This window comes from Amycolatopsis plumensis, assembly GCF_042652605.1.
GTDB classification, from domain to species: domain Bacteria; phylum Actinomycetota; class Actinomycetes; order Mycobacteriales; family Pseudonocardiaceae; genus Amycolatopsis; species Amycolatopsis plumensis.
Genome location: NZ_JBHSJY010000001.1, coordinates 9,104,933 through 9,161,631 on the forward strand (window position 1 = coordinate 9,104,933; position 56,699 = coordinate 9,161,631).

Consider the following 56,699-nt stretch of genomic DNA (forward strand, 5'->3'; position numbering starts at 1 on the left):
GTGCCACCGCCCGCGGTACGCACGACGCGGGTCAGCAGGCGCCGCTCGTAGCTGTTGGTGAACGAGGCGCCGGGATAGCGGGCGGTGATGCGGTTGCCGGTGGGGTCGTAGGTGTAGGCGGCGAGGCCGGTGCCGTCGGCCTTGGCGACGGAGACGACGTGGTCGAGCTTGTCGTAGCCGTAGACCAGTTTGACGCCGTTGCCGTCGGTCACAGTCGCGACCCGTGAGAGCGAGTCGTAGGTGTAGGTGGTCGGTTTCAGCGGCAGCGGCGGGGTGACCTTGGTGAGGTTCCCTGCGGTGTCGTAGCCGTAGCTCGTGACGTGCCCGTTGCCGTCGGTGGCGGTGGCGACCAGGCCGGTGGTGTAGGTGTACTTCGCGACGTCGGTGTTCAACGCGTCGGAGTGCACGTTGGTGACGTTGCCGGCCTTGTCGTAGCTGTTGTTGACCTTGTTGCCGGAGAAGTCCGCCACCTGCGTGGGCAGGTGCGGGTGCGCGGTGTCGGTGTAGCCGACGCTCATGGCGGCGCCGGTGGGCAGCTTGCCGCCCTTGAGGTTGTTGAGCGGGTCGTAGTCGTAGGTCACCGAGTTGCCGGTCGCGTCGGTCAGCGAATTCACGTCGCCGTGGGCCGACCAGGCCTGGTCCCGGGAGTGCCCGAGGGCGTCGGTGGCCTTGGTCTGCCGTCCGCCGCTGTCGAAGGTGTAGGTGCTCTTGTGCCCGTTGGGGTCGGTGACGGTCGTGGTGCTGGAACCATAGGCGTAGCCGGTGACACTGGCGACGCCGCCGTAGTTCGGCTCGGTCACCTGGGTCACGCGGCCACCGGCGTCGTAGGACAGCGTGTACACCCGGCCCAGCGTGGTGGTCAGCGTCGTGATCCGGCCGTTGGCGTCCAGCCCGAAGTTCATGCTGTCGCCGTTGCGGTTGGTGATCTTCGTGAGGTGACCGTTGCCGTCGTAGCCGTAGCCCCCGGCCGTCAGTCCCGTCGGGTCGGTCACCGCGGTGATGCGGCCGCCCGTGTACGCGGCGGTCGTCACCCGGCCCTGGGTGTCGGTGATCGAGGCCAGGGTGCCGTCGGTGGCGTTGTACCGGTAGGTGATCGTGTGCCCGTTGCGGTCCGCCTCCGAGAACAAGCGTCCGTCACCGGTGAACAGCTTCGTCTCCCCCGAGGAGTCCTGGGACAGGGAGTACTTGCCGTCCGGCAGCTTGGTCAAGGTGACGTGCATGCCGTCCGGCTCGGTGTAGCTGCCGTCGTCGTTCTTCGTGAACTCCGCGCAGTACCCGGTCGGGTCGTAGTACACGATCCGCTTGTCCGGGTCGGGGTAGATGATGAGCTTGACGTCCGGGCCGCCGGACACGGTCCAGAATGTCCCGAGCGCCCCGCCCCGGGTGAGATTGGCGCTGTTGTAGACGGCGTCGAACGACATGTTGAGGCCGGTGCCCTTGACCGTCAGCGCCCGGTCGGTGATGAGCGCGTTCCCGCTGTAGCGGTTGACCAGCAACTCGGTGCGGTCGGAGATCGCGTAGCGGTCCATCGCGAACCACGGCTGGCTGCCCGACTGGGTGGTGTCGCACACCAGTGACTGGACCGACGCACCCGATCTCGGCGCCGGTCTCACGGCCACCTGGTCGGCCGGAACCCCGGTCGGCGTGCGGTTCACCCGCTCGGGCGGTGTCCACGAGACCGGCAGCGGCACACCGCCCTGACCGGACCGCGGAGCGGCCGACGCGGTCGCCGGAACCGCGGCGATCAAGGTACTCGCGGAAAGGAACGTGATCGTGCGCAGCACGAAGTGCCGCAACGATTTCCGTTGCATATAAGGTGAATCTCCCCTCGGAGCCGATGGCTCCACCCCTGGCGGCCTGGCGCCGCCAGACCTCGCCACGCTAGCCGGGGATGATCGACCGGGGCATGCTGGGAAAATCACGACCACTCGAATGACCTAACAAGAACTTCACGTTGTACGCCGTTCAGCGGCGTCCCGCTTACGACGGATGGCGCCTGGTCGCGATCCGGCTCGGCCGCCGAAGCGCAGCACTCCGTCGTTCAGGCGGGTGAACCGCATGTCGGCCAGGTCCAGCAGGTAGTTCTGGCACCGCGTACGTCTTGCCCTGCAGCCCAACCGAGCTGGGGACCCCGCCGGACCGGGTCGGGGCACCGGTCCGACGGGGAGGCCGCTCACACCGCGAGCACCTTCGTCGCGCCGAAGGTGCCCTTCAGCGGCACCACCACGGCCCGGCCACGGACCGTCACCGTGACGCTGTCCTGCAGCTGCGTCGGATCCGACACCGCGAGCTGGGTCCGGGCCCCGCAGCGCCCGATCGCCACCGACGCCGGGCCCGACACGCTGAGGTCGCCGACCGAGCCCGCCGCGAAGAAGTTCGCCAGCACCGTGCCACCGGCCGCCCGGATCGCCTGCACCACCGGGGTGTTCGCCAGCACCTGCCACGCCCAGGACGCGGTGAGCGTGTCGATCACCGAAGCACCCGGCAGCACCGCGTACGCGTACTTCGCGTCCGTCGGCTCGACGCCGTGTTCGAGGACCAGCTTCTGGTACCGGCGCGTGTTCGGCGTCGTGGTGCCCTTCGTGTTGGCGCCCGTGTCGATGTCGCGCCACGCGCCCGTGCGGTCTTCGCGCAGCGCGGTCACCGAGGCGTCGTCGAGCAGCACGTACCCGCCGACGTTCTCCAGGTGCGCCCAGCGCGGCCGTCGCAACGCGGAGGCTTTCCCGAGGTCGGTGGGCACGCGCCGGCCGTCGGCCAGCAGCGTCCCTCCGCCGCCTTCGCCGAGGTTGCGGTTCTCGATCGTCGTGCGCACCGCAGAGGACGACGTGCTGGTGATCCCGGCGCCGAGGCAGACCACCCCGTCGGGGGTGAAGAACCACGACTTCTTGGCGACCAGCGAGCCGTCCCAGTTCTTGAAGTCGAACGCGTGCGCGCCGTGCCGGGCGTCCCAGCGGACGCCGCCGGTGTGCGCGTTCGGGCCCACCGGCACCCCGCCGAACTTGGGGTCGACCGGGCCGTCGTGCTCGGTCGTGCCGGGCAGCAGCAGCGGGTCGACCGTCGGCCAGTAGGCGTCGGTGTAGTGGCCCTTGGCGTTCGGCAGGAACGTGTACAGCACGCCGTCGCCGACGTGGTAGCCCTTGAGGTTCTGGCCGTTGATGGCTTCGTAGCGCGAAATCCGGGTCGAGCTGACGCCCAGGGACGCCGACCAGCCGGTGGTGACGTGCACCAGCCGGTCCTGCTGGCCGAAGACGCGGTGCGCCGCCTCGACCCGGGCCGGGCGCGCCCCCGACGCCAGCATGTCCTGCGCGAACTCGATGCCCGGCGTCGCCACCAGGTCCGGGCCGGGCGCGAACCGCTCCGGGTCCGGGATCTTCAGGAAGGGCGCGTACCCGCCTTCCTTGATCCACTTCGCGGCGAGGGCGTTGAGGTCGGTCTTGGTCTTGCCCGCCGCCGTCCGGGCCAGCACCAGCGTCGCGACGGTGAGCTGGTGGCCGATGTCGTGGCCGGTCTCCCCCTGCCGCGACAGCATCCGCCCGCGCACCGGCTCCATCAGCGCGCCCGCGTAGACGAAGGGCGCGAAGCTGTCCGCGACCAGCGCGTAGATCTTGTCCTTCAGCGGCTGCGGGAGCGCGTACTCGGTGCCCTGCGTGACGTGGATGGCGCCGGCGAGCGCGGTCAGCAGCACGATGCCGTAGTGCCCGGGGTACGGGATGGTGTCGTGCTGGATGAACGAGCCGTCGACGTGGAAGCCGTCGCCCGCCGCGCGGTCCAACTTCGCGACGACGCTCGCCGCGCCGCCGCCCGCGACGTCGGTGAGGGCGTCGATGCCGGTCTTGATCCACGCCGTGTCGCCGAGCATCGCGCCCGAGACGATCGAGATGAGCGCCTTGTCCGCGCGGTTGGCCCCGGTTTCGACGACCGAGGCGTTGTTCGCGCGCAGGTTCGGGTTGCCGACGAACCGCTTGACCGGCTTGAGGTAGCGCGCGAGCTGCTCGGCGGTGAGCTGGTCGGCGACCACCGACAGCGTGTGCAGCAGGTAGTACGGGATGCCGATTTCGTAGGTATACCAGTTGCCGATTTCGCCGACGTTTTCGTTGTACTGGCTGGCGTAGATCAGCTCGAGGGCGGCCTTGATGCGGTCGAGCACGACCGGGTCACCGGACAGCGCACCGCCGGGGGTGCCCCAGTCGACGGCGATCGCGCGCAGCCGCGCGTACATCGACGTCGTGTAGTCGCTGCCCGGGCCGAGTGGCAGGTCCGTCCACAGTGGAGTACCGCCGCCGGCCACGGACAGGCTCGCGTTGTAGGCTTTGGCGACGCGGCTCAGGTTGGCCAGCGCCGCGGCGCGTTCCGGCGACGGCCGGTTGATCCCGGTCTGCAGCTGCCGGTACGCGGCGACGATCGGCGCGGTCGCGGCGGGCACCGGACTCGCGGCATTCGGCGCGGGCGCGGCTGCGGTCGCGGTTTCGGCGAACGCGGGCCGGGTCAGGAGCACGGTGGAGGCGGCCGCCAGGGCACCACCGCGCAGGGCATTTCTCCGGTTCACGGGCATGGCAAAGCCTCCCAGGAAGACATCCTCGGCTTACGGGGGGAATTTCGGTTGTGCGGCGGCGGATTCAGTTGTCCGGGGGTCACCTACAGGAGTGGCTTTATAGGTGACCCCCGGGGTCCTCGGCCCCGGAATTGTCGGTGCCGAGCGATAAAGTGGAACCGGGGGGCGCCCCCGCGGGTCCGGGGCGCCGGGTCAGCGAAAACTGTCGGTGCCGAGCGGTAATCTGGAACCGGGGGGCGCCCCCGCGGGGTCAGCGCCTCAGCGGGAGCCGTCGGTGCGGCGGGGCAGCTGCCAGGGGTTGGCCTCCTGCAGGGGTTCGGGCAACAACGCGTCCGGGAAGCCCTGCCAGGCGATCGGCCGCAGGAACCGCTCGATCGCCGCGGTGCCGACCGACGTCGTCGTGGGGGCCGTCGTGGCCGGGTACGGGCCGCCGTGCTGCTGGGCCCAGCTCACCGTGACCCCGGTGGGCCAGTCGTTCCACAGCAGCCGTCCGGCGATGCGGGCCAGCGACGGCAGCACCGGCCGCAGCCAGTCCACATCGGACTCCTCACCGTGGATCGTGGCGGTGAGTCCCGGTTCGATCACCTCCAGCAGGCGCAGCAGCTCCGCCTGGTCGGCGTAGGTGACGATCAGCGACGCCGGCCCGAAGCACTCCTCGTGCACCGTGGCGCCACCCTCGAGGAACTGCTTGGCCGTGGTGGCCAGCAGCGTCGGGGTGAACGCGGGCGACGACGAATCCGACGACGACACGACCTCGACGCCCGGAACCTCACGCAGCTTCGAAAGCTGGGCGGAGAACCCGGACGCAATGCGGTCGTTGAGCATCGGCTGGGCGGCCGCGCCGTCGAGGGCGGCGCGCAGTGTGTCGGTCAGGCCGTGGTCCTCCGGCAGGAACAGCAGGCCCGGCTTGGTGCAGAACTGCCCGGCCCCGAGCGTGAACGACCCGGCGTAGCCCTTGGCCACGGCTTCCCCGCGCGCGGCGATCGCGGCCTCGGTGACCACCACCGGGTTGACGCTGCCCAGCTCGCCGTAGAACGGGATCGGCCGCGGCCGCGACACGGCGATGTCGAACAGCGCCCGCCCGCCGGGGATCGAGCCGGTGAAGGACGCCGCCGCGATCCGCGGGTCCTTCAGCGCGGTGACACCTTCCTCCTGGCCGAAGATCACGTTGAACAGGGCGGCCGGGGCACCCGCCTTGATCAGCGCCTCCCGCACGATCGAGCCCGTCTGCGCGGACAGCTCCGGGTGCCCGGGGTGGGCCTTGAGGACCACCGGGCAGCCCGCGGCCAGCGCGGACGCCGTGTCCCCGCCCGCGACGCTGAACGCGAACGGGAAGTTGCTGGCCGCGAACACGAGCACCGGTCCGATCGCGGTCTTGACGCGGCGGATGTCGGGACGCGGGCCCATCGGCCAGTCCGGGTCGGCGTGGTCGACGGTGGCACCGAGGTACTCGCCGTCGGACAGCACCTCGGCGAACAGGCGCAGCTGGAACGTCGTGCGCTTCAGCTCGCCGGCCAGCCGCGGCGACTCGGGCAGGTGCGTCTCGGCGTGCGCCAGCGGGACCAGTTCACCCGCGGCGGCGTCGAGGGCGTCGGCGACGGCGGTCAGCCAGCCGGCACGTTCGGCCGGGGTCGCCTCGGCGGCGGGACGGGCGGCTTCGGCGGCTCCCGCCAGGATCTTCTCGAGCGTGGCGGCGTCGGTGGCCTGGCTCATCGGTGGAACAGCTCCTCAGTTCTCATGGGCGGCGGCGGTGGCCGTTTCCAGGTCGGGCCAGCGACCCGGACCGGCCAGGCCGAGGTGGTACAGGTGCAGCTCGGCGGCACCCGCCTTGGCCAGCTCGCCGACGTAGGCGGCGATGTCCGGCACCGGCGCGGCGGCGACCGCCGTGATGTAGCTGGCGATCGCGACCCGTTCGGGCAACGCCTCCCGGGCCGCGGCGACGGCCTCGGCCCCCGTGGCGGGGGCCCACCCGAACAATACGACCGTATCGACGTCTTCGGGTGCCGACGGCGTCAGCCCGGGCAGCGCGCCGGTGACCCACGGGTCGAGCGCGCCGTGCAGCACGACCCGGGTGCCCGGCGGCAGCGTGGCCAAAACCGCGGCCCGCAGGGCATCGGTGGCGTCCTGCCGGACCCGCAGCAGCATCTGGGTCAGCTCCGGCGGCAGCCGGTCGCCGGTGATCCCCAGATCACCGGTGGCGATCAGCCGCCGGACCTCCTCGACGAGCTGCGCCCGGACGGTGTCCGGGTCGATGTCCCACGCCGAGGCACAGGCCTCGCAGCAGCAGATCGACAGCAGCCGTGCCACCGCGGGCGCCCACACGCCGTCGGTCTTCTCGTGCTGGTGCTGGTGGATCGCCCCGAGCGGCCCGCAGGCCTCGAGGATCACCGACGACAGCTCCAGCCCGGCGACCGAATTCGCCACCACGGCAGTGGCGTACTCGCGCACGGCGGGCTGCGACGGGCACAGCGCCCACGGATAGGCCTCGCCGAAGCAGTTGCGCACCACGACGTCCGGGTGCTCGTAGCCGAGCTGGGAGTTGTGGGTCAGCACGATCCAGGCGGCGGCCGGGATCCCGGCCTCGGTGAGCAGCCGGACGGCGTCGCCCCCGGAGTCACCGGAGGGCACCCAGTCCGGAGTGGACGGACGCAGGACGCCCCACCCGTCGGCCACCGGCCGGTAGAACGCCGCGTGCCGCGCCACGACCGCCGTCCGGGACGGCGACCACGGCGTCGCCGCGCGGGCGCTGTGGTACGACAGCGCCACGGCCACCTCGTCGACGCCGAGCGCCTGGACCCGCGATACGAAATCGGGTTCCAGGACGTCCCAGGGGTAGGCGTATCCCGTCACCTTCACCGGCTCACCACCTCGCCGTGTTCGGCTCGAAACCGGCGACGAAGTTCCGCATGTACGTCACGTCGTCGCGCTTGTTCAGTCCACATCGGACGTAGTTTTCGTGCAGCCGGGCCAGCGCGTCCTCGTCGAGGGTGATCCCGAGCCCCGGGGTCGTGGGCACCGCGACGGCACCGTCGCGGAACTCCAGCGCGCCCGGCTCGATGACGTCCTCGACCTTCCACGGCCAGTGCGTGTCGCACGCGTAGGTCAGGTGCGGGGTCGCCGCGGCGACCTGCACCATCGCGGCCAGGCTGATCCCGAGGTGGCTGTTGGAGTGCATCGACAGGCCGACGCCGAAGCTCTCGCACGTCACCGACAACGACTGCGTCGCCCGCAGCCCGCCCCAGAAGTGGTGGTCGGACAACAGCACGCCGATCGCCCGCGCCCGGAAGCCCGGTTCGATGTCGCCGAAGTTGACCACGCACATGTTGGTCGCGAGCGGCATGGACGCTTCGGCGGCCACCTGGGCCATGCCGTCGATGCCCGGCGTCGGGTCCTCGAGGTACTCCAGGACGCCGTCCAATTCGGACGCGACCCGGATGCTCGTCTCGACCGTCCAGGCGCCGTTCGGGTCGATCCGCAGCGGGTGCCCGGGGAACGCCTCGGCCAGCGCGCGAACCCCGTCGACCTCCTGGGCGGGCTCGAAGACCCCGCCCTTGAGCTTGATCGAACGGAAGCCGTACTCGTCGAACATCCGCTTCGCCGACCCGACCAGCGCCTCGGGCGTGGTGATCTCGCCCCAGGAGTCTTCGCGGCCCTCGACGTGCTTGCCGTACTTGTAGAACAGGTAGGCGGAGAACTCGACGGCGTCGCGGGCCTTGCCGCCGAGCAGGTCGGTCACCGGACGGCCGAGGAAGTGGCCCTGCGCGTCGAGGCAGGCGACCTCGAACAGCGAGTACACGCTCGCGATCGTCTTGCGGATGGAGAACCCGCCGATCAGGCCGTGCGCGTCGGTCAGCACGGTGTCCGACAGCGCTTCGGCGACCAGCCGCTGCAGGCCGGGCAGGTCGAACACGTCGTGGCCGCGCAGCCGCGGCAGCACCTTGCGCACCTCGCCGAGGAAGGCCTCGTCGCCGTAGGACTCGCCGAGCCCGACGATCCCGTCCTCGCACTTGACCTGGACGACGCTGCGCAGCGCGAACGGCTCGTGCACGCCCATGACGTTGAGCAGCGGCGGATCGGCGAAGGCGACCGGGGTCAGCACCACGTCGAGGATCTGCATCAGCCGAGCCCCTTCAGCGTCACGAAGCCGTCCTCCACGACCTTCTCCAGCCGGTGGATCTGCTCCGGGGTCGGCTCGACCAGCGGCGGCCGGACCGGGCCGACCTTGTCGCCGCGCAGCCGGGCGGCGGCCTTGACCAGCGAGACGGCGAAGCCGGGCGTCTCGTCCCGCAACGCCACCAGCGGCAGGTAGAACCCAGTGAGCAGGGCGTCCATCACGCGCGTGTCGCCTTCGCCGAGCGCGCGGTGGAAGCGGTGGGCGATCTCCGGCGCGAAGCAGTGCACCGCCGAGGAATACCGGGCGACACCGACCGCGGCGTACGCCTTCGCGGAGACTTCCGCGGTCGGCAACCCGTTGAAGAACAGGAACTTCCGCGCCCGCTCGGTGTCCAGCGACCGGATGGTGGTGACGATCCGGGTCATGCACTCGACGTCGCCGTAGCCGTCCTTCAGGCCGACGACCGACGGGATGTCCAGCAGGGCCGCCGCGGCCGGCGCGGTGAACACGCCGGTGCCGCGGTGGTAGACGATGACCGGCACGGACGAGTCCCCGACGGCGTACCGCACGAAATCGACCAGGCCCGCCGACGGGCCGGTCACCAGGTACGGCGGCAGCAGCAGGACGCCGTCCGCGCCCCCGGACTGGGCCGCCGCGATGCCGGCCCGCGCCGACGCCGCGCCGCCCCCGGCACCCACCCAGACCGGGACGCGGCCGTCGGCCACCTCCCGGGCCCGGGTGAGCACCGAGGTGACCTCGGCGGGCGAGAGCGAGCTGAACTCGCCGGTGCCGCACGCGACGAACAGCGCACCGGCGCCCGCCGCGATGTGGCTCTCCACGTTCTCCGCGAGCGCGTCGAGGTTGACCTCGAGGTCCTCGGTGAACGGGGTGAGGGGGAACGCCAGCAGGCCGTCCAGCTCGATCTCGTTCTGTGCCATCAGTTTTCTGCTCTCTCGTCCTTTTTCGGGTTCGGCCGGGTGAGGCCTGCGTCAGGCGGGCACGGTCGTGCCTTCCTGCTTCCGGTCGACGTCGTCGTCGGCGGTGTTCACGGTGTCGACGATCTCGTCGGCGGCCGCGCTGCGCTCGGGAGCGAGCAGCCCGAGGCCGACGTAGAGCGCGAGCGAAACCAGGATCGGCGTCGCGACGAGCACGGTCTGGTTCGCCTTGAAGACGTAGTACACCAGCGCGTAGTCGATCAGGCCGCCCGCCCAGGAGACCAGCGCGGCGCGCGGGCCGCACTTGCGGAACCACGGCAGCATGCCCAGCAGCAGCGGGATCGAGATCGGGCCCATCAGCGCGGCGACCCAGTTGACGACGATCTGCAGCACGCCGCCGAGATTCTGCGCCTGGGTGGCCACCAGCATGGTGAGCGCGACGAAGATCACCGTGGTGATCCGTGCGGCCTTGAGGCCCTGGACGTCGGTCCACTGCCGGGTGCGGCGGAACATCGCCGGGATCATGTCCCGGGTGATCACCGCGGAGATCGCGTTGGCGTCGGAGGAGACCATCGCCATCGTGTGCGAGAAGATCCCGGCCAGCACCAGGCCGATCAGGCCCGGCGGCAGGAACGTCGTGGTCATGATCGCGTACGACTGCGTCGGGTCCTTGACGCCGGGGATGAGCAGCGGCGCCGCGAACATCGGGAACATCAGCACCAGCGGCCACAACAGGTACAACGCGGACGAAAGCCGCGCACCCCGCTTGGCCTCGTGGGTGTTCGGCGCGGCCATGTACCGCTGCGCCAGGTTCCACATGCCTCCGTTGTACTCCAGCGTCTTCACCAGCACGTAGACGAGCAGGAAGATGGTGGTGTACTTCGACGTCACCGGGTCGACGTGACCCTCGGGCAGCTTGTCCCACATCGTCCAGAGCGCGGAGATCCCGCCCAGCTTGCCCAGCACTACGACGATCATCACGACGGCGGCGATCGCCTGGATGACGAACTGGCCGAAGTCGGTGAGCGCGTCGGCCCACAGGCCGCCGATGGTGCAGTAGACCAGGGTGACCGCGCCCGTGATCAGGATGCCGAGGTTGTAGTCCAGCCCGGCGAAGACGTGCAGCAGCGTGGCGACGGCGAACCACTTGGCCGCGATGTCGAAGATCTTCAGCAGGCTGCCGCTCCAGGCGAGCGCCTGCTGCGTCGGCACGTTGTAGCGCTTGGCCAGGTACTCCAGCGGCGAGGCGACGCCGAGCTTCGAGCGCAGCCGGTTCCAGCGGGCGGCGAACAGCCAGCTGCCGATGCCCACGCCGATACCGATGCTGGCGAAGCCCCAGAAGTACACGGTGACGCCGCTGGTGTAGGCCACGCCCGCGTACGCGACGAAGAGCACGGCGCTGTAGCCGGACATGTGGTGCGAGATGCCGGCCAGCCACCACGGCATCCGCCCGCCGGCGGTGAAGAAGTCCTTCACGTCGCTGATTCTCTTGTGCGACCACCAGCCGATCACGATCATCAGCGCGAAGTACGCGCAGATCATCGTCCAGTCGAGTGCGTGCACCGCAGGCTCCCTTCCGCGTCCACGTCGATGCGGTCCAACTGTTCACATCTATGAACGGAGTCTGTTATAGTGATTATGTTCATCCATAAGAACGTTGTTCGGGACGCTAATATGGCCGGGGTCACAAGTCAACGGCCGGACGGAGGAGCACAAATGCCGCAGAAGGTGGACAACGCGGCCGAGAGCGCCCCGGCCGAGTCTTCGGGCGTGAAGTCCGCGCGCCGGGCCGTCGACCTCATCGAGACGTTCGCGGCGAACGACGTCTGGCTGTCGCTGTCGGACCTGCACGCGCGCACCGGATTTCCCCGCTCGTCGCTGCACGGCCTGCTGCGGACGCTGCTGGAGGCCGGCTGGCTGGAGGCCGACACCAACACCGCCCGCTACCGCCTCGGCGTCCGCGCGCTGATCTGCGGCACGGCGTACCTGGACCGGGACGCCGTCGTCCCGTTCGCGACCGAAGCGCTGGAGCGCATCCGGGAGAAGACCGGCTTCACCGCGCACTTCGCGCGCCGCAACGGCACCGAGGTCGTCTACCTGGAGACGCGCGAGTCGCAGCGGTCGACGCACCTGGTCTCCCGCGTCGGGCGCACGCTGCCAGCGCACGCGACCGCGCTGGGCAAGGCGCTGCTGGCCGAACTGACGCACGACGAGATCGAGGCGCTCATGCCGTCGACGCTGACCGCGCTGACGCCGAACACCATCACCACCCTCGAAGGCCTGCACGCCGAGTTCGCCGCGACACGCGAACGCGGTTACGCCGCCGAGGTCGAGGAAGGCACGCTGGGCGTGCGGTGCGTGGCCGCGGTGATCCCCTACCGCATCCCGGGCACCGACGCGATCAGCTGCTCGATGCCGATCAACCAGGTGACCGACGACGACGCCCGCCGCGTCGGCGAGTTGCTCGCCGAGACCACCGCCGAGCTCGGGCAGCAGCTGCGCCGGGCCGGCATCCGTTAACCCTTCTGCGTGAGAGGAACCCCATGACGGACCAGCGCGTGCTCATCACCGGGTCGGCGGGTGTCGTCGGCACCCTGATGCGCCCCCGCCTGCGGCGCCCGGGCCGGGTGCTGCGCCTGCTCGACCTGGCCCCGCAGACGCCTTCGGATGCCTCGGAAGAGGTCGTGACGGCGTCGGTGACCGACCGGGCGGCGATGGCGGAAGCGTGCGAAGGCGTCGACGCGCTGATCCACCTCGGCGGGCACAGCCGCGAGAACTCGTGGGAGGAAACCCTCGACGTCAACATCAACGGGACGCAGACGGTCCTGGAGGCGGCGCAGGCCGCGGGGATCCGGCGGGTGATCCTGGCGTCGAGCAACCACGCGGTCGGCTTCCGCCGGGTGGATTCGGAGTTGCCGGCGGACTCCTCGCCGAGGCCGGACACGTACTACGGCGTCTCGAAGGCGGCGATCGAGGCACTCGGCAGCCTGTACCACTCGCGGTTCGGCATGGACGTGATCGTGATCCGGATCGGCTCGTGCTTCGAGACACCGCTCCCGCTGGGCCCCCGCGGCCTGACGACCTGGCTGTCCCCCGACGACGGCGCGCGCCTGTTCGAGGCGTGCCTTTCGGCGCCTTCGCCCGGGTACCGGCTGATCTGGGGCGTCTCGGACAACACGCGCCGGATCTACTCGCTGGAGGAGGCGGAGGCGCTGGGCTACAAGTCCTTGGACGACGCCGAGGTGTACGCGGACCAGCTGGCCGACAAGCCGGCGCCGACGGGCCCGGCGGCCGAGTACGTCGGAGGCCCGTTCTGCACAGCCCCCTTGGGCGTCATCAACCCGCTCTGAGTCCCCCGCCGCCTCAACCTGAGCCGGGGTCAGTGCACCAGCGTGGCCAGCGCCGACGGCGCCACCGCCATCCGGCCCGTCGTGTGCTGGTAGCGGCGCACGATGTCGCGGCACCGGGTCCGGCACCCCACCCGCCGTTCGGCCTGCAGCAGCCGGTTGCGCCGCGGCGGCGGGAACGCGGCGGCGAGCCGCGCGAGCACTTCTCCCCGGTCGGCACCGACAGCACGCAACACCCAGTCGGCGCCGGGATCGAGCGCGACGAGCGCCAAGGCGAGGTGCTCGACGCGGTGCCGACGTTCCCGGCGGGCGAGCGCCAGCCGCAGGGACGCGCCGTACGCGGCTTGGAGGTCCAGGCCGATCGGGGGCACCGCCCGAGCGCACCGCCGCCGGGCCTTCCCGGCTCCGAGCGGCAACCGGAACTCCTTGGCCGGCGGCCGGTCCGCAAGCGCACCCGGCAGCGACCCGAGGTCGACACCGAGCACCGCCAGGGCTTCCCGGTCGGCCGCCGCGCCCGCGCCGTCCGGGGCGGCCCGGCGCACGGCCCGCTCGACGTCGCCGAGCCCCGGCAACGGCCCTTCGGTGAGCGCGAGCAACAGGTGTTCACTGCCGACCCGCGCGTGCCCGAACTCCCGCGCCAGCTCGCCCGCGCGGCGCATCACCCGCCCCACTGCGGGATCGTCCCCCTGGAACATCAGCCCTCCCGGCTCCGGTGCTTGCGGTGCACGGTCTGCTTGGTGACGCCGAGCCGCTCGGCGATGTCCTGCCACGACCAGCCGGCCCGCCGCGCGGCCGCCACCTGATCGGCCTCGAGCTGCTCGGTCAGCCGCCGCAGCCGCGCGACGGCCCGCAGCGCGACGTCCGGATCGGCACTGCGCACGGCGTGGTCGAGATCGGTCGTCAGGCTCACCGTGTCAGCATATGCTGACGCCGGCGACGTCGTCAACATATGCTGACGGGTACTAGTACTTTTGCGGCTTCCGCCGCCCCACCGCCACCGCCAGGGTGGCGCCATGATCTTGAAATCCCGTCGCGCCCGGAAGCGGGCGATCGTCGTGGCGAGCGTGCTGGTCGTCGTGCTCGCCGGTGCGGTCACGTTGTTCGAGGTGTCGAAGTCGCGGACCTTCCAGTTCTTCGGCACCCTCGTGGACCGCGTCGACACCACCGAGAAGGTCGTCGCCCTCACCTTCGACGACGGGCCCGATCCCGCGGGCACCCGCACGATCCTGGACACGCTGAAAAGCCGTCAGGTGCCCGCGACCTTCTTCCTCATCGGCCGGGACATCGCCGCGCACCCCGACCTCGCCCGCGAAATCGCCGCCGAAGGCCACGAGATCGGCAACCACAGCTTCAGCCACGACCGCATGATCGGCGTGACGCCGTCCTGGGTCGCCGACGAGGTCGAAGCGACCGACGCCCTCATCCGCACCTCCGGCTACACCGGCGAAATCCTCTTCCGGCCGCCGAACGGCAAGAAGCTCTTCGCGCTGCCGCACTACCTCGCGTCCCACCACCGCACGACGATCACCTGGGACGTGGCGCCGGATTCCGACGGCACCCCGGACGCGGCCACCGTGGAAAGCGCTGTCCTCGGCCAGGTCCGGCCGGGCTCGATCGTGCTGCTGCACGCCATGTACGCCTCCCGCGGGCAGACCCGGCAGGCGATCGGGCCGATCCTCGACGGGCTCAAGCAGCGCGGCTACCGGTTCGTGACCGTGTCACAGCTCATCGCCAGCCGCTGAAGGGCGGCCAGCGCGCCGTCGATCGGGTGCGGCTGGGGGCGTCCCGACTCGTCGAGCCGGTTCCAGCGCTGCGCGTTCACCGCGATCGCGAACTGCCGCGTGCCGTCCGCGCGGGCCGCCGCCAGGGTTCCGCCACCCCAGACCGTGCCGCCGTGGCCCCAGAACTCCGTCGACTCCACCGGGTGCAGGCCCAGGCCGTAGTCGATCAGCTTGCCCTCCTGGGAAACGATCCGGACCGTCCGCCGCATTTCCGCCAGCGAAGCCGGTGAGACGATCTCGCCCGCCAGCAACAGCTCGTAGAAGCGGTTGAGGTCCGAGACCGTCGAGATCAGCGAAGCGGCCGGGCCCACCCACGACATGTCGAAGACGCTGTAGTCCCGCGGCGGGTCGATCATGCCGAACCACGATTCGTACAGCTTCGAATGCGGCTCTTCGACGTGCGTCCCGGCCGGGAAGGTGGTGTCACGGAGCCCGGCGCGGTCGATGACGTCGCGGGTGATGCACTCTTCCGCGCGGCCGCCGGTCACGTGCCCCAGGAGCTGCCCGAGCAGCAGGTAGTTGGTGTTGGAGTACACCCCGGGCGGGCCCACCGCCGGCGCGCCGACGCCCATCGCGATCAGCTCGACCGGGTCGAACCGCGTGAACCGGTGCTCGTCGAGGCTGTCCGGCCGGGTGGCGGCCAGGTCCGGGAACGCCTTGAGGCTCGGGTAGGCGTACGGGAGGTATTCGGCGAGCCCGCTGGTGTGGTCGATCAGCATCCGGACGGTGATCACCCGCCCGCGCTCGCCCGGAACCAGCTTCGGCAGGTAGTGACCGATCGGGGTGTCCAGGCCGATCCGGCCCCGCTCGACCTGCCGCAGCACCGCGGCGGCGGTGAACGTCTTCGTGACGCTGCCGACGCGGTGTCGCATTCCGGCGGAAACGGGCCGGCCGGTGCCGGTGTCGGCGACCCCCGCCGCACCACGCCAGACCTGGTCACCGGCCCGCACCTCGGCGAACACGCCCGGCACGCCGGCCCGGTGGACCGCGTCGAGGGCCGCGTCCAGCTGTCCGAAATCCATGGGGACACCTCTCGGGGGAACGGAAGTGTCCTCATTATGCACGCAGTGCGTGCAGCAGCAAGTGCATAAGCTATGCTGGCCGTCGGCGAAGGGACGAGATGGCGAACCGAAGGCGTTGGACGACCGAGGAAATCCTGGACACGGCGGCGGAGCTGCTGCGCCGCGGCGACGCGGAGTCGTTCAGCGTCCGCAAGCTCGCCGCGGAGCTGGGGACCGACTCCTCGAGCCTCTACCGGCATTTCCGCACCAAGACCGAGCTGCTGCGCGCGCTCGCCGACCGGATCCTGCTGGGCGCCATGGCCGGGTACCGTCCCGACGGCGACTGGAAGCAGCGCCTGACCGCGCTGGCCCTGCGCCTGCGCGAGGCGTTCGGCGAGCAGCCGCAGATCGCCATGGTCTGGGGCCGCTACGCCTCCAGCGGCGCGGGTTCCCGGCTGGTGATGGAAGAGGTGCTGCAGGCCCTGCGCGCCTCAGGCCTGCCCGATGCGCAGATCCCGGTGCGCTACCACCGGATCGCGATTCTCTTCGCCGCGCTGATCGCGTCCGAGGCCGGCGTCAGCACGGTCACCCCGGAGGAACACGAGCAAGGCATGGAGCTGTTCCGCGTCGCGGTGCTGGGCGCCGATCCCGACCGCTTCCCCGCCTTGGCCCACTTCGCCCGCGAAGTCCGTCCACTCGGGGCCGACCGCCGCGCGGCGTTCGAGGAAATCATCGCCGCCCAGCTCGCCGACATCGAGGCCGCGATCCCCTGACCGCGGTCAGTGCGCGACCCGGACGGCCGGCAGTTCGAGCCGGGCCACCCACTCGCCGTCCCGCGGGCCGTGGGCCAGCGCTCCCCCGGCCGCCGCGGCCTGCTCCGCGAGCCCGGCCAGCCCGTAGCCGCCACCTTCGGGCGGCGCTCCCTTGAGCGCGTTCCGCGCGGTGATCGTCACCCGGTCACCGGCTTCGACGTCGAGCCGCAGCCGGACGCCCGGACCGTTGTGGCGCAAGGCGTTCACCGCCGCCTCCGCGACGAACCGCTCGGCCAGCTCCCGCACCGGGCGCGGCAGCGCGGGCAGCACCGGGTCGCTGTCGAGGACCAGGCCGGCGGTCCGGAGCCGGGCCAGCACCTCGGCGAGGTCCGGGGCGCGTTCGGCGTCGTCGCGCAGGTCGTCCAGCGTGCGGCGGACGAGGGTGAGTGCGCCCCGGCCGGCCGCCAGGAGCGTGTCGAGGCGTTCCCGGTCGGCGTCGGTCAGATCGCCGACCGCGCGCAGCGTCTCGGCCTGCACGAGCATGACGGCCGTGGTCTGGGCGAGCGTGTCGTGCAGCCGCCGGGCCGCGCGCTCGGCCCGGTCGGCGAGCGCGCGACGGCGTTCGGCGCCGAGCAGCCAGGCGACGGCGCTGATCGTGACGACGAGGAGCGTGCCGTCGACCGGGCCCTTCGCCGGGTAGACCGCCGCGCCGGTGGCGAGCGCCGCCGCGGCCGCGAGCCACCGCTGCGGCGTGCTGTAGAGGGCGAGCAGCACCGGCACGTACATCGTGTTGCGCGGCTGGTCGAGCAGCAGGTGCCCGGCCGTCGCGAGGGTCACCACGACGAGCACGACGGCGGGGGCGCGGCGGGACCACAGCAGCGGGACGAGCTGGACCGCGCTGAGCCCGGCCGCGACCAGCCCCTGCTGCGGCGTCCACGCCCCGCTGGCGAAGAACACCGCGGCGACGGCGGCCGTCGTGACGAGAGACTGACGCATGGGCCGACAGTAGAGTGCGGGCATGATCCGGGTTCAGGTCGTCGACGACCACGCGCTGGTGCGCGAGGGCATCGCCCTGATCCTGGGCGCGCAACCGGACCTCGAGGTGGTCGCGCAATACGCGAGCGGCCCGGAGCTGCTGGCGTCACCGGTGCCGGCGGACGTGGTGCTGCTCGACGTGTACCTGCCGGGCATGGACGGCCTCGAAGTCCTGCGCCGCCTGGGTTCCTCGGCGCCCCGGGTCCTGATGCTGACGACGGTCGGCCGGCCGCGGGAGATCCGCGAAGCGCTCAGCCTGGGCGCGGCGGGATTCGTGCTGAAGGAAGCGTCGGGCGCCGAGCTAGCGGCAGCGGTCCGCGCGGCGCACCAGGGCGTGACGGCCTTGAGCCCGGCGGCGGCGTCCGCCTTGACCGGCGGCGGGACGCTGACGCCGCGGGAGCGGGACGTGCTGGAGCTGCTGGGCGAGGGGTTGTCCAATAGGGACATAGCCGCCCGGCTGCGGCTGGCGGAGCGGACGGTGAAGGTGCACGTGGGGAATGTGCTGGCCAAGCTGGGCGTGACGAGCCGCACCCAGGCGGCGCTGGTGGCGAGGGATCGCTGAACGCGATTTCGTTCTGAGCCGACGCATGACCAGCTGACCTCGGCGATAGGAGGGAGCAGCCATCAGCGAAGCGAGACACGGCCGGCCGCGCCGGGAAATCGCGGGGTCGCAGTGGTTCGTGGCCGAGGACGAGCGCTCCGAACCCGTCGCCGTGGTGCGGCGCATGGCGGGCGCCGCCGAGGCCTACACGTCGAATCTCCGGTGGGAACCCGTTCCCCCGGGGCGTGAGCTCGAAGCGATCGGTCCGCACCGGACGGTCCGAGACATCTCCCCGGGCGCCGGACTCGTCCTCGCCCACCGCCTGGCCCGGCGGGTGCGTCACGTCAAGCAGCGCCACGAATGGGGCGGCGAAGTCTGGTACTTCGGAATCTACGAAACGCTGGAAGAGACCTTCGACATCGACGCCACGCGCCTCCTGATCGCGACCGACGCGGGCAGCAAGTGGTTCGGACGGCGGTACGCCGGGCAGGGCAGGTGGGAGCCCACCCGCAGGCTGGACGACATCTGGCGCGGTCTCCGCCACGAGGACCACCTCGCCCTCAGCCCGGCCGAAGCGGAACGGATCATGAACCGCCTCGGCTGACCTGGGTTCGGGTACGCCGACACGGCTCGACCGCGACCGACCACAACGTCTTCTCCGGCGGCCGGCGGCAGGTCACCCCGTGACGTACCGGGTCAGCATCGCGACCATCTCGTCTTCGAGCCGCCGGGCGTCGATCGGGTCGGGCTCGGCCAGCAGGTCGTGCACGGCCAGCTCGACCGTCGCGATGACCAGGCGGGCCGCCGTGGCGGTGTCGGCCACGCGGACCTCGGGGTGGCCCTCCAGGAGGGCGCGGGTGTGGCCGACCATGGCCCGCTTCACCCGGCCGACCCGCTCGAGCAGCTCGTCCGATCGCGGGGCCTGCTCGATCAGCATGCGCAGCAGGTGCGGGTCGTCGAGGTGGGCTTCGACGGCGAGCCGGACGAAGACGCGGAGGACGTCCTCGATCGAATCGGGCAGCGGACCGGTGAGGACCTTCGCCGCGGCGGCCGTGCCGTCGTCGAGATGGCGGGTCAGCAGCTCGGCGAGGATCGCGTCCTTGTTCGGGAAGTACTGGTACAGCGAGCCGATCGAGATGCCGGCCCGCTCGGCGATGCGGTTGGTGGTGCCGGCGGCGTAGCCGTGGTCGGCGAAAACGTGAGCAGCCGCGGTCAGGATCCGCTGCCGGGTCAGCTCGGCGCGCACCTGACGCGGCTGTTTACGTGGCTGGATGCGGCGCTGGTCCGACGGCACGGCTCCCCTGGCGAAAGCGAGTAGTCAAGATCTGAATATTTGCTCATAATTATGCCATGACCAGCACAAATACTCTGCCCCGCGTCTCCGCGGCCGAGGTGCGGGCCCGGCTGGGCGAGCCGGAGGAGATGCTCAAGGCCAAGATCGGCGACCGCATCGACGCCCACGCCCGCCGCTTCATCGCGCACTCGCCGTTCCTGACGCTGGCCACCGCCGACGCCGCAGGCCGCGCCGACTGCTCGCCCCGCGGCGACTACCCCGGCTTCGTCAAGGTCCTCGACGAGCGCACCCTCGCCCTGCCCGACCGGCCCGGCAACAAGATCGCCGACTCCTTCCGCAACATCGCCGAAAACGACGGCGTCGGCCTGCTGTTCTTCGTCCCCGGCATGCGGGAAACGCTGCGGGTCAACGGAAGCGCCTACGTCACCGACGCCCCCGACGTGCTCGCCCGGATGCGCACCGAAGCGAAGGCCCCGATGCTGGCGATCGTCGTCGACGTCGCCGAGGTGTACTTCCACTGCGGCCGTGCGCTGATCCGGTCGCGTCTGTGGGACCCGGCGAGCCAGGCGCTCGCGGCGGAACTGCCGTCGGCCGGCGAAATCGCCGGGGAGAAGATGAACGTCGACCCGGCGCTGCTCGACCAGCTCCTCGAAGACGGCTACCGGAAGCTGTACTGACATGCAGAAAACCATCCTGGAGCGCATCGAGCGCGTCACCGATGACGTCGTCTCCCTGGTCCTGCGCGGCGACGAAGGCCCGCTGGCGCCGTGGGAGCCGGGCGCCCACATCGACCTGGAGCTGCCGAACTGGCTGACGCGGCAGTACTCGCTGTGCGGCGACCCCGGTGACCTGTCGGCCTACCGCATCGCGGTCCGCCACGACCCGCTCAGCCGCGGCGGCTCGGAGTACGTCCACCTGTTCCTGCAACCGGGCCGGACCCTCACGGTTTCCCTGCCCCGCAACCACTTCCCGCTGCAGCCGGCGGCGGAGTACCTGTTCGTCGCGGGCGGCATCGGGATCACGCCGATCGTGCCGATGCTGCGTGCCGCAGTCGCTTCCGGCGCCGCGGTGACACTGGCGTACGCGGGACGGCCGTTCGCCGCGGAACTTGCCTCCGAGTACGGGGAACGCGTGCGGCTCGGGCGCCCGGACCTCGCGGCCCTGGCGCGGGAGTTCCCGGCCGCGGAGGTCTACTGCTGCGGCCCGGCGTCGATGGTGGACGCGGCCGAGGCGGTGTTCCCGGGAGTGCACACCGAACGCTTCGAACCCACCCGGCGGACGTTCGGGCCGGACACACCGTTCGAGGTGACTTGCGCACGATCCGGCGGCACGATCCAGGTCCCGGCGGACGAATCCCTGCTGGACGCGCTGAACCACGCCGGGAAGCCGGTGCCGTCCGCGTGCCGGGAAGGAGTGTGCGGCAGCTGCGAGGTCCGGGTTCTCGAGGGTGAACCGGAACACCGCGACGACATCGGCGCCGCTGCGGGCCGGATGTACCCGTGCGTCTCACGCGCGCTGTCACCTCGGCTGGTGCTGGACCTCTGACCGGACCCGCCTGACGGCCAGCGCGGGCAGCGCACAACGGTCGGCTTGCATACCTGGAGAGTCGGCAAGCCGACCGTTACGTGGTGACGTGGGTGAGGGTTACGGGCTTTTTGGGCGGGCCGCTGCCGTCGCCGATGCCCGGTTTGGCCGGGTCGATTCCGGCGCGGGCGATCGCGTCGAGGATTTGCAGGCCCGGGTCGTCGATGCTGCCGAAGACCGTGTACTCCGGTGGGATGTCGGTCTCGCCGAAGACGAGGAAGAAGTGGGACCCGCCGGAGTCCGGGGCGGTCGTCTTCGCCATCGCGAGGACGCCGCGGCCGTACGTCAGCTCGGGGAACACCTCGTCGCGGATCGTGTAGCCGGGGCCGCCGGTGCCGTCACCGGCCGGGTCGCCGCACTGGAGCATCTGCAGCCCGGTGGTGACCGACAGCCGGTGGCACGACGTGCCGTCGTAGAACCCCTGCCGGGCCAGGCTCAGGAAGTTCACCACCGTGCACGGCGCCAGCGCGCGGTCCAGGGTGAGCCCGATGTCGCCGGCGGTCGTCGCGAGCCGGACGTCGACGGTGCCGCTCGACGGCGCCGGGCCGTCGGGCGGCAGCGCGACCTTCTTCGGGGCCGGTGCGCTCGGGTCCGGAGTGAACGCGCACGTCATCGGGTCGGCCAGCGGCTTCGCCCGCTTCGGCATCGGGGCCCGGCCGCCCGGCAGCGTCACCGGGGTGCTCGGCACCGGAGACGTCGGCGTCACGACCGTCGCCGAGCCTGCGGGCAAGTGTCCCGGCGCGACCTGCGCGCGCCCGTCCGCCTCCCGCAGGAACCCCGGCCACCCCCAGGCCAAGAAGGCCAGCACCATCAGGATGACGACCGCGACCGACCCGGTGATCAGCACCATGGCCGCCGGTGACGTCTGCTTCGGCGGCACCGGCGGCTGCCACGGCGGGTACCGGTCCGGCTCGCTCATCCGCGCCCCCCTTCGTCGGAGAGCACCATACTGCCGTCAGGACCGCCGCTCCGAGGCGGAAACGCCGATCACGGCAGGCCCCACGGCGCGCTCGGCCCGCTCGCCGCCACCGGCCGGACGCCGAAGTCCGGCCGGTCCCCCTTCCGGTACACGAACGCGTCTTCACCGCACCCGAGCTCGACCTGGACGTCCCCGTTCGCCAGCCGCCGCCAGCGCCGCGCCCGGCCCCGCGCGTCCGTCACCGCGAGGTCGCCGTCGATGCCCGGCCGCAGCACGCAGGGCGCGCCGGCCTCGCTGTGCACCTTCAGCCAGCGTGTCTTCCCGCCCGTGCGGGACGCGCTGAGCAGGAACGCGCCCTCGGTGCGGAAGTCCCGCAGCGCGACGTCACCCCAGGCCGCCGGCACCGCCGGGAACAGCCGCAGGACCCCGCCCCAGCTCTGCACCAGCATGTCCTGCAGGGACTTCGCCGCCGACAACGGCGTCTCGATGACCGGCCCCGACTCCTTGTACATCGTGTTGGGCTGGATGTACCGCCGCTGCAGCTCGCCGAGGTAGAACGCGGCCTGGTCGCCCCGCAGCATCTGCGCCGAGATCGACGCCGCCCCGGTGAAGGTGTAGCCCTGCAGCGCGCCTTCGAAGCCGACCCAGTGGTTCAGCGACGTCTCGATGATCGCCCGGTGCTCCGGCTGCTCCCACGTGACGTCGTGGAGCGGGTAGATCTGCAGCAGGTGCGAGTAGTGCCGGTGCGACTTGGCGAACGGCACCCCGGCCCCGATCATGTAGCCGTTGGCGTCGGCGGGGTAGTCGACCAGCGTCTCCAGGACGGTCCGCCAGCGAGGCGCCAGCGGATCGCCGGGCGCGTGCTGCAGCAGCGTCTTGCACCCCCAGCGGATCAGCGAGAGGTCGTAATTGCAGTCCGGGGCGTTGACGCCGTACTCGGGCGAGAACGTGGGCGGCAGGTGCAGCTTCCCGTCCGGTCCCGGCGCGAGGAAGTGCAGGTAGTAGTTGATCGCCCGCCGCAGCAAAGGAACCAGCGTGTCCCGGAGCAGTACGCCATCGAGCGTGTGCCGGTAGGACAGCCAGACGTTGTGCAGGGCCCAGGTCAGGTTGCCGACCTCCGGTGTCGGCGTGTCCTGCCCCGGGATCCCGACCGGGAACCCGCTGGTCGCGTTCGAGACGCCGTTGAGCAGCGTCATGTCCGTCGTCCGCGGGATGCCCGCCGAATCACCTTGGTACGGCTAGGCGACTTGGCTGATCAGGTGGGCCCGGTACCTGTCGAGGGCGTAGCTGACGGCGTCCAGCTCCAGGTGGTTCGAGCCGTGGATGAGCCAGTACTCGAGCTGGACGTTGAGGTTCCACCAGGTCGCCGGCCACGGCGTGTTCTCCAGCCACGGCCCCGAAGTCGCCATCACCGGTGCCTCGCGCCGGGCCGCCGAGGCGACCTTGTACAGCTGGATCCAGTAGAAGCTCTGCAACCGGGTGTCCGGAATGGACAGGAAGCTCCGCCGGTGGAAGTCGTGCCACCAGCGCCGGTGGTCCTGGGTCAACGCGGCGAACGGAAGCGCCCGGCGGACCGTGCCCAGTGCCCGCGCCACCGAGGTCTTTTCGGGGTGCGACCAGGCCACCGACGTGTACAGCGTGCGTGCGCCGCCCCGCGTGACCTCCCGCCAGGCCGTCACGTGCTCGCCACCGGCCAGCAGCGGCTGGACGGCCAGCTGCGCGTCACCGCTTCCCGACAGCTGCACCGGCGGGTTCGCGGTGTACCCCGCCGGCGGCGGCTTGTTCCACACCGGATCGGCACGGGGACTGACCGCCACCGCCGGGTGGAACACCCACTTGAACCCGCGTTCCCCTTCGGACGGCCGGATTTCGACGGCCAGCAGTGGTTGTCCCGTGTGGACGATCGCGCGCAGGCTCAGGCCGCCGGCGGACGTCGTGATCGTGCCGGTCAGCTCGGCGTTCCACAGGTCCAGCCGCCAGTCGATCGCGGTGATCGCGCCGACCGGTTCGAGCGTGAAGTACCCGATCGGCAGCCGGGCCAGGCCGAACAGCGACCCGAACTCCGGGCGGTGGTCCTGGACCTGGCTGTGCTGGACGTTGAACCGGATCGCGTTCTGCCCGGGCTCGGCGTAGCTGCCGGAGCCGAGGAACCCGTTGCCCAGGAACGGGCCCTCGTACCAGGTCTTCGGCAGCCGCCGCCAGTACAGGTCCGCGGTGCCCAGGAACCCGGCCCAGGAGAAGTCGTCGCTGCCCGCCTCGGCGATCCCCGGGGTCAAGCCGGCGGCGGCGATCCCGGCGAGCGCTCCGCCGAGCACGGTTCTGCGGGTGATGTCCATGCGACCTCCTCGTCGAAGAGCGGGGTTCAGCTCGGCAGGCCCCACGCCGGCGCCGGGCCGAGCGCGGGGACGTCCCGCGGCGCGAAGTCCGGCCGCCCACCCCGCGGGGTGACGACGGCGGTGCCGCCGCGGCGCAGCCCGACCGCGATCCGTCCGGGCCCGGCCGCCCGCCACGGCAGCCGGCGGCCGTGCTCGTCACGGACGTCGACGTCTCCCACGACGCCGTGCTGGAGCACCAGCGGCTCGCCGGCTTCGCTGTGCACACGGACGAATTCGGTCCGGCCGTCGCGGCGGGAGGCGTCCACGAGGAACGCGCCTTCCGCACGCAGCCCGGCGATCGAGGCGTCGCGCCAGGTCGCCGACACCGACGGGAAGACCTTGAGCACCCCGCCGGACCCCTGCATCAGCATGTCCACAACGGACTGTGCGGCGGTGATCGGGCTTTCGATCGCGAAGTTGGAGCCCTCGCGGTACATCGTGTTCGCGGTCAGCTCCGTGTCGGCCACGACGTTCCGGTCGAGGAAGAACTTCAGGTACCGCAACGCTTCCTCGGGCGCGTCCATCACCGACTTCATCGACGACGCGGCCGCGTAGCTGTAGCCGTGCCAGGCGGACTGGTCGGCGGCCCAGTGGTCGAAGGTGCGCGTCATGACGTCCCGATCGCCCGGGACGTCCCAGACCTTCTCCCGCAGCGGGTACAGCCACAGCAGGTGCGAGAAGTGCCGGTGCGACGCGGACAGGGGGACGCCGTCGCCGATCAGCACGCCGTTGGCGGGATCTTCGTGGTAGGGCACGAGTTTCGCGCCGATCTCCCGCCAGATCGGCACGCGCGGCTCGTCGAGGCAGAGGATCCGGGCGGTGTCGACGAGCGTGCGGGCCGCCCACCGGATCAGCGACAGGTCGTAGGTGCAGTCGGGCGCGTCGGCGTACTCCGGTGACCGGGTCAGCGGCAGGTGCAGCCACCCGTCCGGGCCGGTGAACAGGAAGTGGCGGTAGAAGTTCAGCGCCTTGGCCAGCGTCGGGTACAGGACGTCGCGGAGCACGCTCCGGTCCATGTGGTGGCGGTAGGCCAGCCAGACGTTGTGCAGGCCCCACAGGAGGTTCCCGGTCTGGTCGGTCTTGGACGTCGTCCCGGGGACGCCCACCGAGCGCGTGCCGCCGGGGCGCAGCCGCCAGTCGCCCGGGTGCGAGAGGGCGTAGGTGTCACCGTCGCGGTACGCGGGCGGGACGGACACCTCGAGGTTGGCGTGGTCACGCCGGAAGGTCTCGGTGACGGCGTCGAGTTCGGGGTGGTTGGTGCTGTTGACGATCGGGTAGGTGACCTGGACGTTGAGGTTCCACCACACCGCGGTCCAGCTGTTGCCGACCTCGGGGAACCACGGCCCCCATTCGGAGACGACCGGGCCGTCCGCGCGGGTGGCGGCCGCGATCTTGTACAGCTGGATCCAGTAGAACCGCTGCACCTGCTTGTCGGGCACCGAGACGAAGCTGCGCCGGTGGTAGTCGTTCCACCAGCGGCGGTGCCGGGCGAGCAGCGCGTCCGGGCGGGCGGCAAGCGCTTTCCGGACGGCCTTTCGGGCGTCGGCGGTGTGGGTGACGCCGGGGAAGCTGTAGGCGACGGTGGCGGCGAGCAGTCGTTTCGTGCCGATCGCGCGTTCCTGCCAGGCCGTGGAGTACCCGCCACCGGCGAGCATCGGCTGGGCGCAGTAGCCGTCGCCGGGTTCCGGCGCCGGGTTGGCGACGTACTCGGGGGGCTTGCGGACGGTCCGGGTGGTCGCGGATTCGAGAGGTTGGAACGCCCACGCGGCGTTCGTCTCCCCGGCGTTCGGGGTCAGCGAGACGAGGAGGACGCCGAGGTCGTTGTGCACCACGGCGGAGAACGCGACCGAGCCCTGCGTGGTGGTGATGGTGCCGCCGAGTTCGGCGTTGTAGAGGTCGAGGGTCCAGTCGACGGCGGTGATCGCGCCGGCCAGGATGAGGGTGAGGAACCCGATCGGCAGGCGGGACAGCCCGATGCCGGCTTCCCACTGGATGCGCTGGTCCTGCACCTGGGTGTGGCTGAGCATGAACTTGAGCGTGTTCGGGGTCTTCCCGGCGTAGACCTGGACGCCGAGGTAGCCGTTGGCGAGGAACGGGCCTTCCTGCCAGTTCTTCGGCAGCCGCCGCCAGACCATCCGGGCATCGGTGGCGACGTCCCGGTGCGGGTCGATTCTGGCTGACGCGGGCGGGGCGGCCCGGGCCCATAGACCCCCGAAGGCGGCGGCCCCGGCCAGCACCGAGGCAGAGCGGAGCACCGTCCGCCGGGACACTGCGTCCATGACGCATCCTCCGAACTCATACGACGTTTCGGCGAGATCATGCGGCGGCGTCCGGTCATACTTGCAGACGACAGCGCAAAATACCAGGGAGGTTCACCCGGAAAGCGGCAGAGACATCCGATGAATCAGGGAAGTGGAGGCAGCGCCGGGGTGTACAGCCAGCGGGTGAAGAACGCGCTCAGCGACCGGCCGGCGTGTGTCTCCGCGGCCGCCACGAAGAGCTCCGTCGTCACCAGCCCGTGCCGGTGCTCCTCGGCCCACGACTTAAGCAACGCGAAGAACGCCGGGTCCCCGATCTCCGCCCGCAGCGCGTGCAGCGTCAACCCGCCCCGCTTGTAGACCCGCTCGTCGAACATCCGGGCCACGCCCGGGTCGGCGATCCGGACGTCCGCCGGCTTGGCCTTGATCCGCGCGTACCAGTCGCGGGCCAGCGCCGCGGCCGGGGCACCGCCCGACTCCTCCGACCACAGCCACTCCGCGTACGTCGCGAAGCCCTCGTTCAGCCAGATGTGGCGCCAGTCGGCCACCGTCAGGCTGTTGCCGAACCACTGGTGGGCCAGCTCGTGCAGCACGAGCCGCTCGTGGGTGCGGCGGCCGTCGACGTGGTTGGCGCCGAAGATCGCCATGCCCTGGGCCTCGATCGGGTCGTCGAGGGCGTCGTCGGTGACCACCGTGACGTACTCGCCGAACGGGTACGGGCCGAACAGCCGCTGCAGGAACTCCATCATCCGGCCCTGCCGCCCGAAGTCCCGCTCGAACGCGCGCCGCAGCCGCGGGGGCACGGCCGCGTGCTGCGGCACGGTGGGGGCGACCGACTCGACGCCGCCCCGCCCGAAGCCGAGCGTCAGCAGGCGCGCGCCCACGCCGGCGGGCGATCCCCAGCCGCGGCCGGTCAGCTCGACGTCGTCGTAGCGGCCGATCTGGACGCTCATCAGGTACGTCGCCGTCGGCTCCGGCCGCTCGAAGACCCAGCGGGTCGTGCTCGCCGACGTCGACCGCTCGACCAGGGTGCCGGTGACCGCGACCAGGTACGGCGACGCCGTCGTCACGCTCACCCGGTACGCGGCCTTGTCCGACGGGTGGTCGTTGCACGGGAACCACGACGGCGCCCCGACCGGCTGGCTCGCCACCAGCGCGCCGTCGGTGAGCTCGTCCCAGCCGACGTCACCCCAGCGGCTCCCCACCGGCCGCGGGTTGCCGACGTAGTAGACCTCCACGGTGAACACGCCGCCCGCCGGAATCGACTTCGCCGGCTTCACGTGCAGCTTCGCACCGCGCTTGAGGTACTTCGCGGGCTTCCCGTCGACCAGCACCCGGTTGATCCGGAACTCGCCGAAGTCGAGGCTGACGCGGGAAAGCGCCTGCGTGGCCTCCGCGGTGATCACCGCCGACGCCGAAAGCCGGTTCGGCGCGACCTTGTAGTCGAGGCTCAGGTCGTAGTGCCGGGTCCGGTAGCCGCCGTTGCCGTGCGCGGGCAGGTAGGGGTCGCCGGAGGTGTCCGCGCCGGGAGCGGGAGCCTTCGAAATCACCCGTGGCGAACCTTTCGTCGTGCGTGCTGGAACCAGGCTCGCACGGCACGGGTGAGTCCGGCGCGCCTGGTCCCGCTTTCGTTACTTACCGGGCCACGCGGAGATCGGGTTGCCCAGCCAGCGCGTGTCGGCAGGCACCTCGTCGCCGCGGGTCACCAGCGAGCCCGGGCCGACCGTCGTGCGCGCGCCGATGCCCGCGCCCGGCAGCACGATCCCGTGCGGGCCGAGCGTCGCGCCCTCGCCGAGGGTCACCCGGGACATGCTCATGATCCGGTCGTGGAACAGGTGCGTCTGCACGACGCAGCCGCGGTTGATCGTCGCGCCGTCGCCGAGGGAGACGAGGTCGGCCTCGGGCAGCCAGTACGTCTCCAGCCAGACCCCGCGGCCGATCTTGACGCCCATCGTGCGCAGCCACGCGGTCAGCAACGGGGTACCGCCGACCGAGCCGATCAGCCACGGCACCGCGAAGGCCTCGACGAAGGTGTCGGCCAGCTCGTTGCGCCAGACGAAGGAGCTCCACAGCGGGTGGTCGACCTCGCGGAACTTGCCGACCAGCAGCCACTTCATCACCGTCGCCGTCAGCGCCGCGACGATCCCGGCGGCCAGCAGGGCGGGCCCGGCCAGCAGCGCGGCGACGCCGAAACCGAACGCCGAAGCCGTCCACAGCAGGGCGAAGGCGACCACGACGGTCAGCGCGACGCCGCACATGACCGGGATGATCCGGCACAGCTCGACCAGCGCCCGCGCCGCCTTGAGGTGCAGCGCCGGGGTGTAGGTGCGGCTCGTGTCGGCCTCGCCGACCGCGCGGCGGACCGGCAGCGGCGGCATCCCGAGGTACGACGAGCCTTTCTTCGCCTTCAGCGGCGTCGACGACAGGACGCCGACCAGGCCGCGCTTGGGCACCGAGCGGCCGGGCGCGGTCATCCCGGAGTTGCCGAGGAAGGCCTGCTTGCCGATCCGCGCCGGGGCGACGTGCAGCCAGCCGTGGTTGAGCTCGTAGGTGGCGACCATCGTGTCGTCGGCCAGGAACGCGCCGCTGTCGACCTTGGTCATCTTCGGCAGCGCGAGCACGGTCGACGCCTCGACGTTGCGGCCGACCTTCGCGCCGAGCAGCCGCAGCCACACCGGCGTGAACAGGCTGGCGTACAGCGGGAACAGGCCTTCGCGGGCCATGCTCATCAGGCGCTCGGTAGCCCACACCTGCCAGGCGACGCGGCCGTGCACCGGGTGGTAGCCCTCGACCATGCCGATGCTCAAGCACCGGACGCCGACGAGCACGAGCAGCATGTACGCGCCGAAGTAGGCCACGGTCGCGACCGGCACGAAGATCATCGCGCGGGTGAAGGCGTCCGACAGCGTCGTCGCGCCGGAGATCGCGCCGCCGAGCACCGCGACGCCCGCCAGCGCCGCGATCCCGGGCAGGAAACCGAGGACCAGCGAGGTCGCGCCGTAGACGGCGGCCCAGAAGTGCGAGCGCGGCGGACGGCTCGACGGCCACTTCAGCGCGTCCCGCTCGTCCTTCGCGACGCGGGCGGCGGGCGAACCGGCCCAGCGCTGCCCGGCCGGGACGGCGCCGCGGACGGTCGACCCGGCCGCGATCTCCGCGCCCTTGCCGATGCGGGCACCCGGGAACAGCGTGCTGCGGGCGCCGACGCGGGCTTCCGCGCCGACGCGGACCTTGCCGATGTGCACGACGTCGCCGTCGACCCAGTGGCCGGACAGGTCGACCTCGGGCTCGATCGCGGCGCCGCGGCCCAGCTTGAGGAAGCCGGTGACCGGCGGCGGCGAGTGCAGGTCGACGTCCTTGCCGATCCGCGCGCCGAGCGCCTTCGCGTACGTCGTCATCCAGTTCGCGCCCGCGACGCTGTCCGCGCCGGAGAACTCGGCGAGCTTCTCGGCCGTCCACAGTCGCAAGTGGACACTGCCGCCGCGCGGGTAGGTGCCGGGGCGGACCCCGGACAGCAGCACGCGAGCGCCGCCGGCGGCGATGGCGATCCGGCCCGCCGGGCTGAAGAGCACCACCCAGGCCAGGCCGATCCACGCCCAGTTCAGCGTCGGCGCCCAGGCGAACCCGAGCAGGGCCAGGACGTTCGACAGCGCGGCGGATAGGGTCGCCCAGCGCAGGCCGACCAGGCCCATCAGCGGGACCATCAGCAGTGTCTGGACGACTCCGGCGCGGCGCTTGGTCGGCGCGATGTCCCGGCGTTCGGTGGCCTGGCCGCTCAGCGCGTCCAGCATCGCGGCGAGCGCGCCCAGCTTGGGGTGGGCGTAGATGTCGGCGACCGACACCTGCGGGTGCCGGGTACGGATGCGGGCCACCACCTGGGCGGCGGTCAGGCTGCCGCCGCCGTGGGTGAAGAAGTCCGCCTTCGGGCTGTCGACCGAAACACCGAGGATCTCGGCCCAGCCTTCGGCGAGCCACGTCTCGGTCGGGGTCAGCCCCGAAGCCTCCACTGTGGACAGCGGCCACGGGAGGGCGTTGCGGTCGACCTTGCCGGACGTGCGGGTCGGCAGGTCGTCGACCACGGCGAGCAGCGGGACCAGCGCGGCGGGCAGGTGCTCACGCAGGCGCGTGGCAGCCTGGTCGTGGTCGAAGCTGTCGTCCGCGGGCACGACGTACCCGACGAGGACCTGGTTGCCGGCCTTGGTGCGGCGGATCGCGGCGGCCGCGCCCTGCACGCCGGGGAGGGCCTGCAGCGCGGCGTCGACCTCGCCCAGCTCGATGCGGCGGCCACCGAGCTTGACCTGCTCGTCGAGGCGGCCGAGGAACAGCAGGCCTTCTTCTTCGGCGCGGACCATGTCGCCCGAGCGGTACGCGCGCTGCCAGCCCAGCGACGGCAGCGGCGCGAACTTCTCGGCGTCCTTGGCCGCGTCGAGGTAGCGGGCCAAGCCGACGCCGCCGATGACCAGCTCGCCGGTCTCGCCCATGGCGACCGGCTCGCCCTCGTCGTTGACCACGGCGAGCTGCCAGCCGGCGAGCGGGAGGCCGATGCGGACCGGGCCGTCGCCGGTCAGCTGCGCGGCGCAGGCGACGACGGTGGCCTCGGTCGGGCCGTAGGTGTTCCAGACTTCGCGGCCTTCGACGGCGACGCGCTCGGCCAGCTCCGGCGGGCAGGCCTCGCCGCCGAAGATGAGCAGGCGGACGTCTTCGAGGGCGTCGGCGGGCCACAGCGCGGCCAGCGTCGGCACGGTCGAGACGACGGTGATGCGCTGCGCGACCAGCCACGGGCCGAGGTCGACGCCGGTGCGGACCAGCGCGCGGGGCGCCGGGACCAGGCAGGCGCCGTGGCGCCAGGCCAGCCACATCTCTTCGCAGGAGGCGTCGAAGGCGACGCTAAGGCCGGCCAGGACGCGGTCGCCGGGGCCGATCGGCTCGTCGGTGAGGAAGAGCTCGGCCTCGGCGTCGACGAAGGCGGCAGCGCTCGCGTGGGTGACCGCGACGCCCTTGGGCTTGCCGGTGGAGCCGGAGGTGAAGATGATCCACGCGTCGTCGGCCGGGCCGGGACGGCCTTCGCGGCCACCCGGGGTGCTGTGGACGTTGATCTTGCCGTCGGTGGCGACCGCCGCGACCTGGGCTTCTTCGAAGACCAGCTCGGCGCGCTCGTCCGGGTCGTCGGCGTCGACCGGCACATACGCGGCGCCGACGGAGAGGGTGGCGAGGATGGCGATGTACAGCTCGGCGGTGCCGGAGGAGATCCGGATGCCGACGCGGTCGCCGAGGCCGACGCCGTAGCTCTTGAGCCGGCGCCCGTAGGCGTCGATTTCCTCGAGGAGCCGGCGGTAGGTCAGGGTGGTGGTGCCGTCGTCGATCGCGGCGGCGTTCGGGTGCCGCTCGGCGGTGGCGGAGAGCACGTCGAGGAGGGTGCGCTCACCGGCGCCGGGGCCGGACCGGAACAGCGCCCGGTCGGCGAGCGTGACCTCGGGGGTGGCACCGGTGGGTTCGATCGTGACGGTCATCGGGCGTTCACCTCGACCGTGCTGAAGACGTGCAGGGACGAACCATGGGCGCGCAAGCCCACCACTCACCTCTCGGGAGCCTCAACCGGGCTTGCTCTCCGATTGAGGCGCCCGCAACGACCTTCCACCATACCTACGGATCACCAAAAGGTATCCCCAGGGTCACGCCCAAGTGTCGGACCTCACGATCACCAGGGGCATCACCCGTGACTGACGAGGCATCACGCGTGATTGGGCAGGCATCATGCGTGACTGGAGGGGCATCGAGAGTGATGCCCCTCCAATCACGCGTGATGCCCCTGGAAACACACGTGATGCCCGTCGCGTCACCGGGTTCGAGCGGCTTTTCCGCCGACCTTGGGCTTCGCCTTCTTTTCGCGGACGCGGACATTCACCCGGACGGGGCTGCCGGTGAAGCCGAACTGCTCGCGGAACTTGCGCTCGATGAACCGGCGGTAGCCCGCCTCGAGGAAGCCGGTGGTGAACAGGACCAGCGTCGGCGGGCGGATGCCGGCCTGGGTCGCGAACAGGACCTTCGGCTGCTTGCCCGAGCGGACCGGCGGCGGGGTGGCCGCGATCAGGTCGGACAGCCACGCGTTGAGCTGGCCGGTCGGCACCCGCTGGTCCCACGACTTCAGCGCGGTCCGCAGGGCCGGCGCGAGCTTGCGCACCGAACGGCCGGTCAGCGCCGAGATGTTGACCTTCTCCGCCCAGGGCACGCGGACCAGGCCGCGCTCCAGCTCGCGGACCATCGCGTGGCGGCGGTCCTCGTCGACCAGGTCCCACTTGTTGAACGCCAGCACGCAGGCCCGGCCGGCCTCGACGACCATGGTCAGCACCCGCAGGTCCTGCTCCGACAGCGGCTCGGCCGCGTCCAGCAGCACGATCGCGACCTCGGCCGCGTCGATCGCGGTCTTGGTGCGCAGCGACGCGTAGTACTCGGCACCGGCGGCGAAGTTGACGCGCTTGCGCAGGCCCGCCGTGTCCACGAACCGCCAGGTCTCGCCGTCCAGCTCGACCAGCGAGTCGACCGGGTCGACCGTGGTGCCCGCGACCGAGTCGACGACCGAGCGCTCCTCGCCGGACAGCTTGTTCAGCAGGCTCGACTTGCCGACGTTCGGCTTGCCGACCAGCGCGACGCGCCGCGGCCCCGACGTCACCGGGCCGCCTTCGCGCGGCGACTCGGGGAGGGCCTCGAGGATGGCGTCGAGCAGGTCGCCGGAGCTGCGGCCGTGCAGCGCGCTGACCGGGTGGGGCTCGCCGAGGCCGAGCGACCACAGCGACGCGGTGTCGGCGAGCAGCCGGTCGTCGTCGACCTTGTTCGCGGCCAGCAGCACCGGCTTCTTCGAGCGGCGCAGCACCTTGGAGACGGCCTCGTCGGTCGCCGTCGCGCCGACCGAGGCGTCGATCACCAGCAGCACCGCGTCCGCGGTCTGCATGGCCAGCTCGGCCTGCGCGGCGACGGAGGCCTGCAGCCCGGTGGCGTCCGGCTCCCAGCCGCCGGTGTCGACCAGGGTGAACTTGCGCCCGCCCCAGTAGGCGTCGTAGGCGACGCGGTCGCGGGTGACGCCCGGCACGTCCTGCACGACGGCTTCGCGCCGGCCGAGGATGCGGTTGACCAGCGTCGACTTGCCCACGTTGGGCCGGCCGACGACGGCGAGCACCGGCTGCCCGAGCGCGGCCTCCTCGGCCGCTTCCGCCGCCTCGATCTGCGCGTCGAGCGCGGCGAATTCGGTCTCATCGGACCAGGTGCCGTCGACTTCGCCGACGCCGTCAAACTCTTCCATCACTACCCGATTCCCTTATACCGCGCCGAATCCGTGTTCGGCACGCCAGTCGTCCAAAGTCTTCACGAGCGCCGCGAGCTCACCGCGCAGCTCTTCGGTTCCCTGGTCGAGCCCGGTTTTCCCGGGGCCGACCTTCGGCGAGAACGGCTCCCCCACGAGGATGTCCACGCGCGGGCGCCAGCGCCTCCTGCCGTCCGCCGGCTTGAGCGTGCCCCGCGTCGCGACCGGGAGCACGGTCGCGCCGGAGGCCCGGACCAGCCAGGCCGCGCCGCGTTCGGCCGCGCCGACGTCCCCGGTACCGCGGGTGCCCTCGGGGAAGATCCCGACGACTCCGCCGTCTTTCAGGACGCCGACCGCGGTCATCAGCGGTTTGCGGTCGATCTCGCCGCGCTTGAGCGGGATCTGCCCGATCGCCAGCATGAACTTGCCGACGATCCCGCCGAACATCTCGGCCTTGACCAGGAACGCCGAACGCCGCGGAAGCATTCCGAAGATCAGCTGCGGCTCGATCATGGAGCTGTGGTTGGCGATCACGAGCAGCGGCCCGGTGGGGGGGACGCGCTCGCGGCCGTGCACCCGGATGCGGAAGGCCGAGCGCAGATAGTACCGGGCGAAGACCCGCCCGGCGTCGTGGAGTGTGCCGACGGATCCCTCGGGGAGTCCGTCACCGCTCATCGAGCGACCTCGGCGTTGCAGCCTTCGAGGATGCCGCGGTGGCTGGCCAGCTCGCTGAGGGCGACGATCACCTGGTCGATCGACAGCTCGGAGGTGTCGACGTGCACGGCGTCGTCGGCCGCGCGCAGCGGCGAGGCGGCGCGGGTCGAGTCGAGGCGATCGCGACGCTCGACCGAGGCCAGCGCGTCGGCGACCGACGACTGCCGCCCGGCCGCGGTGTCCTGGGTGCTGCGGCGCGACGCGCGGACGTCGGCCGAGGCGGTCAGGAAGACCTTGAGCGGCGAGTCCGGCGTGACGACGGTGCCGATGTCCCGGCCCTCGACGACGATCCCGCCGCGGTGCGCCACGACCTCGTCGATGATCCGCCGCTGCCGCGCGACCAGCAGCTCACGCACGTGCGGCACGGCCGAGACGGGCGAGACGGCCTTGGTGACCTCGGGCCCGCGGATGTCGGCGGCGACGTCCTCGCCGGCCAGGCGGATCTCGGGCCGGTCGGGGCTGGTGCCGATGCTGAACTCGGCACGGTCGGCGACGGCGGCGACGGCGCTCGCGTCGGCCGGGTCGACGCCGGCGCGCAGCACGGCGAGGGTGACCATCCGGTACATGGCACCGGTGTCGAGGTAGCCGGCCCCGAGGCGCTGGGCGAGCTTGCGGGCGACGGTGGTCTTCCCGGTCCCCGACGGGCCGTCCAGCGCGACCACACCACGTAGGGCTCCCCTCACCGGCACTCTCCTCGCGTTCTCGTCTCTCGGTCGGCTCGGGGTCCATTCTGCCGGTCGGGGTGTGGAGGAGATCAGTCGGCCCGCGCGCCGAAGCGCGCCACCACGAGCGCGAGGCGCTCGTCACGGTGCGCCGGGGACAGCCGGTGGCCGCGGTCCAGGGTCACCAGGCCGTGCAGGGCGCTCCAGAACACCTCGGTCAGCGGGCCGGGGTCCTGCTTGCCCGCCACCGGCTCGATGACCGCGAGCAGCTCCGCGAAGTTCGCCTTCATCACCTCCGGGGTGTCGTCTCGGGCGAACGGCAGCTCCGAGGCCAGCGTGAACATCGCGTCGTACAACGCGGGCTTGGCCTCGGCGAACTCGACGTAAGCGCGGACGACACCCGCGAGGCCGCCGTCGCGGGCCTCCGCCAGCACCGCGGCCAGCTCGGCGAAGCCCTCCAGCGCGGCCGCAGCCATGATCGCGTCCTTGCCGCCCGGGAAGTGGCTGTAGAGCACCGGCTGGCTGTATTCGATCAGCGCCGCGAGCTTCCGGGTGGTGACCGCGTCCCAGCCCTCCGCCTCGGCGAGCTCCCGGGCCGCGGCGACGATCCGCTGCCCGCGTTCGGTCCGGTCGCGCACACGCCGTTGTCGCTGGGTCATACGTCACATGCTAGCACTGCTAGACAAACTAGCGCCGCTAGATTAGCGTTGCTAGCAATCCTAGCGATGCTAGAAAACTGGAGGGAACACCATGCTCGTCACCGGCTACGTCCTCACCGCGATCGTCGCGCTCGGCATCATCTACATCGGCCTCAACTACCTCTTCGCCCCGAAGAAGATCGCCGCGGGCTTCGGCTTCAACGAGGTTCCCGAGAACGCGGAGACCTTCCTCAATGTCAAAGGCGGTCGCGACATCGGGGCCGGCCTGATCCCGCTGGCCCTGATGATCTACGGCGACGCGCACGCACTGGGCTGGGTCATGCTCACCGCCGCCATCTGGCCGGTCTTCGACATGCTGCTCATCCTGCGCCACCGGGGGAAGAAGGCCATCGCCTTCGGCGTCCACGGCGTGACGGCCGCCGTGATGGTCGTCGCCGCCCTGCTCCTGCTGCTCGGCTGAACCCCGCGAATCGGACACCTGGGTTACGGTGGTTGGGTGAACGTCGAAGTAACTCCCCTGCCCGGCATCGGGGTCCGCAAGGACTTCGCCACCCGTACCGGCCGCCGCATCGGCGTCGTCACCCAGCGGGACGGCCACATCGAGCTGATCGTGTCCAAATCGGACGATCCGGATGCCTGCGCCGCCTCGATCCCGCTCACCGCGGACGAGGCGGGCGCACTGGCCAACCTGCTCGGCGCGCCGCAGCTGGTCGCGCAGCTGACGGAGGAGCACCGCGACCTGCCGGGGATCCACACCCGCCAGCTGCCGATCCAGCCGTCCGGCCCGTTCGACGGCCGGACGCTCGGCGACACCGCGATGCGCACCCGCACCAGCGTCTCGGTGGTCGCGGTGGCGCGGGCCGGCCAGGTGCACCCCTCGCCGACGCCGGACTTCACGTTCACCGGGGGCGACCTGCTGGTCGCGGTCGGCACGAGCGAGGGTCTCGAAGCCGCCGCCAAGATCCTCAAGTACGGCTGAGCGGCCGATGGACCACACCGCGCTGTCCCTGATCGAACTGGGGGCGGTCTTCTTCGTGCTGGGCGCGCTCGGGCGCCGGGCCGGCAAGATCGGCCTCTCCCCCATCCCGCTCTACCTGCTCGGCGGCCTGTGCTTCGGCTCCGGCGGCCTGATCCCGCTGACCGACATCGGCGGGTTCACGCACCTGGCCGGCGAAATCGGCGTCGTGCTGCTGCTGTTGCTGCTCGGCCTCGAGTATTCGGCGGCCGAGCTGTTCACCGGGCTGCGCCGGTCCTGGACGGCCGGCCTGCTCGACATCGTCCTCAACGCGGCGCCCGGCGCGGCCGTCGCGCTGCTGCTGGGCTGGGGCCCGGTCGGCGCGATGGTGATGGCGGGCGTCACGTACATCTCGTCGTCCGGGATCGTCGCGAAGGTGCTCGGCGACCTCGGCCGGCTGGGCAACCGCGAGACGCCGGTGGTGCTGTCGATCCTCGTGTTCGAGGACCTCGCGATGGCGCTCTACCTGCCGATCCTCACCGCGGTGCTGGGCGGGGTCTCCCTGCTCGGCGGCCTGGAAGCCGTCGGCATCTCGCTGCTGGTGATCACCGTGGTGCTGGTGGTCGCGCTCAAGTTCGGCCGGTACGTCTCGGCGGCCGTCGACAGCCCGGACCGCGAGGTGTTCCTGCTCAAGGTCCTCGGCGCGGCCCTGCTGGTGGCCGGGCTGGCCTCGGCGATGCAGGTGTCGGCGGCGGTCGGCGCGTTCCTGCTCGGCATCGCGATCTCGGGTTCGACGGCGGAGAACGCGACCCGCATGCTCGAGCCGTTGCGCGACCTGTTCGCCGCGGTGTTCTTCGTCGTCTTCGGGCTCAACACGAACCCGGCCTCGATCCCGCCGGTGCTCGGCTGGGCGATCGTGCTGGCGGTGGTGACGACGCTGACGAAGGTCGCCACCGGCTGGTGGGCGGCGCGCCGCCAGGGCATCGGCAAGATGGGCCGCGCCCGAGCCGGCGCGGCCCTGGTCGCGCGCGGCGAGTTCTCGATTGTGATCGCGGGACTGGCGGTGACGGCGGGCGCGGTGGACGGCGAACTGGCGGCACTGGCGACGGCGTACGTCCTGCTGATGGCGATCCTCGGCCCGACGGCGGCCCGCGTCGTCGAGCCGATCGTCCGCGCCCTGCAACGGAGAACGGCCACCAAGACCGCCCCGGTGGAAGCGAACTAGCGCAGGTCCGCCCGGCCCGCCGACGGCACGTGCTCGCCGCCGGTGACGGCCGGGTGGGTCGTCGCCGCGGGCGGGATGCCCAGCAGCGGGACCGCGGCCGAGGTCCGGGCCAGGTCCAGCGTCACCCGGCCCGGCTGGGCGGGTCCGCGGATGAAGCTGCCGTCCGTGCCGCCGATGATCAGCGCCAGTGCGTGGCCGCGGGGCACGATGTGGTCCGTCGACGCCAGCCGGAACGTCATCGTGTAGGCCGTGCCCGGCAGGAGCGGGCGTTCCTGGGACAGGGACGCGTAGTTCGCCAGGTCCGCCCAGCCGCGGCTGAGGATCGTGTAGTTCACCTTCTTCACGTCGGCCGAGGCGATCCGGTAGCAGGCGTCGTCACCGGCGGACGACGAGCCCCAGCAGTTCTCCGACGTCCCCGTCTTGATCCCCTCGCCGCTGCCGGCGAAGTTGCGGATCGTGGCCGGGCCGAGGTCCACGAGCAGGGCCGAAAGCCGGGCGGACGACGTGCTCGGCGTGGCCGTCACGGTCACCGAAGTGGTGCCGGAGACCTGCAGGTCCGAGGTCAGTGTCCCGGTCGAGTACGTCAGCGCGGCGCTGCCCGGGTTCGTCACCCAGGTGTCCTCGCCGACGCTCGGGTTGTCGGTGAACGACGCCGTGCCCGAGGCCGCCGACGTGCCGAGCGTGCCGGACGGGTGCGGCCGCAGGACCGTCGCCACCGCACCGGCCGCCGGGTACGCGCTCTGGTCCGCCCACTGGTCCGGCTGCCGCTCGACGCTGGCCTGCGGCCCGTTCTGGACGCCGTTGTCGATCTCGAGCAGGTAGTGGTCGAACCACCGGTGCAGCAGGTCGACCCAGTCCGCGCGCCGGTAGTCGAACGGGTCGACGTGCCCGGTCTGCGCCAGCCAGATCTTCTTCTCGACGTTCAGCCCGGCCCACCACTGTCCGAAGTGGATGGTCTTGACGTTGAGGTCGTTGACGCCGTGGGACAGCAGCACGCTGGCCCGCACGTTGGCCGCGTTCCGCACGTAGTCCCGGTCCGCCCAGAGCGGCCCGTAGTCGCCGTTCGCGGTGGCGCCGGAGGCCAGGACCTGGTTCTGCGCCGCGCAGTTCTGCCCGCTGTTGCGGGCCTCGACCGTGCGCGCGAGCCCGTCCGGGTTGAAGCCGAAGGTCGCGCCGTCCGAGCGGTAATAGTCGTACCAGGAGCTGATCGCCGAGATCGGGACGATGGTCTTGAGGCCCGCGACCCCGGTCGCCGCGACGCCGTTGGCGATCGTGCCGTCGTAGGACTTGCCGATCATCCCGACGTTCCCGGTGGTCCACTCCGCGGTCACCGCGCTGCCGCCGGTCTTCGCGCTGTAGCCGGTCGCGCGGCCGTTCAGCCAGTCGACGACCCTGCGCGCCGAGCCGACGTCCGAGGCGCCACCGACGTCCGCGCAGCCGGCCGACCGGTTCGTCCCGGCCAGGTCGACCAGCACCACGGCGTAGCCGCGCGGCACGAAGTAATTGTCGTAGAACAGCGGGAACTTCACCGGTTTCCCGGCGCTGTCGTAGGACTTCAGCTCGCTTTCGTTGCCGCGCCCGCAGCACGAGTAGTACGGGCTGGCGTCCATGATCACCGGAACGCGTGACGTCGCATCACCCGGCCGGATGATGTCGGCGGCAACGCGGTCGGAGCGCCCGTCGCCGTCGCCGTCGCGGCCGATGTCGACCCAGACGGTTTCGCGGATCGCCTTCGCGTAGTCGTAGATCGGTTCGCTCCCCTGCGCGGCCGCGGCGGCGGGGACCACCGCACCGGACAGGAGCACCGCGAGGATCCCGCTCACCACTCCGAGTCGCATACCCGTCACGCTAGCGACTCGGCACACCGGCTCACCACGGCGGAAAGTCGGGCGTGCGGAGGGTGGCCGCGGCTCAGAGCTCGACGTTGCGGTAAAGCGCGCCGACCTCGGTCTTCGTCAGCCGCCGGATCGAGCCGACGCGCTGGTTGCCCAGCTGGACGTCGCCGACCGCGGTGCGGACCAGCTTCAGCACCGGGTGCCCGGTGTCCTTGAGCAGGCGGCGCACGATGTGCTTCTTGCCCTCGTGGATGACCAGTTCCACCAGCGACTTGCCGGAGTGCATGTCCTTCACGCGGAACTGGTCGACCTTGACGATGCCGTCCGGCAGCTCCCAGCCCTTGCGCAGCTCCTTGCCGAGCCCGCGCGGCACGAGGCCGTCGACCTCGGCGAGGTAGGTCTTGAGCACTCGGTAGGACGGGTGCATCAGCCGGTGCCCGAGGTCGCCGTCGTTGGTCAGCAGCAGCAGGCCCTCGGTGTTCTCGTCGAGCCGTCCGACGTGTACGACCCCAGGCGTCTCCTCGTAGCGGCCGCGCAGGTAGTCGCCGACGCAGGGGCGGCCGCGGTCGTCCGACATGGTCGAGTGCACGCCCTTGGGCTTGTTCAGGGCGAGGTAGATCAGGTCGTCGCGCAGGTTCACCCGGGTGCCGTCGACGTGGATGATCGCCTCGTCGGGGTGGACGCGGCGACCCAGCTCGGTGACGACCTCGCCGTCCACCTCCACCCGGCCGGCCGCGATCAGGTCTTCCGCCGCCCGCCGGGAGGCGACCCCGGCCTGCGACAGCACCTTCTGCAGGCGGATGCCGTCGGGGTGTTCACTGGATGTCATCGATGGTGTCCACTTCGGGTAGCAGCGGAGCGATCGGGGGCAGGTCGTTCAGTGACGACAGCCCCAGTCGCTCCAGGAACAGCTCGGTCGTCACGTACAGCGTGCCGGTCGTCTCGGGATCGGTCCCCATCTCCTCGATGAGGCCGCGCGCGAGCAGCGTCCGGATCACGCCGTCCACGTTCACGCCGCGCACCGCGGCCACCCGCGCGCGGGTCACCGGCTGCCGGTACGCGATCACGGCGAGGCTCTCCAGCGCGGCCCTGGTCAGCTTCGACCGCTGGCCGTCCAGCAGGAGCTTCTCCACGAACGGGGCGTAGACGTCCCTAGTGTAGAACCGCCACCCTTCGCCGACGCGCCGCAGGTCGATCCCGGACGCCCGGTCGGTGAACTTCTGCGCCATGGTGCGCAGGGCGACGACGATCCGCGACTTGGGCTGGCCGAGGGTCTCGGCGAGCAGTTCTTCGCCGGCGGGCGAGTCGACGATGAGCAGAAGCGCCTCGAGAGCGGCTTCGAGGGCCTCGTCGGAGGTGACGTCCGGCATGGAGTCGGAGTCACCGGCGGCGACCAGATCGGACTCGGGATCCTCCGGCCCCGGCTCGGGCTCGGGCTCGGCAGGCGCCTCCGGCTCCGAAGACGGGGCACTTTCACGTGAAAGTGCCCCCTCGGGCTCGGGCTCGGGCTCCGGGGGTGCTTGCCCGACCAACGGCTCCACCGGGTCGCCGTCCTCGGTCACCGGCTCGCCGGACAGCGCCTCCTCCAGCGCCAGCTCCGCCGCGGCCTCCGCCGGCTCGCCCACCGGCGGTTCCGGCGGCTCGGGCGGGGACACCTGCTCGTTGCTCACCCGTACTCCTCTTCGTCTCCGAACGCGCGGTCCAGCTCGGCCGCCGCGGAGGCTTCTTCCTTCGAGCCGCCCGTCCAGCGGACGTGCAGCTCGGCCAGCGCCTCGCTCTGCTCGAACTGGACCGTCGCCTCACGGTAGAGCTCCAGCAGCGCCAGGAAGCGCGCCACGATCTCCACCGTGTGCTCGCAGTCGTCGACCAGCTCGCCGAACGTCGCCTGGCCGCGTTCGGCCAGCATCACCCGCAGGATCGCCGCGTGCTCGCGCACCGAAATGCGGCCCATGTGGATGTGGGCGATCGACACCGTCGGCGGCGGCTTCGGGCGGAACACCGCCACCGCGATGTCGGCGAACTTCTGCGGCGTCACGCCCAGCATCACCTCGGGCAGCAGCCCGACGAACCGCTCCTCCAGCGCCACCGACCGCGGGTAGCGCCGCAGGGCGTTCTGCTCCAGCTCACCGAACAGCGCCGCCACCTGCTTGTACGCGCGGTACTGCAGGATCCGCGCGAACAGCAGGTCGCGGGCTTCGAGCAGCGCGAGGTCGTCTTCGCTCTCCACCTCGGCCGAGGGCAGCAGCCGGGCCGCCTTCAGGTCCAGCAGCGTGGCCGCGATGACCAGGAACTCCGTCGTCTCGTCGAGGTTCCAGTCGGTGCCCAGCGCACGCGTGTAGGCGATGAAGTCGTCGGTGACCTGGTGCAGCGCCACTTCGGTGACGTCGAGCTGGTGCTGCGAGATCAGCTGCAGCAGCAGGTCGAACGGCCCTTCGAAGTTGGCCAGCCGCACCTTGAACTTCGACGTGCTCAGTTCTTCGGTGTTGACGCCTTCGGGGATCATCCCGCCGTGCACCGTCTGGTGCTCTTCGGGTACCTGTTCCTCCGGAGCCGGTGCCGGCTCGTCCATCAGCCCTCGGTTTCGCCGCCGTCTGAGCCGACCACCCGCAGCCGCTGCACCAGCACCGATTCCTCGCCGTTCTGGTCGAAGTCGGCCAGCAGCACCGCGACGGCCTCGCGGACCAGCCGGCCGCGGTCGACGACCAGGTCGTGCTTCGCGCGCAGCGTCAACCGGGCCTGCTCCATGGCGACGAGCTCGTCGCCGGAGACGTACACGGTGATCTTGGCGTCGTGCTTGGTCCGGCCCGAGCCGTGCGGGGCCGCGCTGCGGGCGAGCTGGTCCGCGCGGCCGTTGCCCGAGGGCTTGGGCTTCGCGGCGGGCTCGACGGGCTCGGCGGGTGCCTGGGGAGGGAGATCGAGGGCGGGACTGGAGGTGATCCTGAACAGTTCCGACGCTCCCGGCAGGGAGGCGCGCCTGCTCACCGAGCGATCACCTCGCGGGCCAGCTGGCGGTACGCCGCCGCGCCGGCCGACTTGGGCGCCCAGGTCGTGATCGGCTCACCCGCGACCGTCGTCTCGGGGAACCGCACGGTGCGGTTGATGACCGTGTCGAACACGGTCTCGCCGAATGCCTCCACCACGCGAGCCATGACCTCCTTCGAATGCAGGGTTCTCGGGTCGTACATGGTGGCGAGAATCCCGACTATGTCCAGTTTGGGGTTGAGGCGTTCCTGCACCTTCTCGATGGTGTCGATCAGGAGGGCGACGCCTCGCAGACTGAAGAACTCGCACTCCAGCGGGATGATCACGCCGTCCGCGGCGGTCAGCGCGTTCACCGTGAGCAAGCCGAGCGAGGGCTGGCAGTCGACAAGAACATAGTCGTAGTCGTTCATGACCGGACGAAGGACCCGTAACAACGTGTGCTCGCGCCCTACCTCGGCGACGAGCTGGACCTCCGCGGCGGACAGGTCGATGTTGCTCGGCAGCAGGTCAACGCCGTCCACGCGGGTTTTCATCAGCACGTCGGTGGCGCTGACCGAGCGCTCCATGATGGCGTTGTAGACCGTCTGGTCCAGTTCGTGCGGCTGGATGCCGAGGCCGACCGCGAGCGCGCCCTGCGGGTCGAAGTCGACGAGCAGCACCTTGCGCCCGTACTCGGCGAGCGCGGCACCCAGGTTGATGGTCGACGTCGTCTTGCCGACGCCGCCCTTCTGGTTGCACATCGCCATGATCTTGGCCGGGCCGTGCTTGTCCAGCGGCGCCGGGTCGGGGTGCTCGCGGATCGGGCGGCCGGTCGGCCCGATGCCCTCGAGCTTCACCTTCTTGCCGTTGCGCTCCTGCGGCTCGTCGCCGTCGTGGAGTTCCGGCGTCGCGATCTTGACGTCGTTGAGGTTCGCCGCCGCCGACCCGGCGGACTCGGCCGGGAGGGCCGGCTGGTTCGGTGTCGACATGGCGAGAAGGCTCCTTGTTCGTCGCGTCCGCCGCAGCCTATGTCCGGAGTCCGAGCCCCGGCAAAGCAACGCGCCGGACTCGACGGGGCAATGTCACTCGACCGTCGGTGCAGGCTGGCAAGGCCCTTAGCCGTTTCTAGGGCCGTCTAGCCCAACGCGCGCGGGTGCGCCGTCGCGTAGACCTCGCGCAGGGTGTTGACCGTGACCAGCGTGTACACCTGGGTCGTCGTCACCGAGGCGTGGCCGAGAAGTTCCTGGACGACCCGGACGTCGGCGCCGCCTTCGAGCAGGTGCGTGGCGAAGGAGTGGCGGAGCGTGTGCGGCGACACCGCGGCCGTGATCCCCGCCCGTTCGGCGGTGTCCTTGAGGACCTGCCACGCGCTCTGCCGCGACAGCCGGCTGCCGCGGGCGTTGAGGAACAGCGCCGCCGTGCCGCGGCCGTGGGCGGCGAGCGCCGGGCGGGCGCGGACGGTGTAGGCGTGCAGCGCGGCGAGCGCCGGACGGCCGATCGGCACCAGCCGCTGCTTGCCGCCCTTGCCGTCGAGCAGCACCGTGCGCTCGGCGTCGTCCACGTCGTCGACGTCTAGGCCGACCGCCTCGGAGATCCGGGCACCGGTGGAGTAGAGCAGCTCCAGCAGCGCCCGGTCGCGCAGCGGGCGCTCGCCGTCCGGCGGCGGGGTCTCCAGCAGCCGCAGCACGTCGTCGACCGGCAGCGCCTTGGGCAGCCGCTTGGCCGGGGTCGGCGGCCGGACTTCGCGGGCCGGGTTGTGCTCGGTGAGGCCCTCGGCGTGCGCGAACTTGTGCAGGCCCCGCACGGCGACCAGGGCACGGGCGGCCGACGACGCGGCCAGTGGCTGGTGCACGTCGTCGCCTTCGCGCAGGGCGGCACCGAACGCCGTGACGTGCGCGGAGGTGACGTCGGCGATCTTCGCGACGCCGAGGCCGTCGAGGTGCGCGGCGTACCGGCGCAGGTCGCGGGCGTAGCTGTCCAGGGTGTTGCGCGCGGTCCCGCGTTCGACGACCAGGTGGTCGAGGTACGCGGCGATCACGCCATCGGTGCTGCCCGGGGCTGCCACGCCGTCACCTTAGGCCGCCGAGCGCTCGTGACCCGGGAGAAACCCCGTTCGGTTACCTTGGATCCATGGGGTCCGAGGAGCTGCGCATCGGCACGGCCGAGCGCGAAGAGGCGGCGAGGTTGCTCGCCGACCACTTCGGCATGGGCCGCATCACCCCGGACGAGTACGAGACGAGGGTGGCCGACGCCTACGCGGCGGCGACGCTGGGCGACCTGCGACCGCTGTTCCGCGACCTGCCGCCGCCGCACCCGGGGTTCTTCGGGCCGCCGTCGGCGCCGTTCTACGCGCAGCCCACCGCGCAGCTGCCGGTGCACGGGCCGGACCCGTACGCGCCACCACCGGCCCCGGTGCCGTACTCGGTCCCGTACTCCCGCCGGTCCAAGACGGTGGCCGGGGTGCTGCAGATCGTGCTGCCCTTCGGCGTCGGCCGGTTCTACACCGGCCAGGTGGGCCTGGGCCTGCTGCAGCTGTTCGTCTGCGTGATCACCGTCGGCGCCGGCACGGTGTGGCCGTTCATCGACGGCATCGTGCTCCTGGTCAACGGCGGCTCCGACGCCGAAGGCCGCCCCCTGCGCCCCTGACCCTCGCCGGATGCAGTGAATGACTCATTCCTGGCGTCGGACGCCAGGAATGAGTCATTCACTGCGGTGGTCAGGACTGCTTGCGCTTGGCGAACGCCGTCGGGCGGTCCTCCCAGGGCGCGTCCGCCGGCCGCGGCGAAGCCACGCCGGTGAGCACCGCGTGCGTGGCCAGCACCCCCGAGACCGTGGCGCCGTTGAGCAGCTCGCCCGCCAGGGCCATCCGGACCGCCTCGGCGAGCGGGAACTTGCGGATGACCAGGTCCGCCTCCTCCTCGCCGAGCACCTCGCGGTCCACTTCGGACAGCCCGCGCGCGAGGAACACCCGCACGACCTCGTCGGTGAAGCCGGGCGACGCCGCGACGTCGACCAGGGTCACCCAGTCGTCAGCGGCCAGCCCCACCTCCTCGACCAGTTCCCGGCGAGCTGTGCCCACCGGGTCCTCGCCGAGGTGGTCGATCAGGCCCGCGGGCAGCTCCCACAGCCGGTGCCCGATCGGGTGCCGGTACTGGTGGATGAGCGTGACCTGCTGCTCGTCGTCCAGCGCGACGATCGCCACCGCGCCGAGGTGCTCGATCACCTCGCGGACCGCGGTGTCGCCACCCGGCATCACGACGTCGTCGATCCGCAGGCCGACGACGCGTCCGATGTGGACGTCGCGGCTCGAAGCGACGCTGAACTCGTGCTCGCCCGGGGCGGTCATCGGGCCGCCACCGGCGCTTCGGGCAGCTCGACCGGCAGCCGCTCGGCGACCTTGCGGTCCACCACGGCCTTGACGAACGCGCTGAACAGCGGGTGCGGCCGGGTCGGGCGGCTCTTGAGCTCGGGGTGCGCCTGCGTGCCGACGAAGAACGGGTGCTTGTCGGCCGGCAGCTCGACGAACTCGACCAGGTGATCGTCCGGGGAGGTGCCGGAGAACACGAGACCCGCGTCCGAGAGCTGCTTGCGGTAGGCGTTGTTGACCTCGTAGCGGTGCCGGTGCCGCTCGGAGACCTCGGTGGTGCCGTAGGCCTTCGCGACCTGCGAACCCGGCTTCAGCTTCGCCGGGTACGCACCGAGCCGCATGGTGCCGCCCATGTCCCGCTCCCCCGCGACGACGTCGCGCTGGTCGGCCATGGTCGAGATCACCGGGTGCTTGGTGTTCTCGTCGAACTCCGACGAGCCCGCGTCCTTGATGCCGGCCAGGTGCCGGGCGGCCTCGATGACCATGCACTGCAGGCCCAGGCACAGGCCGAGCAGCGGGACACCGCGGGTGCGGGCGTACTCGATCGCGCCGACCTTGCCCTCGATGCCGCGGATGCCGAACCCGCCGGGGATCAGCACACCGTCCACATCGGACAGCACGGACGCGGCGCCGGACGCGGTCTGCGCGTCGTCGGAGGCGACCCAGACGATCTCGACCTTGGCGCGGTGGGCGAACCCGCCCGCACGCAGGGCCTCGGTGACCGACAGGTAGGCGTCCGGCAGGTCGATGTACTTGCCGACGACCGCGATCCGCACGATCTCGTTCGGGTTGTGCACCCGGTCGAGCAGGTCGCCCCACACGGTCCAGTCGACGTCGCGGAACGGCAGGCCGAGGCGGCGGACGACGTAGGCGTCGAGCGCCTCGCGGTGCAGCACCTTCGGGATGTCGTAGATGGACCGCGCGTCCGGGCAGGCGATGACGGCCTCGGTGTCGACGTCGCACATCAGGCCGATCTTGCGCTTGAGGTCCTCCGGGATCTCCCGGTCGGCCCGGCAGACCAGCGCGTCGGGCTGGATACCGATGTTGCGCAGCGCGGCGACGGAGTGCTGGGTCGGCTTCGTCTTCAGCTCACCCGACGGCGCCAGGTACGGCACCAGCGAGACGTGCAGGAAGAAGCAGTGGTCGCGGCCGACGTCGTGGCGGACCTGGCGGCAGGCCTCCAGGAACGGCAGGGACTCGATGTCGCCGACCGTGCCGCCGACCTCGGTGATCACGACGTCCGGTGACTGGCCGGTTTCGTCCGGCCCGGCGGCCGCGGTGATCCGGGCCTTGATCTCGTCGGTGATGTGCGGGATGACCTGCACGGTGTCGCCGAGGTACTCGCCGCGGCGCTCCTTGGCGATCACCTCGGAGTAGACCTGGCCGGTGGTGACGTTGGCCTTGCCGTCGAGGTCGCGGTCGAGGAACCGCTCGTAGTGGCCGATGTCGAGGTCGGTCTCGGCGCCGTCGTCGGTGACGAACACCTCACCGTGCTGGAACGGGTTCATCGTCCCGGGGTCGACGTTGAGGTAGGGGTCGAGCTTCTGCATCGTGACGCGAAGCCCGCGCGCGGTAAGGAGCTGACCCAGGCTGGAAGCCGTGAGTCCCTTACCCAGAGAGGAGGCGACGCCTCCGGTGACAAAGACGTACTTGGTTGCCCGTGACTGAAGTCCCACGGGCCGCCAGCATATCCCACGACTGCGGATCCGCGCGCTGTGACTCGCCCGACCCGCGGGTTACGGCCTGAGCCACCCGGGCGGGTGACTCAAGCCGCGGCCTTCGCCGGGCGCAGCCGCGGCCGGCCGGTGAGGGCCCGGCTCCCCGGCAGCCGCCGCAGGGTCTCCACGATCAGGATCGTCAGCACGATCGTCGCCAGGTAGATGAGCACGCTCAGCCACGGCGCCCCGAAGCGCTCCGCCACGTGCGGGATCGCCGGGCCCAGCAGCGCCAGGGCGAGCGGGTGCACGAGGAAGATGCTGAACGACCGGTTCGCCGCCCACGAGACCACCCGGGCCCCGCGACTGCCCTCCCGGCGGCGCGCCGCCCACCGCGTCGCCAGCGCGTAGATCGCCGCGATCACGGTGAGGAACCACGGGATCAGGTACGGCTGGAACGGGTCGCTGGCCACCTGCGGAAAAGTTCCATTGTGGACAGTGCGGAAGTAGAACCACTCGGTGCCCGCCAGCACGGCCAGGAACACCCCGCCGAGCAGCAGCCGGTGCCGCCCGGCCCAGGCGTGCACGGCCTCGAAGTGCATGGCCACCACGGCGCCGAACAGCGTGTAGAACTGGTACGGCAGGAGCGTGCCGTACAGGTGGGTGATCGTCTCGTAGCCGACGCCGAACGGCTGGTAGGTCATGAACAGCGTCACGCCGACCTGCACCAGCCCGCTGCCGAGCAGCAGCCACTTGTGCTTGCCCTCGGTGGCCCGCAGCAGCTTCATCAGCACCGGGAACAGCAGGTAGACCTGCATCGTCACGAGCAGGAAGTACAGGTGGTACCAGGCCCCGCCGGTGAGGAGGTCCTTCAGCAGCAGGCGCATCGACGCCTCGAGCGAGCCCGGCTGCTGCTCCCCGGTCACCAGGCCGTACGCCCAGAAGAACATCGACCACGCGAGGTAGGGCGTCGCGACCAGCGGGAGCCGCCGCCGCCAGAAGTCGCCCGCGGTGAACTCGCGGCTGCGGTTCTGGAACACCAGCACGAACCCGGTGAGCGCGAAGAAGGCCTCGCGGGTGAAGTGCAGCGGCGTCTCGACGGCGTTGGCGCCGACGTCCTGCGCGAAGTTCGTCGCGCCCACCACGTGGATGAGGATGACGCAGGCGAACGTGATCAACCGGAACAGGTCGATCTGGTGGAGGTAGGGCGCTTTGCCGCCCGCTCTCGGAGGGCGGGCGGGAGCCTCGAGCGTGGCCTGGGCAGTCGTCATCGTGCCGCCGATCCGGCACCGTCGTCGGCGTGGTTCACGTTGTCAGACTTACCACCCATTCTGTGAATTTCCCATGAAGTCCCTGGGAAGCGCCTGTTGGCGGGACCTCTGGGGCGTGTCGGATATGCCACTTTTGCTGGGGCTGCGTGATTACCGTGATCATGTTAGTGCTCAGCGTGAAGGGCCACCACGCGGGCGTGACGCCGCTCGCGTGATGGCCCTTACGTGAAAAGCACTCAGAAGGCGGTAGCCCCGTTCGGGGTGCCGAACCCGGTCGGGCCGTCGTAGCCGGTCACGGCGGTGCAGAGGTAGCTGCCGCCGCAGGAACCGTTGCTGCCACCGCTCACATCGTTGAGCGACGAAGTGTGCGAGTACACAGTGTTCGCGCCCGCGACGCCGCCGACCCCGCCCAGTGCGTAGACGCCGCCGACGACCGGGGCCGCCACGCTCGTGCCGCCGAACACCATCCAGCCGGAGCGGCCCTGGTAGGCCGTGCTGTCGTAGACGGCCACGCCGGTGGCCGGGTCGGCGACGGCGCTGACGTCGGCGACCGTGCGCCTGCCGCAGCCGCTGTCGGTCTGCCACGACGGCTTGGTGATGTAGGCCGAGCAGCCGCTGCCCGCGCCGCTCCACGCCGTCTCGCTCCAGCCGCGGCTGTTCGACGCCTTCTTCAAGCTGGTGCCGCCGACCGCGGTGACGTACCGGGACGCGGCCGGGAACTCGACGCCGTAGCCGGAGTCGCCCGAGCTGACCGTGATCGCGACACCGGGGTGGTTGAAGTACTGGCCTTCGGAGCTCGCCTCGCCGGAGAACTCGGCGCCGCCGTAGCTGTTGCTGACGACTTCGGCGCCCAGGCGGACGGCGGTGTTCACCGCGGTGCCGAGGTTGGCGAAGCTCGACGAGGTGCCCTCGACCAGCAGGATGTTGCACTTCGGGCAGATCGCCGAGGCCATGTCGAGGTCGAGGGAGATCTCCTGGGCCCAGCCGCCGTCCTTGCGCGGGTAGCTGGTGCCACCGTTCTGGTCGGCCTTGGCGAAGCACGGGGTGGTGCTGGCGTCGATCGACGTCGGCGTGCAGGACGCGAGCGCCGGGATGCCGTACTGGCCGCGGTAGACGTTGACGTCGGCGAAGGCGGTCGGGGCGTCGTAGGCGTCCACGATGGCGATCGTGCGGCCCGCACCGGCGCTGCCCGCGAGGGAGGCGAGGTTGTACGCGGACTGCAGGTCGGCCGGGCCGAGCCCGGACGGCGTGGCCGCCGCGGCGAAGGCGGTGTCGGTGTTGATCCAGGCGTTGCACGCGGCGAACCCGGCGGGCGCGACCGAGCAGACGCGCTGGGCGTGGCCATGGCCGGCGGGCGCCGCCTCGGCGACGCCGGTGACGGTCAAGGCGAGGGTGAAGGCGGCAGCCAGTACTGGTGCACTACGCACGGTGAACCTCCCGGACGGCAGGGACCCCGGTCGGCGAGACCGGTGAACGAAGACCGTAAGCAGCCGTTCGGACGCGTGACACAGACCAAAGTCGGGTCGCCGTTGCTGCGAATGGCTGAAAAACCGGGCGCCCGGGCGCATTCGTCGCCAAACCGGACGGGCACTTCAGCCCGCGGGCCGCTGACCGGGTTCTTCCCCGAAGAGGGAACGCAGCGTCACTTCGCGGTTGACGCGCACGTGCTCGACCGCGGACGCCTTCGCGCGTTCGGCGTCCCCCGAGGCGATGGCTTCGTAGAGTCGCCGGCGCTCGTCGAGCAGCTCGGCCCAGTGCTCGTTCTGGCTCGTGAGCCAGCGCAGCCTGCCCTCCAGCGGCTGCAGCATGGTCGAAAGCAGCGCGTTGCCCGCGATGGCCACGATCTCGTCGTGGAAGCGGGAGTTCAGCACGGTGATCCGGGCCGCGTCGCCACGGGCCGTGGCCCGGGCGGCGTCGGCCAGGACGCGCTCGAGCCGCTTCAGCTCGGCCGCGCCCGCCCGGGTCGCCGCCAGGCCGGCGGCCAGCCCTTCGAGCGCCTCGCGGACGTCGAACAGCTCCTCGACGTCGACCCGCGCCAGCTGCCGGACGACGACCCGCCGCGGCGACTGGACGACGAGGAACCCCTCGGCCTCCAGGCTGCGGATGGCCTCGCGGACCGGCACCCGCGAGACGCCGAGGTCTTCGGCCAGTTCGCGTTCGACCAGCCTGTCGCCCGGGCGAAGCCGGCCGGTCAGGATCCGTTCGCGCAGCTCCTCGCGCACCCGCTGCCGGGTGGCCGCGAGGGGTTGCCGCTCGTTCACCGCGCCCCCTCCTTCAACACCGCCGTAACCGGCCGTTACACGAGTTTATCGGCCGGAGGGTTGACTCGCGTGGACGCCGGGGTGATATTTGGGATTCCAAAGTTTGGTATCCCAAATCGCCGTCCCTGCACGTCGATCGGAGGGCCCGCATGACCGCAGCCCCGCTCACCGAACCGTCTCAAGACACGACCCCGCCGCCGGACCCCCGCCTGTGGAACGAAGACCTCGCGCCCGCGAAGGAACGCCGGTGGAAGGTCTACGACATCTTCGCGCTGTGGATGTCCGACGTGCACAACCTCGGCAACTACACCTTCGCGGCCGGGCTGTTCGTGCTCGGCCTGTCGGCCTGGCAGGTGTTCACCGCCCTGCTCTTCGGGTTCATCATCATCTACGCCGGGATGAACCTGATGGGCCGGATCGGCCAGCGCACCGGCGTCCCGTTCCCGGTCGTGGCGCGAATCAGCTTCGGCACGTTCGGCGCCAACCTGCCCGCGCTGATCCGCGCGATCATCGCGATCTTCTGGTACGGCATCCAGACCTACCTCGCGAGCGTCGCCATCACCCTGCTCGTGCTCGCCATCGACCCCGGCCTGAAACCGCTGACCGAACACGGTTTCCTCGGCCTGCACGCCCTCGGCTGGATCTGCTTCGTCGCGCTGTGGGCGGTCCAGGCACTGATCCTGACCCGCGGCATGGAGTCGGTGCGCAAGTTCCAGGACTGGTGCGGCCCGGCGATCTGGGTCGTGATGATCGCCCTCGCCGTCTGGATCCTCGCCGCCGGGCACTGGAACATCTCGTTCACCAGCAGCCCGAAACAGCTGTCCACCGGGGAGCAGATCCGGCAGTGGTTCGGCGCGGCCGGGCTCATCCTGGCCACCTACGGCACGCTCATGCTCAACTTCTGCGACTTCTCGCGGTTCGCCCCGGACCAGAAGACGGTGAAGCGCGGCAACTTCTGGGGCCTGCCGATCAACTCGACGGCGTTCGCGCTGCTGTCGGTGATCGTCACCGCGGGCAGCATGCAGGTGTTCGGCGAGGCGATCACCGACCCGGCCGAGCTGCTGGCCAAGGTGCACAACACGCCGGTGCTCATCGTCGGCGCGCTGACCTTCGCCATCGCCACCATGGGTGTCAACATCGTCGCCAACTTCGTCTCCCCCGCCTACGACCTGGCCAACATCTGGCCGAAGCGGATCACCTTCACCATCGGCGGGATGATCAGCGCGGTCGCCGCGCTGTGCGTGCTGCCGTGGAAGCTGTACTCCTCGCCGGCGGTGGTCAACTACTTCCTCGGCGGGCTCGGCGCGTTCCTCGGCCCGCTGTTCGGGATCATGATCGTCGACTACTACCTGATCCGGCGCGGCAAGGTCGACGTCGCCCAGCTGTTCGTCGACGGCGGCAGCTACCCCCGCGTGAACCCGCGGGCGCTGGTGACGTTCTTCCCGACCGCGGCGCTGTCCGCCGTCATCGCGCTGGTGCCGTTCTTCGCGCCGGCCGCGCCGTACTCGTGGTTCATCGGCACGGCCTCGTCCGCGGCGCTCTACTACGCGGTGTCGAGGAAGCACCGATGAGGATCGTCGTCACCAACTGCAACACCACCGAGGCGATGACGAAGGAGATCGAAGCCGGGGCCCGCGCGGCCGCGAGCCCCGGCACGGAGATCCTCGCCCGGACACCGCGCTGGGGACCGGAGTCGGCCGAGGGCTGGCTGGACAGCTTCCTGTCCGCGGCGGCCGTACTGGACCTGTTGCGGGGCCTGGACGAACCGTTCGACGCCGTCGTGCTCGCCGGGTTCGGCGAGCACGGCCGTGAGGGCGCGCGCGAGCTGCTGGACGTCCCGGTCGTCGACATCACCGAAGCCGCCGCCCACCTGGCCTGCCTGCTCGGCCGCCGCTACGGCGTGGTGACCACTTTGGACCGGACGTGCGGGTTGATCGAGGACAGCCTGCACGCCGCCGGGGTCGCGCAGAACTGCGTCACGGTCGCCGGCGCCGGGCTCGGCGTGCTGGAGCTGACCGACGAGCGCCGCACCGAGTCGGCGTTGCTCACCGCCGGCCGCCGCGCACGGGACGCCGGAGCGGAGGTGCTGGTGCTCGGGTGCGCCGGGATGACCGGGCTGGACCGGAAGATCGGGGCGATGCTGGACATCCCGGTCATCGACGGCGTCGCGGCCGCGGTCCGGCTCGCGGAATCCCTGGTGGCACTGGGGCTGAAGACCAGCCGCGCGGGGTCGTACGCGCGTCCGCTGGACAAGCGGCGCACCTGGCCTCATTGACACCTGCCTTCCGAGGACGTCAGAATCCCTGCAGCCGTACCGCCGCCCGGTGACGACGTGGGGATTTCGACGTCCCCGGAAGGCGGTCGACGTGCGAAGAGTTCTTTGCGCACTGGCGTTGTCGGTGAGCGTGGTGGTCCCGATGAGCGGGACGGCAGTGGCCGCGTCTCCACCGCACACCGTCGTGACCGACGGCGCCAAGCTCGCGAACATCAAGCAGGCCATCCGCAGCGGCCACGCGACCAAGGCCCAGCGGGACGCGCTGAAAGCCGTGCTGGCCAAGGCGGACACCGCGCTGACCGACGGGCCGTGGTCGGTCATGGACAAGCCGTCCGCGCCGCCGAGCGGCGACAAGCACGACTACCTGAGCCAGGCGCCCTACTGGTGGGCGAGCCAGCCGAAGACGCCGGAGAACCCGCAGGGCTGCCCGTACGTCAGCAAGGACGGCCAGCGCAACCCGGAGGCCGACGCGATCACCGACCACACCTACCGGATGTGGGCGTGGGACGCGATGTACTACCTCTCGCTGGCCTGGTACTACACCGGCGACGCGAAGTACGCGAAGCGGGCGGCCCTGGACATCCGGACGTGGTTCCTCGACCCGGCCACCCGGATGAACCCGAACATGACGTACTCGCAGATCATCCCGTGCAAGACCACGATCAGCGGCACCGGCATCATCGACTCGACGCAGTCGTTCAGCCAGCTGATGGACGCGTTCGCGCTGCTCGACGGCGGCGCGCCGGACTGGACCGGCAAAGACCGGTCCGGGATCAAGGCGTGGCTCACGCAGTACCTGAGCTGGATGCAGACCAGCCCGCAGGCGAAGCTGGAACTGGCCGCCACCAACAACCACGGCACGTTCCTCGACATGCAGAACGCGACGATCTCGGCGTACCTGGGTCACCGCGACGCGGCCCGGAAGATCGTGCTCGACGCGGAGCAGAAGCGGTTCCCGGTGCAGTTCGCCGCCGACGGCAGCCAGCCCCTGGAGCTGTCGCGGACGATGTCGTGGCACTACGTCAACTTCAACCTCACGGCGTGGGGCCGCATGGCGGAGGTCGGGAAGAACCTCGGCGTCGACGTCTGGAAGTACCGGGCAGCGAACGGCGTGACGCTGCGGAAGGTCGTCGACCAGCTGATCCCGGGCGCGCTGCACGGCGCGGCGGCCTGGCCGCACCAGCAGATCGGCGTGTTCGACCAGTCGATCGCGGCGGACATCTTCCACGCGGCGGCCGAGGAAGCCCATGACACCGACGCGGCGGCGGCGCTCAAGCAGATGCCGCTGCCCGCGGGCGGCGACTCCTGGCCGGTGCGGGTGTCCTGCTTCCCGCTCGACCCACCCCTGCGGTGAACGCAGTGAATGACTCATTCCTTGCGTCCGACGCAAGGAATGAGTCATTCACTGCACGTCGGGCCGAGGTCAGTTGCCGGCGGGGGCGGTGACGCCCGGGGCGGGCGCCTGGGCGTTGCCCGCCACGCCGTAGCGGCCGGCGCCGCCGTCGAGCTGTTCCTTCAGCGCGAGGATGGTGCTCACCCGCCCGGCCGACGTGTCCGCATTGTCCACAGTGGACAGGATGGACGTCGCCGAGGTGTCCGCCCGGACCACGCCCAGCGCGCCGGTGCCGTCCGCGGAACCGGCGTCGCCCGCCAGCACCGCGCCCGCGCCGCTGCGGTCGAGCTGCGTCGCGAACCGGGCGATCGTCGCCGCGCGGTCGCCCGCGCCGTCACCGCTGGCCTGAGCGCCGGTGAGCACGATCGCCAGCTGCGCGGGCTTGACGTCCTGGCCCGCCTTGACGAACCCGCCGTCGGTGAGCCCGCCCAGCGCCGCCGCCAGCTCCTCGGGCGAGGACTGCGGTTTCGCCGTGGTCTTGTCCAGCAGCAGCACCGAACCCAGCAGCGCGCCGGCGAGCGTTCCGGAGTCGCCCGCCGTCGGGAACTTCGAACCGGCCGGCTGCAGCCGCGTGACGACGTCGCGGAGGTGGTCGGCCTTCTCGGGGTCGGCGAACGCCGACGTCAGCTGGATCTCCCCGGTCACCGCGGCGCCGGACTGGCCGACCAGCTGCTTGAGCGCGTCCCGGTCGGCCGGGCGCGCGTCTTCGGTGGTCACCAGCACCACCGACCGCTGGTCCAGCGTGCCGGCGACGACCTTCGGGCCCATCGAGCCGGCGAAGGCGTCGGCGTCGGTCAGCCGGGCGTTGAGCGCGTTGCGCTGCGCCTCGAGGTCGGCGACCTGGCTGCCGAGGTCCTTCTTCTCCCCCGCCAGCCCGGACAGCAGCGTGCCGTTCAGGGCCGTCGAGCCGAGCACGACGCCGACGGCCAGCGCGAGGAAGCAGGCGGCGATGGAAACGACGTGGTAGCGCAGCGAAATCACGTGAACAATCCCTTGACCCAGGCGTAGAACGAATTCCAGGTGTGCTTGAGCCAGTCGAGGTAGACCGAGCCCACGTCGGACACCAGCAGAGCCGCGGCGACCACCACGACCGCGGCGAGCACGAGCAAGACGACCGCGCCGATCGAGACCCGGTTGCGGTGCAGCGTCGCCACCGCCTTCCCGTCGACCAGCTTCGTGCCGAGCTTCAGCCGCGTCAGGAACGTCGACGGGTTCGAGCCGGACCGGCCGTGGTCGAGGAATTCGCGCAGGGTGGCCTGGAAGCCGACGGTGACGACCAGGGTCGCGCCGTGCGCGTCGGCCAGCAGCAGCGCGAGGTCTTCGGCGTTGCCCGACGCCGGGAACGTCACCGCGCCGATGCCGAGGTCCTGGATCCGCTCGACGCCGGGGGCGTGCCCATCGGGCTGCGCGGGCACCACGACCTCGCCGCCGCCGCGCAGGGTCGCGGTGCCGATGCCGGTGGGGTCGCCGACGACGACGTCCGGCTGGTAACCCTGCACGCGCAGGGTGTCGGCACCGGCGTCGACCCCGATCAGCACCGGGCGGTGCTCGGCGATGTACTTCTTGAGCTTCTTGAGGTCCTCGGCGTGCCCGTTGCCGCCCGCGACGACCAGCACGTGCCGGTCCCGCAGCGGCACCTTCAGCTCGGGGACGCCGACGCCGTCGAGGATCAGCGTGCGCTCAC

General features: G+C 71.2%; 49 protein-coding genes and 1 pseudogene (2 of these 50 running past the window's edge). 15 read left to right on the plus strand and 35 right to left on the minus strand.

Going from position 1 to position 56,699, the window contains the following annotated elements; genetic code table 11:
- The 7 genes from ACFPLC_RS43895 to ACFPLC_RS43925 form a co-directional block, all read right to left on the minus strand.
- On the minus strand, positions 1-1,811 hold the 5' portion of the coding sequence (locus ACFPLC_RS43895) for an RHS repeat-associated core domain-containing protein (RefSeq protein WP_378204676.1). Its footprint begins 1,396 nt before the window's first position; the window shows 1,811 of its 3,207 coding nt (coding positions 1-1,811); its start codon is at positions 1,809-1,811; its stop codon lies off the left edge, out of view.
- 362 nt (positions 1,812-2,173) lie between these two features.
- Positions 2,174-4,552, minus strand: a complete 2,379-nt coding sequence (locus ACFPLC_RS43900) for a polysaccharide lyase 8 family protein (protein ID WP_378204674.1) — start codon at positions 4,550-4,552, stop codon at positions 2,174-2,176.
- A gap of 258 nt (positions 4,553-4,810) precedes the next feature.
- Complete coding sequence (locus ACFPLC_RS43905) at positions 4,811-6,265, minus strand: aldehyde dehydrogenase (NADP(+)) (protein WP_378204671.1); 1,455 nt, start codon at positions 6,263-6,265, stop codon at positions 4,811-4,813.
- A 15-nt stretch (positions 6,266-6,280) separates the two neighbouring features.
- A complete protein-coding gene (locus ACFPLC_RS43910; RefSeq protein ID WP_378204668.1) occupies positions 6,281-7,408 on the minus strand; it encodes an alpha-amylase family protein in 1,128 nt (375 codons plus the stop codon).
- 4 nt (positions 7,409-7,412) lie between these two features.
- Complete coding sequence (locus ACFPLC_RS43915; protein ID WP_378204665.1) at positions 7,413-8,669, minus strand: glucarate dehydratase family protein; 1,257 nt, start codon at positions 8,667-8,669, stop codon at positions 7,413-7,415.
- On the minus strand, positions 8,669-9,604 hold the full coding sequence (locus ACFPLC_RS43920; protein WP_378204663.1) for a 5-dehydro-4-deoxyglucarate dehydratase: 936 nt from the start codon (positions 9,602-9,604) through the stop codon (positions 8,669-8,671). The genes ACFPLC_RS43915 and ACFPLC_RS43920 overlap by 1 nt, the downstream gene beginning before the upstream one ends.
- 51 nt (positions 9,605-9,655) lie before the next feature.
- Positions 9,656-11,164 carry a sodium:solute symporter family protein gene (locus ACFPLC_RS43925; protein WP_378204660.1) on the minus strand — a complete coding sequence of 503 codons (1,509 nt, stop codon included), beginning with the start codon at positions 11,162-11,164 and terminating at the stop codon, positions 9,656-9,658.
- A 153-nt stretch (positions 11,165-11,317) separates the two neighbouring features.
- On the opposite strand from ACFPLC_RS43925, the gene ACFPLC_RS43930 reads away from it, so the two are divergent.
- Complete coding sequence (locus tag ACFPLC_RS43930) at positions 11,318-12,121, plus strand: IclR family transcriptional regulator (RefSeq protein WP_378204657.1); 804 nt, start codon at positions 11,318-11,320, stop codon at positions 12,119-12,121.
- Between the two features lie 23 nt (positions 12,122-12,144).
- Positions 12,145-12,951: an NAD-dependent epimerase/dehydratase family protein gene (locus tag ACFPLC_RS43935; RefSeq protein ID WP_378204654.1), complete on the plus strand. Its 807-nt coding sequence runs from the start codon at positions 12,145-12,147 to the stop codon at positions 12,949-12,951.
- Positions 12,952-12,980: 29 nt separating this feature from the next.
- Here ACFPLC_RS43935 and ACFPLC_RS43940 read toward each other — a convergent pair whose 3' ends face one another.
- Together ACFPLC_RS43940 and ACFPLC_RS43945 are read right to left on the minus strand one after the other, a co-directional pair.
- Positions 12,981-13,643, minus strand: a complete 663-nt coding sequence (locus ACFPLC_RS43940) for a Clp protease N-terminal domain-containing protein (protein ID WP_378204651.1) — start codon at positions 13,641-13,643, stop codon at positions 12,981-12,983.
- Positions 13,643-13,852, minus strand: coding sequence for a helix-turn-helix domain-containing protein (locus ACFPLC_RS43945; RefSeq protein ID WP_191316067.1), 210 nt, complete (start codon positions 13,850-13,852; stop codon positions 13,643-13,645). The genes ACFPLC_RS43940 and ACFPLC_RS43945 overlap by 1 nt, the downstream gene beginning before the upstream one ends.
- Before the next feature lie 109 nt (positions 13,853-13,961).
- On the opposite strand from ACFPLC_RS43945, the gene ACFPLC_RS43950 reads away from it, so the two are divergent.
- The gene (locus ACFPLC_RS43950; RefSeq protein ID WP_378204648.1) at positions 13,962-14,690 is read left to right on the plus strand and encodes a polysaccharide deacetylase family protein; all 729 of its coding nucleotides are present in this window, start codon (positions 13,962-13,964) and stop codon (positions 14,688-14,690) included.
- Here ACFPLC_RS43950 and ACFPLC_RS43955 read toward each other — a convergent pair.
- Positions 14,648-15,751 (minus strand): serine hydrolase domain-containing protein, encoded by a 1,104-nt coding sequence (locus ACFPLC_RS43955; protein ID WP_378204645.1) that lies wholly within the window; start codon positions 15,749-15,751, stop codon positions 14,648-14,650. The genes ACFPLC_RS43950 and ACFPLC_RS43955 overlap by 43 nt on opposite strands.
- 98 nt (positions 15,752-15,849) lie before the next feature.
- On the opposite strand from ACFPLC_RS43955, the gene ACFPLC_RS43960 reads away from it, so the two are divergent.
- Positions 15,850-16,503, plus strand: a complete 654-nt coding sequence (locus ACFPLC_RS43960; protein ID WP_378204643.1) for a TetR/AcrR family transcriptional regulator — start codon at positions 15,850-15,852, stop codon at positions 16,501-16,503.
- 6 nt (positions 16,504-16,509) lie between these two features.
- Here the strand turns inward: ACFPLC_RS43960 and ACFPLC_RS43965 are convergent, their stop codons facing one another.
- Positions 16,510-17,478 carry a histidine kinase gene (locus tag ACFPLC_RS43965; RefSeq protein WP_378204640.1) on the minus strand — a complete coding sequence of 323 codons (969 nt, stop codon included), beginning with the start codon at positions 17,476-17,478 and terminating at the stop codon, positions 16,510-16,512.
- Between the two features lie 22 nt (positions 17,479-17,500).
- Between ACFPLC_RS43965 and ACFPLC_RS43970 the strand changes: the two genes are divergently transcribed.
- Both ACFPLC_RS43970 and ACFPLC_RS43975 read left to right on the plus strand, forming a co-directional pair.
- Positions 17,501-18,079, plus strand: coding sequence for a response regulator transcription factor (locus tag ACFPLC_RS43970; protein ID WP_378204637.1), 579 nt, complete (start codon positions 17,501-17,503; stop codon positions 18,077-18,079).
- A gap of 118 nt (positions 18,080-18,197) precedes the next feature.
- Entirely contained in the window at positions 18,198-18,662 is a 465-nt protein-coding gene (locus ACFPLC_RS43975; protein ID WP_378204634.1) for a hypothetical protein, read from the plus strand.
- 72 nt (positions 18,663-18,734) lie between these two features.
- Here the strand turns inward: ACFPLC_RS43975 and ACFPLC_RS43980 are convergent, their stop codons facing one another.
- Positions 18,735-19,352, minus strand: a complete 618-nt coding sequence (locus ACFPLC_RS43980; protein ID WP_378204631.1) for a TetR/AcrR family transcriptional regulator — start codon at positions 19,350-19,352, stop codon at positions 18,735-18,737.
- Between the two features lie 56 nt (positions 19,353-19,408).
- Between ACFPLC_RS43980 and ACFPLC_RS43985 the strand changes: the two genes are divergently transcribed.
- Together ACFPLC_RS43985 and ACFPLC_RS43990 are read left to right on the plus strand one after the other, a co-directional pair.
- Positions 19,409-20,029, plus strand: a complete 621-nt coding sequence (locus ACFPLC_RS43985; RefSeq protein WP_378204628.1) for an MSMEG_1061 family FMN-dependent PPOX-type flavoprotein — start codon at positions 19,409-19,411, stop codon at positions 20,027-20,029.
- A gap of 1 nt (position 20,030) precedes the next feature.
- Positions 20,031-20,897 (plus strand): PDR/VanB family oxidoreductase, encoded by an 867-nt coding sequence (locus tag ACFPLC_RS43990; protein ID WP_378204625.1) that lies wholly within the window; start codon positions 20,031-20,033, stop codon positions 20,895-20,897.
- A 76-nt stretch (positions 20,898-20,973) separates the two neighbouring features.
- On the opposite strand, the gene ACFPLC_RS43995 is transcribed toward ACFPLC_RS43990, so the two are convergent.
- The 9 genes and pseudogenes from ACFPLC_RS43995 to ACFPLC_RS44035 all read right to left on the minus strand — a co-directional run bounded on the left by ACFPLC_RS43995 (position 20,974) and on the right by ACFPLC_RS44035 (position 35,817).
- Positions 20,974-21,855, minus strand: coding sequence for a peptidylprolyl isomerase (locus ACFPLC_RS43995; protein ID WP_378204622.1), 882 nt, complete (start codon positions 21,853-21,855; stop codon positions 20,974-20,976).
- 68 nt (positions 21,856-21,923) lie between these two features.
- Positions 21,924-24,191 (minus strand): annotated as a pseudogene (locus ACFPLC_RS44000) (glycosyl hydrolase family 95 catalytic domain-containing protein).
- A gap of 26 nt (positions 24,192-24,217) precedes the next feature.
- The gene (locus ACFPLC_RS44005; protein ID WP_378204619.1) at positions 24,218-26,509 is read right to left on the minus strand and encodes a glycosyl hydrolase family 95 catalytic domain-containing protein; all 2,292 of its coding nucleotides are present in this window, start codon (positions 26,507-26,509) and stop codon (positions 24,218-24,220) included.
- Between the two features lie 125 nt (positions 26,510-26,634).
- A complete protein-coding gene (locus ACFPLC_RS44010) occupies positions 26,635-28,038 on the minus strand; it encodes a M1 family metallopeptidase (protein WP_378204616.1) in 1,404 nt (467 codons plus the stop codon).
- An 81-nt stretch (positions 28,039-28,119) separates the two neighbouring features.
- Positions 28,120-31,995: a Pls/PosA family non-ribosomal peptide synthetase gene (locus ACFPLC_RS44015; protein WP_378204613.1), complete on the minus strand. Its 3,876-nt coding sequence runs from the start codon at positions 31,993-31,995 to the stop codon at positions 28,120-28,122.
- Between the two features lie 326 nt (positions 31,996-32,321).
- Positions 32,322-33,782 (minus strand): ribosome biogenesis GTPase Der, encoded by a 1,461-nt coding sequence (der, locus tag ACFPLC_RS44020; protein WP_378204610.1) that lies wholly within the window; start codon positions 33,780-33,782, stop codon positions 32,322-32,324.
- 15 nt (positions 33,783-33,797) lie between these two features.
- Positions 33,798-34,457, minus strand: a complete 660-nt coding sequence (locus tag ACFPLC_RS44025; RefSeq protein ID WP_378204607.1) for a lysophospholipid acyltransferase family protein — start codon at positions 34,455-34,457, stop codon at positions 33,798-33,800.
- Complete coding sequence (gene cmk, locus ACFPLC_RS44030) at positions 34,454-35,158, minus strand: (d)CMP kinase (protein WP_191316066.1); 705 nt, start codon at positions 35,156-35,158, stop codon at positions 34,454-34,456. The genes ACFPLC_RS44025 and cmk overlap by 4 nt, the downstream gene beginning before the upstream one ends.
- 92 nt (positions 35,159-35,250) lie before the next feature.
- Positions 35,251-35,817, minus strand: coding sequence for a TetR/AcrR family transcriptional regulator (locus tag ACFPLC_RS44035; RefSeq protein ID WP_378204604.1), 567 nt, complete (start codon positions 35,815-35,817; stop codon positions 35,251-35,253).
- Positions 35,818-35,908: 91 nt separating this feature from the next.
- Between ACFPLC_RS44035 and ACFPLC_RS44040 the strand changes: the two genes are divergently transcribed.
- From ACFPLC_RS44040 to ACFPLC_RS44050, 3 genes are read left to right on the plus strand one after another with little or no spacing between them, the layout of a single operon-like run.
- Positions 35,909-36,277: a DUF4267 domain-containing protein gene (locus tag ACFPLC_RS44040; protein WP_378204601.1), complete on the plus strand. Its 369-nt coding sequence runs from the start codon at positions 35,909-35,911 to the stop codon at positions 36,275-36,277.
- 36 nt (positions 36,278-36,313) lie between these two features.
- A complete protein-coding gene (locus tag ACFPLC_RS44045) occupies positions 36,314-36,796 on the plus strand; it encodes a cation:proton antiporter regulatory subunit (RefSeq protein ID WP_378204599.1) in 483 nt (160 codons plus the stop codon).
- 7 nt (positions 36,797-36,803) lie between these two features.
- Entirely contained in the window at positions 36,804-37,997 is a 1,194-nt protein-coding gene (locus ACFPLC_RS44050) for a cation:proton antiporter (RefSeq protein ID WP_378204596.1), read from the plus strand.
- On the opposite strand, the gene ACFPLC_RS44055 is transcribed toward ACFPLC_RS44050, so the two are convergent.
- The 7 genes from ACFPLC_RS44055 to xerD form a co-directional block, all read right to left on the minus strand.
- Entirely contained in the window at positions 37,994-39,835 is a 1,842-nt protein-coding gene (locus tag ACFPLC_RS44055; RefSeq protein WP_378204593.1) for a Xaa-Pro dipeptidyl-peptidase, read from the minus strand. The two genes, ACFPLC_RS44050 and ACFPLC_RS44055, sit on opposite strands and share 4 nt — an antisense overlap.
- Before the next feature lie 73 nt (positions 39,836-39,908).
- The gene (locus ACFPLC_RS44060; RefSeq protein ID WP_191316027.1) at positions 39,909-40,661 is read right to left on the minus strand and encodes a pseudouridine synthase; all 753 of its coding nucleotides are present in this window, start codon (positions 40,659-40,661) and stop codon (positions 39,909-39,911) included.
- Positions 40,648-41,502 carry an SMC-Scp complex subunit ScpB gene (gene scpB, locus ACFPLC_RS44065; protein ID WP_378204589.1) on the minus strand — a complete coding sequence of 285 codons (855 nt, stop codon included), beginning with the start codon at positions 41,500-41,502 and terminating at the stop codon, positions 40,648-40,650. The genes ACFPLC_RS44060 and scpB overlap by 14 nt, the downstream gene beginning before the upstream one ends.
- Complete coding sequence (locus ACFPLC_RS44070; protein ID WP_191316026.1) at positions 41,499-42,401, minus strand: segregation and condensation protein A; 903 nt, start codon at positions 42,399-42,401, stop codon at positions 41,499-41,501. Before ACFPLC_RS44070 ends, scpB begins: the two co-directional genes overlap by 4 nt.
- Positions 42,401-42,814, minus strand: a complete 414-nt coding sequence (locus ACFPLC_RS44075; RefSeq protein WP_378204585.1) for a cobyrinic acid a,c-diamide synthase — start codon at positions 42,812-42,814, stop codon at positions 42,401-42,403. The genes ACFPLC_RS44070 and ACFPLC_RS44075 overlap by 1 nt, the downstream gene beginning before the upstream one ends.
- Positions 42,811-43,782 carry a ParA family protein gene (locus ACFPLC_RS44080; RefSeq protein WP_191316024.1) on the minus strand — a complete coding sequence of 324 codons (972 nt, stop codon included), beginning with the start codon at positions 43,780-43,782 and terminating at the stop codon, positions 42,811-42,813. The genes ACFPLC_RS44075 and ACFPLC_RS44080 overlap by 4 nt, the downstream gene beginning before the upstream one ends.
- A gap of 146 nt (positions 43,783-43,928) precedes the next feature.
- On the minus strand, positions 43,929-44,831 hold the full coding sequence (gene xerD / locus ACFPLC_RS44085) for a site-specific tyrosine recombinase XerD (RefSeq protein ID WP_378204686.1): 903 nt from the start codon (positions 44,829-44,831) through the stop codon (positions 43,929-43,931).
- 92 nt (positions 44,832-44,923) lie between these two features.
- Between xerD and ACFPLC_RS44090 the strand changes: the two genes are divergently transcribed.
- Positions 44,924-45,439 (plus strand): DUF1707 domain-containing protein, encoded by a 516-nt coding sequence (locus ACFPLC_RS44090; RefSeq protein ID WP_378204582.1) that lies wholly within the window; start codon positions 44,924-44,926, stop codon positions 45,437-45,439.
- A 70-nt stretch (positions 45,440-45,509) separates the two neighbouring features.
- Here the strand turns inward: ACFPLC_RS44090 and ACFPLC_RS44095 are convergent, their stop codons facing one another.
- The 5 genes from ACFPLC_RS44095 to ACFPLC_RS44115 all read right to left on the minus strand — a co-directional run bounded on the left by ACFPLC_RS44095 (position 45,510) and on the right by ACFPLC_RS44115 (position 51,347).
- Positions 45,510-46,139, minus strand: a complete 630-nt coding sequence (locus tag ACFPLC_RS44095) for an NUDIX domain-containing protein (RefSeq protein WP_191316022.1) — start codon at positions 46,137-46,139, stop codon at positions 45,510-45,512.
- A complete protein-coding gene (locus tag ACFPLC_RS44100) occupies positions 46,136-47,836 on the minus strand; it encodes a CTP synthase (protein ID WP_191316021.1) in 1,701 nt (566 codons plus the stop codon). Before ACFPLC_RS44100 ends, ACFPLC_RS44095 begins: the two co-directional genes overlap by 4 nt.
- A gap of 89 nt (positions 47,837-47,925) precedes the next feature.
- Positions 47,926-49,086, minus strand: coding sequence for an acyltransferase (locus tag ACFPLC_RS44105; protein ID WP_378204578.1), 1,161 nt, complete (start codon positions 49,084-49,086; stop codon positions 47,926-47,928).
- 236 nt (positions 49,087-49,322) lie between these two features.
- Positions 49,323-50,513: a S53 family peptidase gene (locus ACFPLC_RS44110; protein WP_378204575.1), complete on the minus strand. Its 1,191-nt coding sequence runs from the start codon at positions 50,511-50,513 to the stop codon at positions 49,323-49,325.
- Positions 50,514-50,678: 165 nt separating this feature from the next.
- The gene (locus tag ACFPLC_RS44115) at positions 50,679-51,347 is read right to left on the minus strand and encodes a GntR family transcriptional regulator (RefSeq protein ID WP_378204572.1); all 669 of its coding nucleotides are present in this window, start codon (positions 51,345-51,347) and stop codon (positions 50,679-50,681) included.
- Positions 51,348-51,496: 149 nt separating this feature from the next.
- Here ACFPLC_RS44115 and ACFPLC_RS44120 point away from each other — a divergent pair, with 149 nt between their 5' ends.
- The 3 genes from ACFPLC_RS44120 (at position 51,497) to ACFPLC_RS44130 (ending at position 54,976) form a co-directional block, all read left to right on the plus strand.
- A complete protein-coding gene (locus ACFPLC_RS44120; protein WP_378204569.1) occupies positions 51,497-52,918 on the plus strand; it encodes an NCS1 family nucleobase:cation symporter-1 in 1,422 nt (473 codons plus the stop codon).
- Positions 52,915-53,622 carry an aspartate/glutamate racemase family protein gene (locus ACFPLC_RS44125; RefSeq protein WP_378204566.1) on the plus strand — a complete coding sequence of 236 codons (708 nt, stop codon included), beginning with the start codon at positions 52,915-52,917 and terminating at the stop codon, positions 53,620-53,622. The genes ACFPLC_RS44120 and ACFPLC_RS44125 overlap by 4 nt, the downstream gene beginning before the upstream one ends.
- A 91-nt stretch (positions 53,623-53,713) precedes the next feature.
- Positions 53,714-54,976, plus strand: coding sequence for an alginate lyase family protein (locus ACFPLC_RS44130; RefSeq protein ID WP_378204563.1), 1,263 nt, complete (start codon positions 53,714-53,716; stop codon positions 54,974-54,976).
- Between the two features lie 69 nt (positions 54,977-55,045).
- Here ACFPLC_RS44130 and ACFPLC_RS44135 read toward each other — a convergent pair whose 3' ends face one another.
- Both ACFPLC_RS44135 and steA read right to left on the minus strand, forming a co-directional pair.
- A complete protein-coding gene (locus tag ACFPLC_RS44135; protein WP_378204560.1) occupies positions 55,046-55,996 on the minus strand; it encodes a copper transporter in 951 nt (316 codons plus the stop codon).
- A protein-coding gene (gene steA, locus ACFPLC_RS44140; RefSeq protein WP_378204683.1) for a putative cytokinetic ring protein SteA crosses the window boundary here: on the minus strand, positions 55,993-56,699 show its 3' portion. It continues 478 nt past the right edge of the window; the window shows 707 of its 1,185 coding nt (coding positions 479-1,185); the start codon falls outside the window, past its right edge; the stop codon is at positions 55,993-55,995. The genes ACFPLC_RS44135 and steA overlap by 4 nt, the downstream gene beginning before the upstream one ends.

Coding starts and splice junctions, on each gene's coding strand:
- ACFPLC_RS44040 (WP_378204601.1), top strand. CDS start 35,909: ATGCTCGTCACCGGCTACGTCCTCACCGCGATCGTCGCGCTCGGCATC.
- ACFPLC_RS44070 (WP_191316026.1), bottom strand. CDS start 42,401: ATGGACGAGCCGGCACCGGCTCCGGAGGAACAGGTACCCGAAGAGCAC.
- ACFPLC_RS44025 (WP_378204607.1), bottom strand. CDS start 34,457: ATGAGCGGTGACGGACTCCCCGAGGGATCCGTCGGCACACTCCACGAC.
- ACFPLC_RS43920 (WP_378204663.1), bottom strand. CDS start 9,604: ATGGCACAGAACGAGATCGAGCTGGACGGCCTGCTGGCGTTCCCCCTC.
- ACFPLC_RS43900 (WP_378204674.1), bottom strand. CDS start 4,552: ATGCCCGTGAACCGGAGAAATGCCCTGCGCGGTGGTGCCCTGGCGGCC.
- ACFPLC_RS44015 (WP_378204613.1), bottom strand. CDS start 31,995: ATGACCGTCACGATCGAACCCACCGGTGCCACCCCCGAGGTCACGCTC.
- ACFPLC_RS44060 (WP_191316027.1), bottom strand. CDS start 40,661: ATGACATCCAGTGAACACCCCGACGGCATCCGCCTGCAGAAGGTGCTG.
- ACFPLC_RS44080 (WP_191316024.1), bottom strand. CDS start 43,782: ATGTCGACACCGAACCAGCCGGCCCTCCCGGCCGAGTCCGCCGGGTCG.
- ACFPLC_RS43905 (WP_378204671.1), bottom strand. CDS start 6,265: ATGAGCCAGGCCACCGACGCCGCCACGCTCGAGAAGATCCTGGCGGGA.
- ACFPLC_RS44050 (WP_378204596.1), top strand. CDS start 36,804: ATGGACCACACCGCGCTGTCCCTGATCGAACTGGGGGCGGTCTTCTTC.
- ACFPLC_RS44055 (WP_378204593.1), bottom strand. CDS start 39,835: ATGCGACTCGGAGTGGTGAGCGGGATCCTCGCGGTGCTCCTGTCCGGT.
- ACFPLC_RS43990 (WP_378204625.1), top strand. CDS start 20,031: ATGCAGAAAACCATCCTGGAGCGCATCGAGCGCGTCACCGATGACGTC.
- der (WP_378204610.1), bottom strand. CDS start 33,782: ATGGAAGAGTTTGACGGCGTCGGCGAAGTCGACGGCACCTGGTCCGAT.
- ACFPLC_RS43960 (WP_378204643.1), top strand. CDS start 15,850: ATGGCGAACCGAAGGCGTTGGACGACCGAGGAAATCCTGGACACGGCG.
- ACFPLC_RS43995 (WP_378204622.1), bottom strand. CDS start 21,855: ATGAGCGAGCCGGACCGGTACCCGCCGTGGCAGCCGCCGGTGCCGCCG.
- ACFPLC_RS44035 (WP_378204604.1), bottom strand. CDS start 35,817: ATGACCCAGCGACAACGGCGTGTGCGCGACCGGACCGAACGCGGGCAG.
- ACFPLC_RS44090 (WP_378204582.1), top strand. CDS start 44,924: ATGGGGTCCGAGGAGCTGCGCATCGGCACGGCCGAGCGCGAAGAGGCG.
- ACFPLC_RS43955 (WP_378204645.1), bottom strand. CDS start 15,751: ATGGATTTCGGACAGCTGGACGCGGCCCTCGACGCGGTCCACCGGGCC.
- ACFPLC_RS44095 (WP_191316022.1), bottom strand. CDS start 46,139: ATGACCGCCCCGGGCGAGCACGAGTTCAGCGTCGCTTCGAGCCGCGAC.
- ACFPLC_RS43940 (WP_378204651.1), bottom strand. CDS start 13,643: ATGTTCCAGGGGGACGATCCCGCAGTGGGGCGGGTGATGCGCCGCGCG.
- ACFPLC_RS44120 (WP_378204569.1), top strand. CDS start 51,497: ATGACCGCAGCCCCGCTCACCGAACCGTCTCAAGACACGACCCCGCCG.
- ACFPLC_RS44125 (WP_378204566.1), top strand. CDS start 52,915: ATGAGGATCGTCGTCACCAACTGCAACACCACCGAGGCGATGACGAAG.
- ACFPLC_RS43985 (WP_378204628.1), top strand. CDS start 19,409: ATGACCAGCACAAATACTCTGCCCCGCGTCTCCGCGGCCGAGGTGCGG.
- ACFPLC_RS43950 (WP_378204648.1), top strand. CDS start 13,962: ATGATCTTGAAATCCCGTCGCGCCCGGAAGCGGGCGATCGTCGTGGCG.
- ACFPLC_RS43935 (WP_378204654.1), top strand. CDS start 12,145: ATGACGGACCAGCGCGTGCTCATCACCGGGTCGGCGGGTGTCGTCGGC.
- ACFPLC_RS44005 (WP_378204619.1), bottom strand. CDS start 26,509: ATGGACGCAGTGTCCCGGCGGACGGTGCTCCGCTCTGCCTCGGTGCTG.
- ACFPLC_RS44105 (WP_378204578.1), bottom strand. CDS start 49,086: ATGACGACTGCCCAGGCCACGCTCGAGGCTCCCGCCCGCCCTCCGAGA.
- ACFPLC_RS43970 (WP_378204637.1), top strand. CDS start 17,501: ATGATCCGGGTTCAGGTCGTCGACGACCACGCGCTGGTGCGCGAGGGC.
- ACFPLC_RS43915 (WP_378204665.1), bottom strand. CDS start 8,669: ATGCAGATCCTCGACGTGGTGCTGACCCCGGTCGCCTTCGCCGATCCG.
- ACFPLC_RS43965 (WP_378204640.1), bottom strand. CDS start 17,478: ATGCGTCAGTCTCTCGTCACGACGGCCGCCGTCGCCGCGGTGTTCTTC.
- ACFPLC_RS43930 (WP_378204657.1), top strand. CDS start 11,318: ATGCCGCAGAAGGTGGACAACGCGGCCGAGAGCGCCCCGGCCGAGTCT.